Source organism: Tenacibaculum piscium (assembly GCF_021390755.1).
GTDB classification, from domain to species: Bacteria; Bacteroidota; Bacteroidia; order Flavobacteriales; family Flavobacteriaceae; genus Polaribacter; species Polaribacter piscius.
The window spans coordinates 115,344-173,014 of sequence record NZ_JAJGWR010000003.1; the positions used below are offsets into that span (position 1 = coordinate 115,344).

Annotated in this window: 60 protein-coding genes and 1 riboswitch (2 of these 61 cut by a window edge); of the genes, 20 read left to right on the top strand and 40 right to left on the bottom strand. The window is 30.6% G+C overall.

Features of this window, described 5'->3' with window-relative positions; translation table 11 throughout:
- Positions 1-971: the 3' portion of an L-serine ammonia-lyase gene (locus tag L0U72_RS06710; RefSeq protein ID WP_233898733.1), read on the top strand. It extends 454 nt beyond the left edge of the window; 971 of the gene's 1,425 nt are visible here — the last part of the coding sequence; its start codon lies beyond the left edge, outside the window; it ends in the stop codon at positions 969-971.
- A 283-nt stretch (positions 972-1,254) separates the two neighbouring features.
- Here the strand turns inward: L0U72_RS06710 and L0U72_RS06715 are convergent, their stop codons facing one another.
- The 3 genes from L0U72_RS06715 to L0U72_RS06725 all read right to left on the bottom strand — a co-directional run bounded on the left by L0U72_RS06715 (position 1,255) and on the right by L0U72_RS06725 (position 3,608).
- Positions 1,255-1,896, bottom strand: a complete 642-nt coding sequence (locus L0U72_RS06715; protein ID WP_233897425.1) for a SanA/YdcF family protein — start codon at positions 1,894-1,896, stop codon at positions 1,255-1,257.
- A 58-nt stretch (positions 1,897-1,954) separates the two neighbouring features.
- The gene (gene yaaA / locus L0U72_RS06720) at positions 1,955-2,713 is read right to left on the bottom strand and encodes a peroxide stress protein YaaA (protein ID WP_233898734.1); all 759 of its coding nucleotides are present in this window, start codon (positions 2,711-2,713) and stop codon (positions 1,955-1,957) included.
- A 118-nt stretch (positions 2,714-2,831) separates the two neighbouring features.
- Positions 2,832-3,608: an MBL fold metallo-hydrolase gene (locus L0U72_RS06725; protein ID WP_233883499.1), complete on the bottom strand. Its 777-nt coding sequence runs from the start codon at positions 3,606-3,608 to the stop codon at positions 2,832-2,834.
- Positions 3,609-3,689: 81 nt separating this feature from the next.
- On the opposite strand from L0U72_RS06725, the gene L0U72_RS06730 reads away from it, so the two are divergent.
- The 4 genes from L0U72_RS06730 (at position 3,690) to L0U72_RS06745 (ending at position 6,937) form a co-directional block, all read left to right on the top strand.
- Positions 3,690-5,132, top strand: coding sequence for a TonB-dependent receptor (locus L0U72_RS06730; protein ID WP_233861404.1), 1,443 nt, complete (start codon positions 3,690-3,692; stop codon positions 5,130-5,132).
- Positions 5,133-5,356: 224 nt separating this feature from the next.
- Complete coding sequence (locus L0U72_RS06735) at positions 5,357-5,905, top strand: RNA polymerase sigma factor (RefSeq protein WP_101916601.1); 549 nt, start codon at positions 5,357-5,359, stop codon at positions 5,903-5,905.
- A gap of 33 nt (positions 5,906-5,938) precedes the next feature.
- Entirely contained in the window at positions 5,939-6,469 is a 531-nt protein-coding gene (locus L0U72_RS06740) for a hypothetical protein (RefSeq protein ID WP_233898735.1), read from the top strand.
- Between the two features lie 6 nt (positions 6,470-6,475).
- Positions 6,476-6,937 carry a sensor of ECF-type sigma factor gene (locus L0U72_RS06745; protein WP_101916603.1) on the top strand — a complete coding sequence of 154 codons (462 nt, stop codon included), beginning with the start codon at positions 6,476-6,478 and terminating at the stop codon, positions 6,935-6,937.
- A gap of 70 nt (positions 6,938-7,007) precedes the next feature.
- On the opposite strand, the gene L0U72_RS06750 is transcribed toward L0U72_RS06745, so the two are convergent.
- From L0U72_RS06750 to kdsB, 4 genes are all read right to left on the bottom strand, one after another.
- Positions 7,008-7,211 carry a hypothetical protein gene (locus tag L0U72_RS06750; RefSeq protein ID WP_101916604.1) on the bottom strand — a complete coding sequence of 68 codons (204 nt, stop codon included), beginning with the start codon at positions 7,209-7,211 and terminating at the stop codon, positions 7,008-7,010.
- A 139-nt stretch (positions 7,212-7,350) separates the two neighbouring features.
- Positions 7,351-7,617 carry a hypothetical protein gene (locus L0U72_RS06755; protein ID WP_101916605.1) on the bottom strand — a complete coding sequence of 89 codons (267 nt, stop codon included), beginning with the start codon at positions 7,615-7,617 and terminating at the stop codon, positions 7,351-7,353.
- Between the two features lie 87 nt (positions 7,618-7,704).
- A complete protein-coding gene (locus L0U72_RS06760) occupies positions 7,705-8,391 on the bottom strand; it encodes an HAD family hydrolase (RefSeq protein ID WP_101916606.1) in 687 nt (228 codons plus the stop codon).
- Entirely contained in the window at positions 8,384-9,118 is a 735-nt protein-coding gene (kdsB, locus tag L0U72_RS06765; protein ID WP_101916607.1) for a 3-deoxy-manno-octulosonate cytidylyltransferase, read from the bottom strand. The genes L0U72_RS06760 and kdsB overlap by 8 nt, the downstream gene beginning before the upstream one ends.
- Before the next feature lie 495 nt (positions 9,119-9,613).
- On the opposite strand from kdsB, the gene L0U72_RS06770 reads away from it, so the two are divergent.
- Complete coding sequence (locus L0U72_RS06770; protein ID WP_101916608.1) at positions 9,614-9,961, top strand: hypothetical protein; 348 nt, start codon at positions 9,614-9,616, stop codon at positions 9,959-9,961.
- A 90-nt stretch (positions 9,962-10,051) separates the two neighbouring features.
- On the opposite strand, the gene L0U72_RS06775 is transcribed toward L0U72_RS06770, so the two are convergent.
- Genes L0U72_RS06775 through idi form a run of 3 tightly spaced genes read right to left on the bottom strand, consistent with a single transcriptional unit; the run spans position 10,052 to position 11,984 of the window.
- Positions 10,052-11,023 carry a type I phosphomannose isomerase catalytic subunit gene (locus L0U72_RS06775; protein WP_193699763.1) on the bottom strand — a complete coding sequence of 324 codons (972 nt, stop codon included), beginning with the start codon at positions 11,021-11,023 and terminating at the stop codon, positions 10,052-10,054.
- Positions 11,024-11,026: 3 nt separating this feature from the next.
- A complete protein-coding gene (locus L0U72_RS06780) occupies positions 11,027-11,440 on the bottom strand; it encodes a 6-pyruvoyl trahydropterin synthase family protein (protein ID WP_101916610.1) in 414 nt (137 codons plus the stop codon).
- 13 nt (positions 11,441-11,453) lie between these two features.
- Entirely contained in the window at positions 11,454-11,984 is a 531-nt protein-coding gene (gene idi, locus L0U72_RS06785; protein ID WP_233861402.1) for an isopentenyl-diphosphate Delta-isomerase, read from the bottom strand.
- Positions 11,985-12,123: 139 nt separating this feature from the next.
- On the opposite strand from idi, the gene L0U72_RS06790 reads away from it, so the two are divergent.
- The 6 genes from L0U72_RS06790 (at position 12,124) to L0U72_RS06815 (ending at position 20,929) form a co-directional block, all read left to right on the top strand.
- Positions 12,124-13,713: a peptide chain release factor 3 gene (locus L0U72_RS06790; protein WP_233898736.1), complete on the top strand. Its 1,590-nt coding sequence runs from the start codon at positions 12,124-12,126 to the stop codon at positions 13,711-13,713.
- A gap of 32 nt (positions 13,714-13,745) precedes the next feature.
- Positions 13,746-15,377, top strand: coding sequence for a hypothetical protein (locus L0U72_RS06795; RefSeq protein ID WP_233898737.1), 1,632 nt, complete (start codon positions 13,746-13,748; stop codon positions 15,375-15,377).
- A 92-nt stretch (positions 15,378-15,469) separates the two neighbouring features.
- Positions 15,470-16,399, top strand: coding sequence for a peptidylprolyl isomerase (locus tag L0U72_RS06800; protein ID WP_233898738.1), 930 nt, complete (start codon positions 15,470-15,472; stop codon positions 16,397-16,399).
- 215 nt (positions 16,400-16,614) lie between these two features.
- On the top strand, positions 16,615-17,235 hold the full coding sequence (locus tag L0U72_RS06805) for an energy transducer TonB (protein WP_233897419.1): 621 nt from the start codon (positions 16,615-16,617) through the stop codon (positions 17,233-17,235).
- 209 nt (positions 17,236-17,444) lie between these two features.
- Entirely contained in the window at positions 17,445-18,569 is a 1,125-nt protein-coding gene (locus L0U72_RS06810; protein ID WP_233898739.1) for an energy transducer TonB, read from the top strand.
- Positions 18,570-18,751: 182 nt separating this feature from the next.
- Positions 18,752-20,929 (top strand): T9SS type A sorting domain-containing protein, encoded by a 2,178-nt coding sequence (locus L0U72_RS06815; protein ID WP_233898740.1) that lies wholly within the window; start codon positions 18,752-18,754, stop codon positions 20,927-20,929.
- Positions 20,930-21,008: 79 nt separating this feature from the next.
- Here L0U72_RS06815 and folE read toward each other — a convergent pair whose 3' ends face one another.
- The 4 genes from folE to nadC form a co-directional block, all read right to left on the bottom strand.
- Entirely contained in the window at positions 21,009-21,701 is a 693-nt protein-coding gene (gene folE / locus L0U72_RS06820) for a GTP cyclohydrolase I FolE (RefSeq protein WP_193699759.1), read from the bottom strand.
- Between the two features lie 44 nt (positions 21,702-21,745).
- Positions 21,746-23,110 carry a histidine--tRNA ligase gene (gene hisS, locus L0U72_RS06825; RefSeq protein ID WP_101916618.1) on the bottom strand — a complete coding sequence of 455 codons (1,365 nt, stop codon included), beginning with the start codon at positions 23,108-23,110 and terminating at the stop codon, positions 21,746-21,748.
- Positions 23,111-23,173: 63 nt separating this feature from the next.
- Positions 23,174-24,103: a YihY/virulence factor BrkB family protein gene (locus L0U72_RS06830; RefSeq protein WP_101916619.1), complete on the bottom strand. Its 930-nt coding sequence runs from the start codon at positions 24,101-24,103 to the stop codon at positions 23,174-23,176.
- Between the two features lie 78 nt (positions 24,104-24,181).
- On the bottom strand, positions 24,182-25,042 hold the full coding sequence (nadC, locus tag L0U72_RS06835; protein WP_233898741.1) for a carboxylating nicotinate-nucleotide diphosphorylase: 861 nt from the start codon (positions 25,040-25,042) through the stop codon (positions 24,182-24,184).
- A 79-nt stretch (positions 25,043-25,121) separates the two neighbouring features.
- On the opposite strand from nadC, the gene rlmH reads away from it, so the two are divergent.
- The 8 genes from rlmH to L0U72_RS06875 all read left to right on the top strand — a co-directional run bounded on the left by rlmH (position 25,122) and on the right by L0U72_RS06875 (position 32,305).
- Positions 25,122-25,595 (top strand): 23S rRNA (pseudouridine(1915)-N(3))-methyltransferase RlmH, encoded by a 474-nt coding sequence (gene rlmH, locus L0U72_RS06840; RefSeq protein WP_233898742.1) that lies wholly within the window; start codon positions 25,122-25,124, stop codon positions 25,593-25,595.
- Between the two features lie 123 nt (positions 25,596-25,718).
- Positions 25,719-26,615, top strand: a complete 897-nt coding sequence (locus tag L0U72_RS06845; protein WP_233898743.1) for a coiled-coil domain-containing protein — start codon at positions 25,719-25,721, stop codon at positions 26,613-26,615.
- 161 nt (positions 26,616-26,776) lie between these two features.
- The gene (locus L0U72_RS06850; RefSeq protein WP_233898744.1) at positions 26,777-27,367 is read left to right on the top strand and encodes a non-canonical purine NTP diphosphatase; all 591 of its coding nucleotides are present in this window, start codon (positions 26,777-26,779) and stop codon (positions 27,365-27,367) included.
- A gap of 41 nt (positions 27,368-27,408) precedes the next feature.
- Positions 27,409-28,440: a FecCD family ABC transporter permease gene (locus L0U72_RS06855; RefSeq protein WP_101916624.1), complete on the top strand. Its 1,032-nt coding sequence runs from the start codon at positions 27,409-27,411 to the stop codon at positions 28,438-28,440.
- Between the two features lie 2 nt (positions 28,441-28,442).
- Positions 28,443-29,240: an ABC transporter ATP-binding protein gene (locus tag L0U72_RS06860; protein WP_233898745.1), complete on the top strand. Its 798-nt coding sequence runs from the start codon at positions 28,443-28,445 to the stop codon at positions 29,238-29,240.
- Positions 29,241-29,339: 99 nt separating this feature from the next.
- On the top strand, positions 29,340-30,383 hold the full coding sequence (locus tag L0U72_RS06865) for a M28 family metallopeptidase (protein ID WP_233883520.1): 1,044 nt from the start codon (positions 29,340-29,342) through the stop codon (positions 30,381-30,383).
- 140 nt (positions 30,384-30,523) lie between these two features.
- Entirely contained in the window at positions 30,524-31,459 is a 936-nt protein-coding gene (locus L0U72_RS06870; protein WP_233898746.1) for an EamA family transporter, read from the top strand.
- A gap of 129 nt (positions 31,460-31,588) precedes the next feature.
- Complete coding sequence (locus tag L0U72_RS06875) at positions 31,589-32,305, top strand: 3-ketoacyl-ACP reductase (RefSeq protein WP_233898747.1); 717 nt, start codon at positions 31,589-31,591, stop codon at positions 32,303-32,305.
- Between the two features lie 79 nt (positions 32,306-32,384).
- Here the strand turns inward: L0U72_RS06875 and L0U72_RS06880 are convergent, their stop codons facing one another.
- The 26 genes from L0U72_RS06880 to rpsE all read right to left on the bottom strand — a co-directional run.
- Complete coding sequence (locus tag L0U72_RS06880) at positions 32,385-33,923, bottom strand: reverse transcriptase family protein (protein WP_233898748.1); 1,539 nt, start codon at positions 33,921-33,923, stop codon at positions 32,385-32,387.
- 257 nt (positions 33,924-34,180) lie between these two features.
- Positions 34,181-35,812: an SWIM zinc finger family protein gene (locus tag L0U72_RS06885; protein ID WP_233898749.1), complete on the bottom strand. Its 1,632-nt coding sequence runs from the start codon at positions 35,810-35,812 to the stop codon at positions 34,181-34,183.
- Positions 35,813-35,826: 14 nt separating this feature from the next.
- Complete coding sequence (locus L0U72_RS06890) at positions 35,827-38,853, bottom strand: WGR domain-containing protein (protein WP_233898750.1); 3,027 nt, start codon at positions 38,851-38,853, stop codon at positions 35,827-35,829.
- A gap of 229 nt (positions 38,854-39,082) precedes the next feature.
- Positions 39,083-40,138, bottom strand: coding sequence for a HesA/MoeB/ThiF family protein (gene moeB / locus L0U72_RS06895; RefSeq protein ID WP_233898751.1), 1,056 nt, complete (start codon positions 40,136-40,138; stop codon positions 39,083-39,085).
- Positions 40,139-40,143: 5 nt separating this feature from the next.
- Positions 40,144-41,259, bottom strand: a complete 1,116-nt coding sequence (thiH, locus tag L0U72_RS06900) for a 2-iminoacetate synthase ThiH (RefSeq protein WP_233898752.1) — start codon at positions 41,257-41,259, stop codon at positions 40,144-40,146.
- A gap of 3 nt (positions 41,260-41,262) precedes the next feature.
- Complete coding sequence (locus L0U72_RS06905) at positions 41,263-42,033, bottom strand: thiazole synthase (RefSeq protein ID WP_262909838.1); 771 nt, start codon at positions 42,031-42,033, stop codon at positions 41,263-41,265.
- A 17-nt stretch (positions 42,034-42,050) separates the two neighbouring features.
- Positions 42,051-42,698: a thiamine phosphate synthase gene (gene thiE / locus L0U72_RS06910; protein WP_233898753.1), complete on the bottom strand. Its 648-nt coding sequence runs from the start codon at positions 42,696-42,698 to the stop codon at positions 42,051-42,053.
- A 1-nt stretch (position 42,699) separates the two neighbouring features.
- On the bottom strand, positions 42,700-43,455 hold the full coding sequence (locus L0U72_RS06915) for a hydroxymethylpyrimidine/phosphomethylpyrimidine kinase (RefSeq protein WP_233898754.1): 756 nt from the start codon (positions 43,453-43,455) through the stop codon (positions 42,700-42,702).
- 11 nt (positions 43,456-43,466) lie between these two features.
- Positions 43,467-44,063: a thiamine phosphate synthase gene (locus L0U72_RS06920; RefSeq protein ID WP_233898755.1), complete on the bottom strand. Its 597-nt coding sequence runs from the start codon at positions 44,061-44,063 to the stop codon at positions 43,467-43,469.
- A 272-nt stretch (positions 44,064-44,335) separates the two neighbouring features.
- The gene (gene thiC, locus L0U72_RS06925; protein ID WP_233898756.1) at positions 44,336-46,195 is read right to left on the bottom strand and encodes a phosphomethylpyrimidine synthase ThiC; all 1,860 of its coding nucleotides are present in this window, start codon (positions 46,193-46,195) and stop codon (positions 44,336-44,338) included.
- A 50-nt stretch (positions 46,196-46,245) separates the two neighbouring features.
- The gene (thiS, locus tag L0U72_RS06930) at positions 46,246-46,449 is read right to left on the bottom strand and encodes a sulfur carrier protein ThiS (RefSeq protein ID WP_233897401.1); all 204 of its coding nucleotides are present in this window, start codon (positions 46,447-46,449) and stop codon (positions 46,246-46,248) included.
- A 46-nt stretch (positions 46,450-46,495) separates the two neighbouring features.
- Positions 46,496-46,590: riboswitch (TPP riboswitch) on the bottom strand.
- 238 nt (positions 46,591-46,828) lie between these two features.
- Positions 46,829-47,782, bottom strand: coding sequence for an arginase (locus tag L0U72_RS06935; protein ID WP_233898757.1), 954 nt, complete (start codon positions 47,780-47,782; stop codon positions 46,829-46,831).
- 142 nt (positions 47,783-47,924) lie between these two features.
- Positions 47,925-49,211: a citrate synthase gene (locus tag L0U72_RS06940; protein ID WP_233898758.1), complete on the bottom strand. Its 1,287-nt coding sequence runs from the start codon at positions 49,209-49,211 to the stop codon at positions 47,925-47,927.
- A 295-nt stretch (positions 49,212-49,506) separates the two neighbouring features.
- Positions 49,507-50,796, bottom strand: a complete 1,290-nt coding sequence (eno, locus tag L0U72_RS06945; protein ID WP_101916642.1) for a phosphopyruvate hydratase — start codon at positions 50,794-50,796, stop codon at positions 49,507-49,509.
- Positions 50,797-50,921: 125 nt separating this feature from the next.
- The gene (gene carA, locus L0U72_RS06950; RefSeq protein ID WP_233883538.1) at positions 50,922-52,037 is read right to left on the bottom strand and encodes a glutamine-hydrolyzing carbamoyl-phosphate synthase small subunit; all 1,116 of its coding nucleotides are present in this window, start codon (positions 52,035-52,037) and stop codon (positions 50,922-50,924) included.
- Positions 52,038-52,140: 103 nt separating this feature from the next.
- Positions 52,141-52,614, bottom strand: a complete 474-nt coding sequence (rplQ, locus tag L0U72_RS06955; RefSeq protein ID WP_101916644.1) for a 50S ribosomal protein L17 — start codon at positions 52,612-52,614, stop codon at positions 52,141-52,143.
- Positions 52,615-52,674: 60 nt separating this feature from the next.
- Complete coding sequence (locus tag L0U72_RS06960) at positions 52,675-53,667, bottom strand: DNA-directed RNA polymerase subunit alpha (RefSeq protein WP_101916645.1); 993 nt, start codon at positions 53,665-53,667, stop codon at positions 52,675-52,677.
- A gap of 94 nt (positions 53,668-53,761) precedes the next feature.
- A complete protein-coding gene (rpsD, locus tag L0U72_RS06965; RefSeq protein ID WP_101916646.1) occupies positions 53,762-54,367 on the bottom strand; it encodes a 30S ribosomal protein S4 in 606 nt (201 codons plus the stop codon).
- A gap of 131 nt (positions 54,368-54,498) precedes the next feature.
- Positions 54,499-54,885, bottom strand: a complete 387-nt coding sequence (rpsK, locus tag L0U72_RS06970; protein WP_135543538.1) for a 30S ribosomal protein S11 — start codon at positions 54,883-54,885, stop codon at positions 54,499-54,501.
- 78 nt (positions 54,886-54,963) lie between these two features.
- Entirely contained in the window at positions 54,964-55,329 is a 366-nt protein-coding gene (rpsM, locus tag L0U72_RS06975; RefSeq protein ID WP_101916648.1) for a 30S ribosomal protein S13, read from the bottom strand.
- A complete protein-coding gene (gene ykgO, locus L0U72_RS06980) occupies positions 55,329-55,445 on the bottom strand; it encodes a type B 50S ribosomal protein L36 (protein ID WP_073316873.1) in 117 nt (38 codons plus the stop codon). Before ykgO ends, rpsM begins: the two co-directional genes overlap by 1 nt.
- Positions 55,446-55,457: 12 nt before the next feature.
- Positions 55,458-55,673 (bottom strand): translation initiation factor IF-1, encoded by a 216-nt coding sequence (infA, locus tag L0U72_RS06985; protein ID WP_024740627.1) that lies wholly within the window; start codon positions 55,671-55,673, stop codon positions 55,458-55,460.
- Between the two features lies 1 nt (position 55,674).
- Positions 55,675-56,994, bottom strand: a complete 1,320-nt coding sequence (secY, locus tag L0U72_RS06990) for a preprotein translocase subunit SecY (RefSeq protein WP_233898828.1) — start codon at positions 56,992-56,994, stop codon at positions 55,675-55,677.
- A 14-nt stretch (positions 56,995-57,008) separates the two neighbouring features.
- Positions 57,009-57,458: a 50S ribosomal protein L15 gene (gene rplO, locus L0U72_RS06995; RefSeq protein ID WP_101916650.1), complete on the bottom strand. Its 450-nt coding sequence runs from the start codon at positions 57,456-57,458 to the stop codon at positions 57,009-57,011.
- 12 nt (positions 57,459-57,470) lie between these two features.
- The gene (rpmD, locus tag L0U72_RS07000) at positions 57,471-57,653 is read right to left on the bottom strand and encodes a 50S ribosomal protein L30 (protein WP_101916651.1); all 183 of its coding nucleotides are present in this window, start codon (positions 57,651-57,653) and stop codon (positions 57,471-57,473) included.
- A gap of 11 nt (positions 57,654-57,664) precedes the next feature.
- Positions 57,665-57,671, bottom strand: the 3' end of a protein-coding gene (rpsE, locus tag L0U72_RS07005) for a 30S ribosomal protein S5 (protein WP_101903633.1). Its footprint extends 518 nt past the window's final position; 7 of the gene's 525 nt are visible here — the last part of the coding sequence; the start codon falls outside the window, past its right edge; the stop codon is at positions 57,665-57,667.

Genomic DNA, 57,671 nt, shown 5'->3' on the forward strand with positions numbered 1-57,671 from the left:
TGATTCAGGAAGAATTAGAAATTCCTTTAGAAACAGAAATAAACAAAAAAAATTTTCCGTATCCAATAAATAGAGCTACCGAATTGGAGTATTATTGCGAAAAAGAAGACAAAACTATTTCTGAGATTGTATATCAAAATGAACTGGTTTTAAAAACTGCTTCAGAGATTGATTTCGAGTTAAAACGTGTGTGGGATACCATGCTTGAATGTATGTATATCGGTTGTCATACGGGCGGTATTTTACCTGGCGGATTAAACGTAAAACGTAGAGCTTTTGGTACGCATCAAAAATTAATAAAAGACGCTACTTACACCAACGAACAAGAATGGATTACTGCTATTAGAAGCACGGAAGTCAAATTTCGTGAAATCTTGAAATGGGTAAGCTGTTTGGCATTATCGGTAAACGAAGTAAATGCGGCATTAGGAAGAGTTGTAACCGCTCCAACTAATGGAAGTGCGGGAGTAATTCCTGCGGTTTTAATGTATTATTTAGTGATTGAAAATCATGATGCCGATTTTGAACACGTAAAAAAATTCTTATTAGTTGCGGGAGAAATCGGAAGTATTTTTAAGAAAAATGCGACTATTTCAGCAGCAATGGGCGGTTGTCAGGCAGAAATTGGCGTTTCATCAGCAATGGCGGCGGCGGCACTTACCGAACTTTTAGGCGGAACTCCTGCACAATGTTTAGTGGCAGCGGAAATCGCCATGGAACATCACTTAGGATTAACCTGCGATCCTATTGGCGGTTTGGTGCAAATCCCGTGTATTGAACGTAATGCAATGGGCGCAATTAAGGCAATTAATGCCGCTGAATTAGCTTTAGAAACGAATCCTAAAGAATCGTTAGTTCCGTTGGATAAAGTAATCGATACCATGTGGCAAACCGCAAAAGATATGCATCGAAATTATAAAGAAACATCCGAAGGAGGTTTAGCAATTACTGTCGGTTTAGCAGATTGTTAAAATAATAAATTAAATCATTAGAGCCTTTAAATTTCATCTGAAAAAAATATAGTTGCAAAAAATGACGGCAAGGGGTTAAAACCCCTTGTTAAAAAGAGCTAAAATTACAAAAAAAGCTAAAAAATGTAGCAAATCAGGATGAGAAACTGAACTAAAATCCCTTTGACGCATTTTTATTTTTAAAACAAGGGGTTTTAACCCCTTGCCATACTATTTTGATGTTACAAAAAATTTTGGAATAAAATTTAAACAGGCTCTTATAATTACTTAATAATGATTTAATTTATTTAATCGTTATTTTTTTTCCTAAAAATTTCGGTTGCACATTACATAAAATATCAACAAAAACTTTTACTCGGGCTAAATATTCTCTTAATCGAACTTTTAGCCCATATTTTCCAGAAACATCTTTAGCATTAAATCCGATTGCTTTTACTCCAAAATGATTGGCTAAATAAAGTGCTCTTTCATTATGAAATTTTTGAGAAATAATAGTAATATCGGTTTGCCCAAAGACCTCTTTTACTCTTACTACAGAATCTAAAGTTCGAAAACCTGCGTAATCTAAAAAGATTTTATCCTCAGGAATCCCCGCTTTTATCAAATCATTTTTAAAAGTAGTTGGTTCGTCATATGTTTTGGAACTGTTATCGCCACTTATCACGATAAACGTTATTTTTTGTGCTTTATATAATGATACTACTGCCCTAATCCGAAAGGTATAATATAGATTTACACGTCCATTTGTTAAATATTTTCCCGTCCCTAAAACAAGCCCAACCTTACGCTTTGGAATTTCTTTTGTACTTGTATAAGTGTTATTTTTCGCATTATTTTCTACTAAAAAATTACAGACAAAAATGAGACCGAGTATAAAAACCGTTAATAAAGCGATTATTTTGAGTATTTTAACGAGATTATACATTATTAAAATAAATTAATTTTTAAGGTTTTTTTAATTTCTGATATACGAAACAAGATATTTATCTTGTAAAATACAACTCCGTTTCTGTGGACATTTCTTCTGAAAAAGCATAGTTATCAACATTAAAAGCTTTTAATTCATTGATTGTTTTTACATCATTTTCGATGATATAACGCACCATTAAACCGCGTGCTTTTTTAGCAAAAGTCATGATAGTTTTATATTCACCATTTTTAAAATCTTTAAAAACAGGCGTTATCATCGGAACTTTTAATAGTTTTTTTGGCAAGGCTTTAAAATATTCTAAACTCGCTAAATTGACTAATAACTCTCCCTCTTCTAATTCATCATTTAACGAATTTACTAAGCTATCATTCCAAAATTTATATAAGTTTTCGGTTTCGCCGACTTTCAATTTCGTTCCCATTTCCAAACGATATGGCTGTATTAAATCCAACGGTTTTAACAAACCATATAATCCTGATAAAATTCGAAGATTGTTTTGTAAGGTTGGTATTTTTTCTTCGGATAATGAATTTACATCAATCCCTTTAAAAACGGCTCCTGTAAAAGAATAAATTGCCTGTTTTGCATTTTCTAAATTGAAAGGCGGTTGCCAATCTTGGTTTCTTTGATAATTTAAGATTGCTAAAGCATCCGAAATTTTCATTAAATCGCTTAATTGCTGTGAAGAAAGTGTTTTTAATTGCTGATTTAATTTTGTTGACTGTTCTAAAAAACGTGGTTGCGAATATAATTTTGTAGAAGCTTTTGTTTCAAAATCTAAGGACTTTGCTGGCGATATAATTATTTTCATTCAAAAAAGTTTTTTAAGTAGTTTCTGATCTTATTTTGATGTAAAAATAAGACGCTATTTTAAAAGATAAAATTAATTATGATACTTTAAATCAATATGAATATTAGAAAAATAAATATTAAATTTTTAAACCATCATAGGCTAAAAAAACATTTTCTGGTAATTCTTTTTCAACCTCTTCATGTAAACCTAACAATTCGCTAATATGTGTTAAATACGCTTTTTTAGGTTTTATTTCGTCAATAAAAGCCAGCGATTCTTCTAAATTAAAATGTGTTGCATGCACTTCTTTTCGCAAGGATGTAACAATTAACACCTCTAAATTTGTTAACTTTTTTTTCTCTTCTTCTGAAATCGTTTTAATATCCGTAAGATACGCTATATTATTAAATCGATAGCCCAAAATAGGCAATCGCCCGTGCATTAATTCTATTGGCGTTACTTTTACGGCATCTAAATAAAAACTATTATGATGCGAAATAACAGTACTGAAAACCGCTGGCGCACTTGGATATCTATTTTCGGTAGTAAAAATATAGTCGTATCTTTTCTTCAAAACACCTAAAACTCGCTTACTCGTATAGATAGGAACTTCGCCCATTTGGAAACAATACGGACGTATTTCATCTAATCCTGCAATATGATCGGCGTGTTCGTGTGTGAATAAAATACCGTTTATTGAAGTTACTTTTTCACGCATCATTTGTTGGCGAAAATCAGGACCGCAATCTATTACATAATTAATGTTATCCCAAGAAATAACGATGGAAGAACGTAAACGTTTATCTCGAAAATCGTTAGACAATGCCACAGGATGTGTGCTGTTAATCATCGGAACACCCGTAGAAGTTCCTGTACCTAAAAAGGTTACTTTTAATTGTATATTTTTCTTCATTGTTAACACAAAAATAAGACAAAAATTACCTGATAACTGCTATTTTAAGTACATTTGTTGCAATAACATAAAATTAGAAAAATGGCCATCACACTAAAAGGAGATAAGAAAATAAGTACCGTACCGACAACCAATAGTAAAGCGTTAAAAATCAACTTAAATGCCCATATTTATGGAACATTCGCAGAAATTGGTGCGGGACAAGAAACTGTTCGTAATTTTTTTAGAGCTGGTGGAGCTTCAGGGACTATCGCTAAAGCAATGAGTGCCTATGATAAAGATTTTTCAGATGCTATTTATGGTATTGAAAATGACAATCGTTATGTAACCGAAAAACGATTGAAAAAAATGCTAAAACATGAAATGGATTTAATTGAAGACCGTCTTGACCGTCAAAAACATCCTGATAAATTGTTTTTTAGCTATGCAAATACCGTTGCAACAATCAATTTTTCTAAAAAATTTAAAGGACACGGATGGGTTGGTATTCGTTTTCAATTAGATCCTCTGGAAGATTATAATGAAATAATTTTACACCTGCGTTTTAAAGAAACAGATGCACGTCAGCAACAAGAAACCTTAGGCGTTTTAGGCGTTAATTTAATTTATGGTGCGTATTATTTAAATGATAATCCAAAGGAATTATTAAAATCTTTTTACGATAATATTGATAGCGATCGCTTAGAAATTGATATGATTAATTTCTCGGGACCTCGTTTTACCTATGTTGATAATCGTTTAATGAGCCTACAATTAGTTAAAAACGGAATGACAAATGCCGTAATGTTCGGTCCTGATGGAAATAACTTATTGCCCGCTCAAGTTTTATATAAAAAGAATATTTTAGCCTTACGTGGAAGTTATCGTCCTGTAACCAAAGTAAATATGGATATGTTTGAACGTGCTAAAAAATTATTTTTAGCCGAAAAGAAAGTAAATCCTGATAAAACACAAATTATATTCGAAATTACCCTTAGTAATCTTCGCTCAGAAGGTGAAATTAATGAACGAGACTTTTTAGATAGAGCCGAATTACTCTGTGCCTTAGGACAAAATGTAATGATTACCAATTATCAAGAATACTTTAGATTGGTTGATTATTTTGGTGAATTTACCAAAGAACGAATGGGATTAGCAATGGGCGTTCAAAATCTTGTTCAAATTTTTGATGAAAAATATTATCGAAACCTTAGTGGTGGAATTTTAGAGGCTTCTGGTAAACTTTTTTACAGAGATTTAAAAGTATATATGTATCCGTATAAAGATGAAGAAACAGGCGATTTTATCAATAGTGAAAACCTAAAAGTTCATCCGAGAATGAAAGAATTATATAAGTTTTTCAAAAATAACGGAAGGCTTGTCGATATTAAAAATATTGATCAAAATAGTTTACATATCTTTTCTCGAAGAGTCTTAAAAATGATTAAAAATAACGAAGAAGGTTGGGAAAAAATGCTTCCTGAAGGAGTTTCGAAAACCATTAAAGAGAAACGTTTATTTGGATGCTCTAGAAAACGAATTTAATAAATTAAAATGGTATCGAGAATTTGAATTATTTTTTGTTGATAAATTTTGATTGATTTTAATTGATTTTGAAGCTTAAAAAGTTCTCGATACTATTTTTTTGAAGGAAAAAAAGCACTCAAACTGACAGTTTATTTAATAAATTATACTCGCTATTTTAAACCTTTTACTTTTTTTAAAGTCTAAACACTACATTTAAACATGATAAATTTAGTGGTCAATTAATGCCAATTAACGAGCAAAAACTTATAGCCGAGTTACAAAACCCCAAAACTAAAGAACTGGCTTTTAAACAATTACTATCACTCTATAAAGAGCGATTGTATTGGCATATTCGAAAAATTGTAATTTCGCACACCGATACCGATGATGTTTTACAAAATACTTTTATCAAGATTTTTAAAAATATTGACGGCTTTAAAAAACAAAGTAAACTCTATTCTTGGATGTACAGAATAGCCACCAATGAAGCCATTACTTTTATCAATAAAAGAGCTTCACAAAAAAATGTAGCTATTGCCGAATATCAACAACAATTAGTTTCTTCTTTAGATAGCGATACTTGGTTTACAGGCAATGAAATTGAACAAATCCTACAAAAAGCAATTGCAACTCTGCCCGAAAAACAACAATTAGTTTTTAATATGAAATATTTTGACACCTTAAAATATCATGAAATTTCAGAAATTTTAGGAACTTCTGTAGGTGCTTTAAAAGCGTCCTATCATATTGCGGTAAAAAAAATTGAGCAATTTATTAAAAACAACCATTAAACCTTTTACAGATATTAAAGTCTTAGCATTGAGATGGATAAAGAATTAAAACATACCTTGGATTTTAAAAATCAAAAGATAAGTAATAAAGCAGGTTTTTCTATTCCTGAAAATTATTTTCAGACAATTGATGCGACTATTTTAAATAAAATAAATCAGAAAAAAGTTACAGAAATTAAAAAAGTTAAAAATAAGAAAGATGAAATAGAAGAAAATAATAAGGTAGAAAAAAATAAAGATAATAAGATTATTTATTTATCTCAAAATTTATATAAAAAAACACCCTCATTTATTACACTAATTGCAGCAGCATCAATAGTAGTATTTATTGGATTTTACTATCTAAATACTACAAAAGCCCATTATTCTTTAGATGATATCACTCCCGCAGATATTAGTTTTTGGTATGAAAACGGATACGGTACGACCAATAATAATGAATTAGCTATAATGTTAGAAAGCTCAACAATTGATGAACGTGATATTTTATCTTCTATAAATGATGAAAATTTAGAAGATTACTTAAATATGAGTAATGACGCTACTTTTTTAAATGAAAATTAATAAAAAATGAAAAAAAACATTCTTTTAGTTTTTCTGATATTCTTCGGATTTTTTTCAGGAAAAGCACAATCAAAAAAGGGGAATTATGAAAAAATTCGTACGTATAAAATCGCCTATTTAACCGAAAAATTAAATTTAACAGACGCCGAAACCAAAAAATTTTGGCCAATTTATCATCAATATGACCAAAAAATGAGATTGCTTCGTAAAGAAAAACGTTTTATTTTCAAGAAAAAACTATTAAATACAGGGCAAATTGATGAAATTTCAGAAAAAGAATCCAAAGAAATTTTAGAAAAAATACAACGTATCAATAAACAAGAATACGAGATGAGGACATTGTTTTATCATCAAATTTCAAAAGTAATATCATTTAAAAAGATTTTGCGTTTACAAGTTTCTGAACATAATTTCAATCGAAAATTAATGAGAAAACTTAAAAATAAAAATCATAAAAAAAGAAGCTAAAACAGCTTCTTTTTTTTTATAATCTTATATACTTATAGGTTACGTATTCTGTAAGTAATCTATAATTGTTTTATAGTTGTTTTTTAACTAACGCTAAACTAACATATAAATTCGGTTTATTTGCGGTATATTCTTTTAACCAAATTGTTAATTCATTAATTTCGTAAGGTAACAAACTATTTAATGCCTTTTCTAATTCTCTACAAAATAAGCCTGTATTAAAACTTACTTTCTCTAATACAGTCTTTCTATACTCATACATTGCTCTTGCCATGTTATTAACGGGGGTTTAATTATAGTATTAATTCCAGGTAATTTACAACATTTTTTCAGGTATAAAATGTTAAATTTTTACAAAAAAAAACCGATACTTATTACAAGTATCGGTTTTTAATTATTTAACATACAGTTAACTATAAGCTATTTACTTTTTCTATTAAAGCGTTTGCTTTTTGTTCTAATTCTGTACTTATTGCTTTAAAGTGTGCTTTTTTATTTTCAACTTTTTTAGCATTTATTTTTGAAATTAATTCGTCATACGTTTCAAAAACTTCTTCTACAATTGCTTCTGACTTTTCTGCATCTACCTCAGGATTTAATTGAGTAGATAATCTACAGATATCAATAATATCTCCTAAAGTATAGTCAATATCTTTTTTTAAATTTTTAATGCTTGCCATAATTATTATTTTTTTTGCAAAATTACTTGATTTAATCTTATTATTATTGTTATTGTCGTTATTTATTAAATTTTATGGATAACTCTTTTATAACAGTGGCAAAATATCGGTAATTTTGGAAACTGTTTTATAGCTATCATTTTTTTGTTGATTACTAACTTGTTCGTGAATCCAGGTAGTATGAAACGGCACGTGAATTGCGGAAGCGCCAATTTCCAGCAATGGTAAAACATCTGATTTCAAGGAATTTCCAATCATCAATAATTCTGATGGATGAATTTCTAAACGTTTTATCAATTTTAGATAATCGGCTATTTTTTTATCGCTCATCACTTCGGTATGATGAAAATATTGTAAGATTCCTGATTTTTCTAATTTTCGTTCTTGGTCTAATAAATCGCCTTTTGTGGCTACGATTATTTTATATTTTCCTTGTAATTCTTGAAGTATTTCTACGACTCCGTCTAACAAATCGATTGGTTCTTCGAGCATTTCTTTACCAATTTCTAAAATTCTTTCAATTATTTTTTGATTGATTTTATAGTTTGATAATTCCACGGCAGTTTCGATCATCGAGAGTACGAATCCTTTAATTCCGTATCCATAAATTGCAAGATTATCGATATGTTTTTTATAGAGTTCTTGATGAATTTTATTTTCAGTTTCGTATCCCGATAGAAGTTTTGCAAATTCTTTTTCGGCGTTTCTAAAAAAGGTTTCATTTACCCAAAGTGTATCATCGGCATCAAAAGCGATTACTTTAATTTTAGTCATTTTCGAGGATTTTTTTAGCTTTTTCTAAATCTTCGGGCGTATCAATCCCGATACTTTCCACAGAAGTTTCAATCATTTTTATTTTTTTCCCAACTTCTAAATAACGGATACATTCTATTTTTTCGGCAGCTTCAATTGGTGTCATTGGTGTTTTATAGAAATCGAGTAAGGCTTGTTTTCTAAAGGCGTATACGCCTTTGTGCTTGTAATATGTAACCTTTAATTCTTGATCTCTATGAAACGGAATAACGCTTCTCGAAAAATAAATAGCAAAATTATGGATATCGGTAATTACTTTTACATTATTCGGATTTTCAATATCTTCTAAGGTTGTCATTGCTACTTTTAGCGATGCTAAATCTATTTCCTTTTTAGTGTCTTCTTCAAAGGCTTTTATCAATTTTGATAACGAAACCGTATCAATAAAAGGTTCATCTCCTTGCACGTTTACGACAATATCAACGTCTAAATTCTCGACAGCTTCGGCAATTCTATCCGAACCACATTCGTGTTCTTTGATGCTCATTATTGCCTTCCCTCCTGTTTCTTCTATGGTTTTGAAGATTAGTTCCGAATCCGTTACAACATAAACTTCATCAAATAAATGGGCATTCACGGCAGCTTGATATGTTCTTACAATTACAGGTTTTCCGCCTAAATTTTTCATTAATTTTCCAGGAAAACGAGACGCACTATAACGTGCAGGAATCATTGCAATTATTTTCATATAGTATACTTAATTTATATCATTTATTGTATCCAAAGATACATATTTAAACACGTTTTTTAATTTTACAGAATTAGGGTTTGTAAAACTTTAACAATATTATGTCCTTAGTTTTTCTTGATTATTCTTGATTTCTAAAAAAAATGACTAAATTTGGCTACATTATGAACATACTTTTATATATATATCGCATTATTTCAAACACTATCGTCACGATTGAGTGCACTATGCGTATGCATAAAAAATATATCTATATAAAAAGTACCACTAACAATAGCTTTAAAGAACGGTTTTAAAACCGATATTTAATACAAACTACAAAAGGTGCTTTTTTATAAAAAGCACCTTTTTTTTATTTACTTTTTAAAATTAAACAACTTATGAACACTGTAAAAATCTCAAAAAAAATGAATATGCGCTTAAAAAAAACAATGTATTTCGTCCAAAATCCGTTTTATAAAAAATCTAAATTTCCACCGATAAATCCATAATATCATGAATACGTATATCATTTCTAAAAATAATTCTTCACAATTTACGGTTAGTAAAAAACAGGTTCATAAAAATAAAATCCTAAAAACGGGTATTTTATATGATAAAATTGAAACTAGCGTAAGTTCTTCTCTTATACTTCACAAAAATTTCTCCAATTTAAGTTTTAAAAGCATTGAATTTGATATTATCAAAAATGCCTATTTAAATGATAATCTTATCATTAAAAATAATATTAAAAAATTGAGTGACACCGAAATTATTTTACAGATAACGGTTTCAAAAAAAGAAAAAAAGCAAGAAATTATCTGTAAAGCAATCTTTGGATATCATTTACAAAAAGCATCTTAATTTTGATGTTTAAAGTTTAAAAAACAAGAAGCTCAAAATGGGAAACTTACTTATTTTGGGCTTATTTTACACTTATTTTTGAAGTATTTTTTATTTGATAAAAACTTCTAAAAGTTTGGCATTTTCGGTGATAACGGTTACATTTTTAATACAGGCTGGCACTAAAATAGTTTCTCCTAAGCGTAATTTTTCATGTTGATTTCGATATACAAAAACCACTGTTCCTTCCACGCACATATAAATTACGAAACTATCTTTATCATGATTATTGATGATAAAATCTTGTGTTAAATGCAAATAATTTGTGGTAAAATATTTACAATCGACAATCGTTGATGGATTATTTTTACGTTTTAAATATTCGGCTTTATAGTTTGATTTTGCAGAATAATCAATCGCATCTAATGCCAAATTCAGGTGTAAATCTCTTAATTTTCCGTTGGAATCTTTTCTTCCCCAATCAGAAATTCGATAGGTAACATCGGAAGTTTCTTGTATTTCGGCTAATAAAACACCTTTTCCAATAGCGTGTACACGTCCTGATGGCACTAAAAAAGTATCGCCTTTTTTTACATAATCTACATTAAGCAATGCTAATTCATCGTTAGATTTAACAGTTTTTAAAAACGATTTTTTATCAGTTTCTTCTGAAAAACCAATAATTATTTTTGCTTTTTTATCGGCATCAACAATATACCACATTTCGGTTTTCCCTAGAGAATTGTGTCTTCTTTGTGCCAGAATATCGTTGGGATGTACTTGTAAACTCAAGGTTTTTTTGGCATCAATAAATTTAATTAACAATGGAAATTTATCTTGAAAAATTAAATACACTTTTTCGCCAACAATTTGTTCTTTAAATTCTTGAATAAGTCCTTTTAAAGCGCGTCCTTTTAAATCGCCATTATTAACGATTGAAATATCTTCTTGTACGTCTGAAATTTCCCAACTCTCACCAACATCTTTTTTGGTTGCTTTTTTATGGAGTACTGTTTTTAGCTTTTGTCCGCCCCAAATTTTAGATTTTAAAATAGGTTCAAACCGTAATAATTGATGTATCATAAATTAAGCACCACTATAAGTTACATAATTTCTGCGTGTTTCGTAGAGCGTAATTGATAACGCTAATTTTTCTGGAATACAAACTCGTAATTTATTAAAAATAACGACAGATATATTTTCAGCTGTTGGGTTTAAATTTTGAAAATCTGGAACATCAATATTTAAATTTTTATGATCGAAAGAATTTTCTATTTCTGATTTAATTACGTTTTTTAATTTTCCTAAATCGTACACAAAACCAGTTTCAGGATCTATTTCTCCTGTTAAAGAAACAATTAAATCATAATTATGCCCGTGATAATTTGGATTGCTACATTTTCCGAAGATTTCAAAATTTTTCTCTGCAGACCATTTTTCATTAAATAATCGATGCGCCGCATTAAAATGGGCTTTTCTATGTACAGTTACTTTAGGCATTTTTATATTTTTTTTAGATATTTATAAGAGAATTATTTAAAACCTCGTAAGATTCATCAAATATAATTTTAAACCAAGCGGTGTATATTTCAGGATTTTCTTGCATATCTTTTTTAACGGCTTCTAAAGTCATCCATTTATGGCTTTCAACCTCTTCTTTATTGATTGTTGGTTGGTCATTAAAAGTCCCGACCATTACGTGATCTAATTCATGTTCTGTTAATCCGTTATCAAAAGGTGCTTTGTAGATAAAAGAAAATATATCTTTTAATTCACAAACAAAGCCCATTTCTTCTTGAAGCCTACGTTTTCCAGCACCTATATTTGTTTCTCCAACACGTTGATGCGAGCAACAGGTATTGGTCCATAATAACGGTGAATGATATTTCGTTTTGGCACGTTGTTGCAACATTAATTCTTTTTTATCATTAAAAACAAAAACGGAAAATGCTCTATGTAACAGGGCTTTTTCATGTGCTTCTATTTTTTCCATAAATCCGATAGGATTATCTTGTATATCGACTAAAATTACCTGTTCTTTCATGTATAAAATTTATGCAAAGCAAACATACAAAATTGGAATCAATTCGACAATGAAACTGTAAAAGCTTGCAAACAGTAAAGCAGTAAAGCTTTGAAAAATTACGCATTAAACCGTATCTTTGCACCCTTAAATTTGATACATGAGCTTTTTAAAAGAAATACAAAAACGACGTACATTCGGAATTATATCGCATCCAGATGCTGGTAAAACCACTTTAACCGAAAAGTTATTATTATTTGGAGGAGCAATTCAGGAAGCTGGTGCGGTAAAAAACAACAAAATAAAAAAGGGAGCTACTTCCGATTTTATGGAAATTGAACGTCAAAGAGGTATTTCGGTAGCGACCTCTGTATTGGCTTTTATTTATAAAGACAAAAAAATAAATATTTTAGATACCCCTGGGCATAAAGATTTTGCAGAAGATACTTTTCGAACATTAACCGCCGTGGATAGTGTAATTGTGGTTATTGATGTTGCAAAAGGTGTCGAGCCTCAAACTGAAAAATTAGTAGCAGTTTGTCGAATGCGTAAAATTCCGATGTTAGTTTTTATCAATAAATTGGATAGAGAAGGAAAAGATGCCTTCGATTTATTAGATGAAGTGGAGCAAAAATTAGGATTGCGAGTAACTCCGATGAGTTTCCCAATTGGAATGGGCTACGATTTTAAAGGAATTTATAATATCTGGGAAAAGAAATTAAATATTTTTTCTGGTGATAATAAAACAAAAATTTCAGAAGGTGTTCAATTTGATGATTTATCAAATCCAAAATTAGATGAAATTATTGGGGAAGCAGCTGCCGAAACATTGCGTGAAGAAGCAGAATTAGTTTCAGAAGTATATCCTGAATTTAATCAACAAGAATATTTAGCGGGTGATTTACAACCCGTTTTCTTTGGTTCGGCTTTAAATAATTTTGGTGTAAAAGAATTATTAGATGCTTTCATTGAAATTGCGCCTGAACCACAACCTAAAAAAGCAGAAGAACGTTTAGTTGATTCTAAAGAAGAAAAATTAACAGGTTTTGTATTTAAGATTCACGCAAATATGGATCCTAAACACAGAGATAGACTTGCTTTTATCAAAATTGTATCAGGAACTTTTAAAAGAAATTCGCCTTATTTACATGTTCGTAATGGTAAGAAAATGAAATTTTCAAGCCCAAATGCCTTTTTCGCTGAAAAGAAACAAATTGTTGATGAATCTTTTCCTGGTGATATTGTTGGTGTTCATGATACAGGAAACTTCAAAATTGGTGATACCTTAACCGAAGGCGAACAATTAAATTTCAAAGGAATTCCAAGTTTTTCTCCAGAGCATTTCCGTTATGTAAATAATGCCGATCCGATGAAATCGAAACAATTATACAAAGGTTTAGATCAATTAATGGACGAAGGTGTAGCGCAATTATTTACCATGGAAATGAATGGTCGTAAAATTGTAGGAACTGTTGGAGCATTACAATATGAAGTAATTCAATATCGATTAGAACACGAATATGGTGCGAAATGTACCTATGAAAATATTTCAGTACACAAAGCATGTTGGGTGGAACCTGAAGATGAAAAAAGTGAAGAATTTAAAGAATTTAAACGTGTTAAACAACGTTATTTAGCCAAAGATAAACAAGGGAAATTAGTGTTTTTAGCCGATTCATCATTTACGATGCAAATGACACAAAGTAAATATCCAACCGTAAAACTACATTTTACAAGTGAATTTGAATAGTTAATAATTGATATTTAATATTTTTTAGAAAAATGGAAACAAAAAAACAATGTATCATTATAAGAAATAAAGCAATCTTTTTAGATGGATTACTTCACTACATTCGTAATGATGTATTTCTGATTTTTCTTTTTTCTTTTTTCTCTTTTATAACTTTCAGTCAAGAAAATTCATCTAATTTAAAAGGAACAGCATTACACAATAAAGTTCGTTTGAATTTTATTCCTGTAAAAATGCCTACGGATAAATTTCCAAATTTAAAACCAACTATGGGATTGGCTGGTTTACACTATCAAATACCGATTAATAATTGGTTGTATGGTGGCGCTGGGTTTCATTTTGCCGTAACTGGTGACCAAGGAGGTTTATTTACGTTAGGTGCAGAATTAGGCGTAAATAAACAACTTTATAAAAATTTATATGTCGATGCAAACCTTCATTTTGGTGGCGGTGGCGGATACCGAAATTTAGTAAATGATGGTGGCTTTATCAATCCAAATATTGGTTTACAATATAAAAAAGATAACTATTCTTTTGGTGTTCAATACAGTCATTTGAATTTTTTATCAGGAGAAATAAAAAGTAATTCGATATCTCTATTTGTTGAAATTCCAAGCGTTTTACGTTTTACTGATTATAATAAAGCACATCAAAATTTTACAGCAAAAAATATTTCTTCGGATAATTTCTGGAGTAAACCTGTTGTAAAAAATGTACAACAAGTTCGTTTTGATTTTTTCAAACCTTTTGGAAATTCAAAAAAAGACAACGGAGAAACTTTAAACGAAACATTATATGTATTAGGTTTTGAATATCAAAAATATGTAAGTGAAAATACTTTTTTATTCGCGCATACCGATGCCATATATAAAGGATTACGTGCCGGTTTTATGGACTTATTTTTTGGTGCAGGATATCATCCGTATCAATCAAAATACATTAATCTTTTTACAAAATTAGGCGTTGGTGCAGCTGGCGGACGTGTTGCTCCTGAAGGTGGTTTGATGGTGTATCCATCCGCAGGAATTGATTTGAAATTAGCTAATAATCTCGCATTAAGCGGACACGCTGGTTATTATCGTGCCATTGCTGGTGATTTAGAAGCATATACTGTTGGTTTTGGATTGAAATATTACGGATTAAACGGAGGAACAAAATCTCAAAATAAGCATCAAAAAAAATATACCAATTTTTATACGCAAGGTTTACGCATTGAAATTCAGAATCAAACGTATTTCGATGTTGCCAAAACCGATGATATTTATAATGCCAAAGAAATTGATTTACAGCTTATCGGTTTAAAAGTAAATTATGACCTTAATAAATGGCTATACATTGCAGGAGAAGCTAGTTTTGCCTACGATGGTCGTTCGGGCGGATATGCTCACGGCCTGGTTGGTGCAGGAATATATTCACCCCGATTTTTAAACAATAAAGCACGTGGCTTTGCCGAAATAATGGCAGGCGCTGGCGGTGGTGCTGGTGTCGATACCGATGAAGGAATTATTATGCGTCCAATACTTGGATTTAGCTATGATATTCATAAAAATATTTCAATTATTGCTTCAACAGGAAAATATAATTCGCCTTTCGGAAAGGTAAATGCCACAAATATTAACATAGGTTTAAGCTTAAACCTTTCAACTTTATCAGTAAAAAACTAATTTTGCTTTTTCTTTAGATTTTATTTAAATATTTTTTTAGATAATTTTTTGAGAAAAAGTTTTTTGAATATTAATTAAGATAATCTAACAAAATGAATAACGGAATTTACGCAAAATTTAAAACATCAAAAGGAGGTATTCTAGTAAATTTAGAATACCAAAAAACCCCAGGAACTGTAGGTAACTTCGTTGCTTTAGCCGAAGGAAATTTAGAAAATACTGCAAAACCACAAGGAACACCATATTATGATGGCTTAAAGTTTCACCGTGTAATTGCTGATTTTATGATTCAAGGTGGTTGTCCTCAAGGAACAGGAACTGGAAATCCTGGATATAAATTTGAAGATGAATTTCATCCAGATTTAAAACATGATGCACCAGGGAAATTATCGATGGCAAACGCAGGACCTGGAACAAATGGTTCTCAATTTTTTATTACGCATACAGCAACGCCTCATTTAGATGGTAATCATACTGTTTTTGGAAACGTTGTTGAAGGACAAGATATCGTAGATGCTATCGCTCAAAATGATACCATGGATGTTGAAATTATTCGTGTAGGAGAAGATGCTGAAAAATTTAATGCCGTAGAAGCTTTTAGAACTTTTGAAGGTTCTCGTGAAAAACGTGAAGCAGAAGAAAAAGCAAAACAAGCTGAATTATTAGATTCTGTAGCTAAAGGTTATGACGAAACTCCATCAGGATTACGTTATACTATCTTACAAAATGGAAACGGAAAACAAGCTACCAAAGGTGCAAATGTTTCAGTACATTATAAAGGACAATTATTAGATGGAACTGTTTTTGATTCATCTTACAAACGCAAGCAACCAATTGATTTTGCTGTTGGTGTTGGGCAAGTAATTGCTGGTTGGGACGAAGGAATTTTATTATTAAAAGTTGGTGATAAAGCTCGATTTGTAATTCCATCGAACTTAGCATACGGAAAAGCTGGTGCTGGAGGTGTAATTCCTGCAAACGCAACCTTAATTTTTGATGTAGAATTAATGGATGTAAAATAATTTTTACCACATAATATTCCTGATTTTTTCTCGAAATTTTAATACTAATTTTTAAGAAAAATCAAAAAATAAAAACGTACTATTTTAATAGTACGTTTTTTTATTTACATTAAATTAACTATAAATTAACCCAAAAACTACATTTACTTAAAACTAAAACAAGTTTACTTCCTCATCTTTACAGTGTTAAAAAAAACTAGCCAAAACTCCTAAAAATGAAAAATGCTCCCCTATTTATCTTATTCTTTATTTTGAATTTTCTAAATACTTACAGTCAAAAAAAAGTATGTGAAGCTCCTGAACAAGAAATTGTTGATTTGAATGAAATCTCTATTAAAAAATGTGATGTCAACAAAAAAAATACTCGTACAATATCAAAAACAAATATTACTAGAAAAAGAGTTAATAATAGAGCGAGAAAAAAAGCAGACCACTTAAATACTAACGGAAACATCGTTAAAAAAAATAGCACTAATTCTAAAGAAGTTCTATTTACTTTAGTTGAAGAAATTCCAATGTTTGAATCATGTAAAAAAATAGACAAACAAACTGATATAAAATGCTTTAAACAAAAGATTAACAATCATATATCTAAAAATTTATATGCCGAAGATTATATTCCTGAAAATAGTAGTATTAAAGTATATATTCAATTTAGTATCGATGTTTACGGAAAAATAACTGACTCTCAAATAAGAAGTCGTCAAAATAACCAACGATTACACAAAGAATTAGATAGAATCATTAAAAAATTACCTCGCTTTAACCCAGGAAAAGAAAAAGGATTACCAGTGATTGTAAGCTATGCATTTCCACTAAATTTAACATCTAATTAGCATAAAAAAATAGCTTTTTAAATAAAATAAAAAATATAAAATAGTTTTAAGAAACATAATTTTAACAGTCTACTTCTCTTATTAACCGCTAAAATCATCATAATTAACACTTTAATTAAACAAAAAACAGAAATATTTTTGTATTTCTGTTTTTTTATGTATACATTTACAATATTACCAAATTGTAAATAACTAAAAAGAGCGTGACTATGATGAAATCTATCTTACTAATAACAGCAATGTTTATGGCTGTTATAACTTTTGCTCAGCAAGAAAAATGTACGTCTCCTGATGAATCGATTGCAGATCCTAACAGTATTACTAAATGTGCTGTAAAAGACACAAAAGATGGAGTAAAAAAACAACTTTCTATAAAAGTATCTACTAGAAGACGTATCGTACGTAAAAAAAATGAAGCAGTTGCTGCTATCGGAGGAGCTACGACTTCTCAAAAAGTTGCAAATATCAAAAAAAATAACCTCTTAGTTGGTAAATTAGAATTAGACGACCATGCTGAAACTATTGAACGAATCCCTTTTAACCTTGTAGAAGAAATTCCTTTATTTTCAAAATGTAATAATGTGCCTTTAATTAAACAAGCAAAATGTTTTGAAACACAAATGTCTAAACATATTATAAAAAACTTTGTGTATCCAGAAGATGCGATTAAAGCAGGTATTCAAGGACGAGTTTTGGTACAGTTTACCATTGATGAACAAGGGAGCGTAAATAGTCTTCAAATTAGAGGACCTAAAAACGGTGCTTCTCTTGAAAAAGAAGCAAATAGAATTATTAGCAAATTACCTAAATTTATCCCAGGAAAACACAACGGAAAAAGCGTAAAAGTTAAATATGGAATTCCAATTACTTTTAAACATCCAAATCCTAAATTAGTTCTAAATTCAAGTATAAACAACAAAAAACAAACCGTAAAAAAAATCATTACAGAAGATAGTAAAATAATTACAGACTTTATTAAATTTAGTGATGTTGAAAGTATTCCAAACTTTAAAGCCTGCTCAAAAGTAGCCGATACAGAAAAAAATAACTGTTTTAATGAAAGAATGATTAGTCATATTCAAAGAAACTTTAACTATCCAGAACAAGCAGCTATTCAAAATATTGAAGGTAGAGTTTGGGTACGTTTTATTATCGATACACAAGGGAAAATTCAGAATATAAAAATGAAAGGTCCTAAAAATGGCGAATTATTAGAAGAAGAAGCTAGAAGAATGGTTTCTAAGCTTTCAACCTTTATTCCTGGAGCACAAAATGGTAAACCAGCAAATGTTGAATATTTTATTCCTATTAATTTCACCTTAGAAGCTCATTAAAATAATTTATCAAAAAAAAAAAAATAAATTTAAAAACCTGAACAATAATGTTCAGGTTTTTTTTACGTCTTAATTCACAGCTTACTTAAAAAAATAACCTATAACTAGCAATTAATTAACCCTTGATATCTGTTTTATAAACTATGTTTGTACTGAAAAGATAAAATTATAAACATAATGCTATGAAACACACTTGCTTTTTAAAAGTACTTTTAGGAGTTCTTTTTTTAACGTTAATTAATATAAATGCAAGAGCTCAATCTGCTGGTGATTTTGTTTTTGTTGGCTTCAATGCCGATGGAGATAAAGATTTATCCATCGCTACACTTGCTGATATCCCTGCAAATTCTACCATTTATATTACAGATAAAGAACTCGATAATACAGGAAAATTCACCAATGGAGAAGGATATTTAACTTGGCTTACAGGTACTAAAAATATTGATGCTGGTACAATTATTAACTTTACAGATATTGATAATGCAACGAATCTAAATTTTGGAGTTTCTATCGGAAGTATTACCAGAAATGGACGCTTTAATTTAACGACAACTACAAAAGACGGTCTTTTTATTTATCTAGGAACGGACGCTAATACGCCTACTACTTTTATCACTGCGATTCAAATTGGAAATGACCCAACACAACTTGGAACATACGACGCAGACGGAATTACCCTAACAGGAACTGGTTTACAAAAAGGAAAATCTATTATTATTTTTGATGCTTCTGCCACTCCTGATGGCGCAATATATAAAGGTGATAAAGTAGGACAAGCCACTCTTTCTAATTATTATTCCTTAATCGCTGATGTTAAAAATTGGAAAAATGTTGTAAATGGAAATGGTGAAGATTTACTACCTTTTTCTACCAAAAAATTCTCGATAATTAATGCTACTTGGAATGGAAATATAGATACAAATTGGACTACAAAATCAAACTGGACTCCTGAAAATATCCCCACAGAAACAAGTGATGTTTTAATCCCAAATGGCTTAACAAATTATCCAACAATAAATGCACCAATCACGATAAAAGGAATTAAATTAGAATCTGGTGCTTCTTTAATTGCAAATGCAAAAGTTACAGGAACGATTATCTATCAGCAAGATTTAAATACAAATTGGCACTTAATTTCAAGCCCGCTCAATGGAGAAACTATAGAGAATTTAATTAACAATCACAATTTTGCAAAAGGTTCTGCAGCTGGTAGAATTGGAATTGCTCCGTATCAAAATGAAAAAAATAAATGGCTATATCAAAATAAAGCATCCGAAGGAAATATTGAAAAAGGAACTGGTTTAACTGTAAAATTAATCACTGCTGGAAAACTGAAATTTTCAGGAAACATCAATGATAAAACCATACATACAAATATATCAAAAAATAAAAATGGTTATAATTTAATCGGAAATCCTTATACTTCGCACTTAAATACGGCTACTTTTTTAACAGAAAACAGCAATATTCTTGCTTCTCAAACCATTTGGATATGGAATGGAAACAATTATGAAACAAAAGTTACTACCGATAATTATATCATAGCTCCAACACAAGCTTATTTTATTGATGCCAAAACTACGGGTACTGTTTCTTTTGATATCAAAAATCAAGAACATCAAAAAACAAACACTTCCCATAAAAAAAACAGACCCGAAATACAATTAACAGCGACCAATAATAACAAAAAAAGTAATACTAAATTATATTACATAAACGATACAACTACAGGTTTTGATAACGGTTATGATGGTGCAGAATTTGGCGGAGTTTCTTATGATTTTTCAATTTGTAGCCAATTAGTTTCTGAAAATAAGGGACAAAATTATGCTATTCAATCTTTGCCTATAAATAATATGGAAAATACCGTAATTCCAATAGGTTTAAAAGCGAATTTAGGAAATGAAATAACATTTTCAGCAAATTCTATCAATTTACCAAGCAATGTAACTATTTATCTTGAAGATAAAATCAATAATAATATCATTAATTTATCCGAAGAAAATTATACGATACAGTTGAAAAATAATAGTACTGGAATCGGGCAGTTTTACCTACACACTAAAACTGAAAAATTAAAAGAAAATACACCACAAAAAATCATAACAAAAGCATCTATAAAGATTTATGCATCTAAAGATAATAGCATTAAAATTTCAGGTTTGCAAACTGAAAATGCTTCAATAAACGTGTATTCAATAGTAGGAAAAAAAGTGTTTTCTACAAATTTAACCTCAACCGTTACTGCTTTGAAACAAATTCAGGAAGTTAATTTACCGAAATTAACGAAAGGTGTTTATATTGTTGAAGTAATTTTAAATTCTGATAAAAAAATCAGCCAAAAAATTATTTTAGATTAAGAAAAAATAGACAAATTAAAAAAGCGTTTAACTTAAAAATTTTTAAGTCAAACGCTTTTTTTAGTTAAAAATATATATTTTAATTAAAATCGGTATTCATTTTTAGATAATCTAAAAATTCACGTTTGGTATTTTTTTCTTTGAATTTACCCCCAAATTCGGCGGTAACTGTTGAACTTTCAATATCTTTAATTCCTCTTGAATTTACACACAAATGTTTTGCATCAATAACACAAGCTACATCTTGCGTTCCTAATGCTTCTTGCATTGCTTGTACGATTTGCATGGTTAAACGCTCTTGTACCTGTGGTCTTTTAGAAAAATATTCGACAAGACGATTCATTTTAGATAAACCGATAACTCTTCCTCCAGAAATATACGCTACGTGCGCACGTCCTATAATTGGCAATAAATGATGCTCGCAAGTTGAATATACGACGATATTCTTCTCCACCAACATTTCGCCATAATTATAATTATTTTCAAAAGTCGATGCTTTTGGCATGTTAGCAGGATTCAATCCCATAAAAATTTCGTTTACAAATGATTTTGCAACACGTTTTGGTGTTCCTTGCATACTATCATCTGTTAAATCCATTCCTAAAGTTTCCAGAATATCTTTTACACTTTCTTGAATTTTAGCTATTTTTTCTTGGTCAGAAAGATCAAAAGCATCATCTCTTAAAGGGTTTTTTGCCGAGGTTCCTACATGATTATCTCCTATATCATCAATTCGTTCGTCATTCATTTTGTTGTTGTTCACTTCAAACATTTCTTTCTTTTATTAAGACGTAAATTTACAACATTGTAATTAATTTACGATATTATTTTTTTCAATTCGGCTAAAGAACAAGTAGTTTGCTCTCCGTTTATCATATTTTTTAAGACAAATACATCGTTCTCAACATCAGTAACAACAAATTCTATGCCTCTACTACTTACGTATTTCCATTGTTTCTTTTGTTGTTTATTACTCGTTGCGGTATCAGGATATAATTCTGATTTTATATTGTTTTCTCTTAAATTTTTAATTGCTTTTATTTTTGATAAATTCTCTGATGCCTCAAAATTTAAAAATAATACACGAGGTTTTGGCAATTCAACAGTTTCAAACAGGTTTAACTCTTCCATAACTAAGTAAATTCTGTCTAATCCGAAAGAAATTCCAACGCCTGAAACATCTTTTAATCCGAAGATTCCTGTTAAATCGTCATAACGACCTCCACCACCGATAGAACCCATTTTTACTTCTTTTGGTGCAGCAACTTCATAAATTGCTCCTGTGTAATAATTTAAACCACGTGCCAAGGTTACATCTAATACTAATGTTGCTGATGCTAAGCCTAATTCTTGAATCATATTTACAACGGTTCGCAATTCTTCAACGCCTTTTAAACCTTCTTCGGAAGCTTGTAACATTGCTTCTAAATCGTTTAATTTATCTTGATTTGTTCCTGAAAAACTAAATAACGGTGCAACTTTTTCGATGGCATTTTCAGAAATTCCTTTTTCGAGCATTTCTTTGACAACGCCTTCTTTTCCGATTTTATCTAATTTATCTAAGGCTACGGTAAAATCGATTAATTTATCAGATGCACCAATAACTTCTGCAATTCCTGATAATATTTTTCGATTATTAATTTTGATAGTCGTACCGTGTAAACCTAACTTACTAAAAACGGTATCATATAATTGCACAAATTCAATTTCTTGCAATAATGATGTGCTTCCAACGACATCGGCATCACATTGATAAAATTCTCTAAAGCGTCCTTTTTGCGGACGATCAGCTCTCCAAACAGGTTGAATTTGGTATCTTTTAAATGGAAAGGTAATATCATTTTGATGTTGTACTACATAACGAGCGAATGGCACGGTTAAGTCGTAACGCAATGCTTTTTCGGAAATTTGAGCCGTTACTTTTTGACTATTTTTTTCTGATAATAAAATTTCATCTGCTTTATTTAGATAATCTCCAGAATTTAAAATTTTAAAGATTAATCGGTCTCCTTCTTCCCCATATTTTCCCATTAAGGTTGATGAGTTTTCGAAACTTGGTGTTTCAATAGGTTGAAATCCAAAGTTTTCAAAGGAATGTTTGATAACATTAAATATATAATTTCTTTTCGCAACTTCTGTTGATGAAAAATCTCTTGTTCCTTTTGGAATTGATGGTTTCATAATTGATGGTAATTTTTTACTTTAATACAAAGTTATGTGCAAATATCTAAATTTATCGTTAATTTATAAAGTTTTATGCGTACGTTTTAATCGATAAATCGATGCGTTTAATTCGAAACCTAACAATAAAATAATGGCGTTTATCCAAATAAAGAGCATCAGGATTAAAAGTGCGCCAATCGAGCCATATAATTGATTATAATTTGAAAATTCCACGACATAAATCCCGAAAATATAAAAGGTAAATAAGGATAAAACAGTGGTTAAAATAGCTCCTGGAGAAAAGAATTTCACTTCCTTTCCTTGCGTTGTTCCAAAGCGAAATAACAACGAAACAATCGTGAAAATCATAATTAAAAATAACAAGCCTCTCCCCCAATAAAATAAGTTTAAATCATCAGTATGTAACCAGCCTGTATTGTCAATTCGAACCAATGCAATTTGATATAAAATAATTAAAACAACCGTTATTATTAAGAAAAATGACATCAACAAAGAAACGCCCAATGAAATAAAATAGGCTTTAAAAATACTTCTCATTTCTTTGATATGATACGAATATTCAAAACCTCCAAAAATAGCATTTACGCCGTTGGTCATTAAAAAAATAGACGCTAAAAATCCAAAAGATAACAAGCCTCCATACTGATTATTAATAATATCTTTTAAGACAAAATCTACGGCATCAAAAGTTTTGGGCGGTAACATTTCTTGAATTAATCCAAACAAATTTTCTTGAAATCCATCAATCGGAATGTATGGAATCAGTGTTAAAATAAACAGCATAAATGGAAAAATCGCCATAAAAAAACTGAATGCAATCCCTCCTGCTCTGGTTGTTAAAGCACCTTTTACAATTCCGATAACATATAATTCCAGAATATCATATAATGACATTCCGTGCAATGCTGGAATTTTAATTTTCTTCAAAAAAATCACAAATAAATTTAATACTGGTATTTTCTCCAATTTATTTTCTATCTGTTTGGTCATAATGTTTTTTTGATTGCTTTTATTTTGGTTGCCTTTTTATTTAAAAAACAGTAATTAAATATTGATTAAAATATACGATTAATCAACAGCTTTTAAGCTTAAATCCAAATTATACACCGAATGCGTTAAAGCTCCTGATGAAATAAAATCAACGCCACAATCGGCATATTTCCGAATGGTTTCTTCGGTAATTCCTCCTGATGATTCGGTTAAACAAGTATCGCCAATTAGAGCAACTGCCTTGCGTGTATCTTCATAATTAAAATTATCAATTAAAATTCTGTAAACACCTTTATTGGCTAAAATTTCTTTGATTTCTTCTAAACTTCGTGCTTCTACGATAATTTTAATATCCAGATTTTTTTCGGCTAAATATTTTTTAGTTTTCGTAATTGCTTGGGTAATTCCGCCCGCAAAATCAATATGATTATCTTTAATCATGACCATATCGTACAAGGCAAATCGATGATTTTCACCACCGCCAATTTTCACTGCCCATTTTTCTAAAGCACGAATTCCTGGCGTTGTTTTACGAGTATCTAATATTTTTGTTTTTGTTCCTTTTAATAAATCGGCAAAAAAAGCCGTTTTTGTAGCAATCGCACTCATTCGTTGCATCGCATTTAAAACCAAACGTTCCGCCATTAATATCGATTGTGATTTTCCTGAAACATAAAAAACAATGTCACCATATTTTACCGATTCCCCATCATTTATAAACGTTTCTACTTTCAAATCAGCATCAACATACTTGAAAACCTTTTTAGCAAATTCAACTCCAGCGATAATTCCTTGATCTTTTACCAATAATTTTGCTTTTCCAACAGCATCTTCTGGAATACAAGATAATGACGTGTGGTCGCCATCACCAACATCTTCTCGAATCGCATTGGCAATAATTAAATCTAATTCTGTATTAAATTGTTCTTTTGATATCATATTTTTTATGCTTTTCTGTTCTCTTTAATTATCTTGTAAAAATACAAATTTCGTAGTTGATAATTCATAATTTTGCTGTATGAAAATAAAACTACTTGCCATCGGAAAAACAGATGATAAAAATTTAATGCAATTAATTGAAACCTATCAAAACAGGTTAAAACATTATATCAAGTTTGAATTGGAGATTATTGCAGATATCAAAAATGTAAAAAACCTAAGCGAATCGGAACAAAAAGAAAAAGAAGGCGCGTTGATTTTAGCCAAATTACAACCAACTGACCAACTAATTTTATTAGATGACAAAGGAAAACAACATACTTCTATGGAGTTTTCACAGTATTTACAGAAGAAAATGAATTCAGGAATTAAACAATTAGTATTGGTTATTGGCGGTCCTTATGGTTTTTCTGATGCCGTTTATCAAAAAGCAATGGGGAAAATATCGCTCTCAAAAATGACCTTTTCACATCAAATGATTCGTTTATTTATTGTCGAACAACTTTATCGAGGGTTTACCATTTTACGAAATGAACCGTATCATCATGAATAATGTTTCAACAGTTTTCAAAATTTTTTAGTCTTTTTTTAACACTAAAAAACTGTTTTTAACCTTCTAAAACGATAAATTTGTCATCCCAAAAAAATTAACAAAAACAAATATAAATACATTATTATGAACACATTAAAAATTATAGTAACCACTATTTTTTTAACTTTTATTCTTGGGATACAACAAACAACTGCTCAAAATGAAATTAAAACATTAAAAAATAAAATTAGTGCCGACGAAGAAGTATTAATGAGCGGTATTAAAGCCTTAAAACGTGTAAATGCCAATCTAGAAAACTTTAAAAAAAGTAGAAAAGCAACTAAAGAAAATATTGCTAGAAAAGAATATATTGTTAATAATATACAAGAAAAATTAACAAAACTGAATGCTAAAATTGACCGTCAAAAAGAAGAACTACTTGCTCTTGAAATAAAATCATCAAAAACAATAGAACAACCCAAAAAAGAACAAGAAAAACAGCAGGAAAAACAGCAGGAAAAACAACAAGAAATTACTGTAAAAAATAAAAAAATAAAACCTACTGAAAAACCAAAAAAAATAAACGTAACCAAACCGATTCAAAACACAAATAACACAATTAATGAATTAGCATTACGTAAACAAAAACTAGAAGAGGCTCGTATAAAACTAGAAGAAGAACGCAAAGCAAAAGAAATTGCCTACTTAAAAGAACAAGAAACATTACATTTAGAAGCTGAAAAACTAAAACAATTAGGGAACCAAATTAAGGCAGAAGAAAAATCTATCATTAAAGAAAAAGGAACGTTAATTAGCGATTATGAAGATGCTATTAGTATCAATCAAGAAATTTTAATTAGTGGAAAAGAAGGCTTAGCCAGAATGAAAACTAAATTAAAAAATGCTAAATTAGACCCAACAACCTCTAAAGAAAGTATTACTCGTAAAGAAGCTATTATCATTAAAATTGAAGAACGCTTAAACAATATACAAGCTGAAATAACAGCCAAAGAACTAGAATTAGCCAAATTAAAAAAATAATACTTTTATTTTAGATAATTTATCAAACAAGTTTCAAAAAAAGACGAAATATAACTGTTATATTTCGTCTTTTTTTGTTTCAGTGAATTTTGATGAATTAAAAAACAATACATTTGTTTATCTAAAATTTTAAACTACTTTTTAATTATTATTTTAATTTTATGAAACTTGTTTTTGCCACAAATAATCTAAATAAATTAGCCGAAGTACAAAAAATGCTTCCGAATTCTATTGAGTTACTTTCTTTAAAAGATATTCATTGTTTTGATGATATTGAAGAAACCGCCACAACTTTAGATGGAAATGCCAAAATTAAAGCAAACCATATTACTCAAAATTTTGGCTTCAATTGTTTTGCTGATGATACAGGTTTAGAAGTCGAAAGTTTAGACGGACAACCAGGCGTTTATTCGGCACGTTATGCAGGTGAACCTTCTAATTCTGAAAATAATATGCAAAAATTATTGACAGAATTAAACAAGAATCAAGATGATAATAAAAATAGGAAAGCACAATTTCGAACGTCTATTTGTTTGAATTTAAACGGACAACAATTTTTATTTAACGGAATTTGTAAAGGCGAAATTTTAACCGAAAAACAAGGCGAAAAAGGCTTCGGATATGACCCAATTTTTCAACCAGAAGGATTTCAAAAATCATTTGCACAAATGACATCCGAAGAAAAAAATACGATTAGCCATCGTGGATTAGCTATCAAAAAATTAATCGAATTTTTAAAAGCAAACGCTTAAATTAAATACTTTATTAAATATTTCATCAAACTTATATTCGATTGAATACGTCCAAAAAAAACAGCAACTATTTTATCGGATTGGCGATTTTACTAGTCGTCATATTTTTTATAAATATCAGTTTAGGCTCAGTTTCCATTCCTTTTGAAGAAATTTTCAACACATTAACTGGCGGAATTTCTTCCAAAGAAAGTTGGCAAACCATCATTTTAAATTTTAGATTACCAAAAGCAATTACCGCAATTATGGTCGGTTCAGGCTTGTCTATTTGTGGATTATTGATGCAAACTTTATTCAGAAACCCGTTGGCAGGACCTTTTGTATTAGGAATTTCATCAGGCGCAAGTTTGGGCGTTGCCTTACTTATTTTAGGTTCAGGATTATTTGGCGGAATTTTCACATCAATAATTCTTTCTAACTGGACAATGGCTATTTCGGCAAGTTTAGGTGCTTTTTTAGTGTTGTCAGCAGTTATTATAATGGCAAATAAAGTCCGAAATACGATGTCTATTTTAATTATCGGTTTGATGTTCGGCTCTTTAACTTCGGCTATAATTAGCGTATTATCTTATTTTAGTGAAGCGGCACAAATTCAACAATATTTATTTTGGAGCTTCGGTAGTTTAGGCAATTTATCATGGCAAGAATTAGGCATTTTTGGCATAATTTATATGCTCGGAATTTTAGGAACATCGAGCATTATAAAACCTTTAAATAGTTTTTTATTAGGAGAGAATTATGCCAAAAGTTTGGGTATCAATATAAAAAAAAGTAGAACTATTATTCTACTAATTTCCAGCTTATTAACAGGTGTAATTACCGCTTTTTCTGGACCAATTGCTTTTGTTGGAATCGCTATTCCGCATATTGCTAAAATGATTTTCACCACCTCAAACCATAAAATTTTAATCCCTGCATCGGCACTTATCGGTGCAATTGTATTGTTGATTTGTGATGCAATTGCACAATTACCAAACAGCGAATTTACCTTGCCAATTAACGCAATTACATCGCTATTCGGAGCGCCTGTTGTGATTTGGTTATTAGTTCGAAATAAAAAAATATACGTGTAATTTTGATAAATTCTATAAAAAATATAGTTCTTGAAACTGAAAATTTAACAGTTGGTTATCAAACAAAAAAACAACAAACTATTATTGTTCCTGATATTAATTTATCAATTGAAAAAGGAAAATTTGTCGCACTTTTAGGAAAAAATGGCATCGGAAAATCAACCTTATTACGAACAATTTCTAATGTTCAAAAACCGCTAAAAGGAAATATTAAAATTAATAAAAAAAATATTTCAGAATATTCGCATCAAGAATTAGCAACTTCATTAAGCCTCGTTTTAACCGAAAAATTACCAGAAAGTCAATTGACAGTTTTTGAACTAATCGCCTTAGGAAGACAACCTTACACAAACTGGATTGATACATTATCAGCAAAAGATATTCAAAAAATTAATTGGGCAATTCATCAAACAGATATCGAGCATTTAAAAGAAAAACGTTTTTATGAATTAAGCGATGGACAATTGCAACGAGTCCTTATTGCACGAGCCTTAGCACAAGATACCGACCTGATTATTTTAGACGAACCAACTGCACATTTAGATATTCATCATACTTTTAAAGTGTTTTCTTTACTGAAAAAACTCGTCAAACAAACAGGAAAAACCATTATTATTTCCACACATGAAGTAAATATTGCCATTCAACTTGCTGATGAATTTATCTTACTTACTGATTCCCAAATTTATTGCGGTAATTCAGAAGAATTAATCAAAAAAAACGCTTTTGAAACCTTATTCCCTAAAGAACTCATAATTTTTAACAAAACATTACAACAGTTCATCATAAAGAATAATTAAATTTGTTCCTTTCTTAAATAACTGTTTTTTTAAGATATTTTAATATCATTGCAAACACAAAATTTAATAAAAAAATTCCAAAAACTTAATTAATTATTGATGAAAAAATTACTTTATCTAGCAAGTACCATCGCTTTTATTGCCTGTGGAACTACTAAAGAAACGACAAGTATTGACACTGATAAAAATATAGATTATGCTGATAAATTTGCAAAAACAATTACAGCTAAAGATTTAGGTAAGCATCTATTTATCTATGCTTCAGATGAATTTGAAGGAAGAAACACTGGAGAACCTGGGCAGAAAAAAGCCGTTGCATATTTAAAAGATTTTTACATAGCGCAAGGAATTAAATCACCCTTAGGAGGTAGCGATTATTTTCAAGAAGTACCAAGTGCTTTTTTAAGTAATAACCGTCGTGATTTGCAATTGAAAGATTCTGAAAATGTACTTGCTTTTATTAAAGGTTCTGAAAAACCTGATGAAATTGTGGTTATTTCGGCACATTTAGACCACGAAGGAATTAAAGATGGCGAAATTTATAACGGTGCCGATGATGATGGTTCAGGTACAGTAGCTATTTTAGAAATCGCTGAAGCCTTTAAAAAAGCAACCGATGCTGGTAAAAGACCTAAACGCTCTATCCTATTTTTACACGTTACTGGCGAAGAAAAAGGTTTGTTAGGTTCAAAATATTATACCGAAAATCCTATTTTTCCACTCAAAAATACCGTAACCAATTTAAATATCGATATGATTGGACGTGTAGATGAATTTCATACAGAAAACCCTAATTATGTATACCTAATTGGTGCCGATAAATTAAGTACCGAATTACATAATATTTCTGAAGAAATGAATAAAAAATATACCAATATTGCGTTAGATTATAAATATAATGATGAAAATGACCCAAATCGTTTTTACTATCGTTCAGATCATTATAACTTTGCAAAGCATAATATTCCTGTGATTTTTTACTTCAATGGAACACACGAAGATTATCATAAACCAACCGATACTCCCGATAAAATTAACTACGAATTATTGGAAAATAGAACTCGATTAGTTTTTCATACCGCTTGGGAAGTTGCCAATCGTGAAAAAAGATTAATCGTAGATAAAGTTCCTGCTAAAAAATAATAACACCTATTTTTTCACCTAAAAAAACGCATCAATTTGATGCGTTTTTACTTTTTTAATAAAGCAGTAATCTTAATTACGAAGCTTTTTATAGCTACTAAAAATAAGTATTACTTAAAATCATATATAAAATATTACATATGAACAAAATAAAAGGAATCATATTCGTTTCTATAGGAGCGGCTAGTTACGGTATTTTAGCAACCATTATCAAATTAGCCAATAATAATAATTTTGGTACAGCAGGGCTTACTTTTTTACAATATCTCTTTGGAGTACTTGTTTTAAGTATCGCTACTTTTGTTATTAATAGAACATCAAAAAAACCGATTTTAGCAACAAATACAGCAAACAAAACAGCTATATCAACATCAAAATACCCGAAATTAAAATTGATGCTTTTTGGTACTTCGCTAGGGCTTACCAGTAGTTTTTATTATTTATCAATACAATATGTTCCTGTTTCTGTGGGGATTATTCTGTTAATGCAAACCGTTTGGATGGGCATCCTTTTAGAGTTTTTTATCGATAGAAAACTTGTTTCAAAAGCAAAAATAATAGGTTCAATAATGGTATTACTAGGTACTTTATTAGCCTCAAAAGTTTTTGAAAGTGATTTTAATTTAAATTTATTAGGCGTTATATATGGTTTATTTGCGGCTATATTTTATACCGCTTCTATGTATGCTTCTAATAAAATTTCGTTAGAATTACCAAGTTTAACTAGAAGTAAATATTTAGTATATGGAGGTTTTTTAGCAATCCTTATATTTTGGAATTTTCAAATTATTGAAGAAGTAAATTCCGTAGAAATACTAAAATGGGGAATGGTTTTAGGATTGTTTGGTACCGTATTACCTCCTATCTTATTTAGCAAAGGTGTGCCCGCAATTGGTAACGGATTAACAAGTATTATTGCCGCTTTAGAAATACCTATTTCGGTTTTAAGTGCCTTTTTAATACTAAATGAACAGATTGGTTTTTTACAAGGTGTTGGAATTTTCATCATACTAATAACCATATTATTAATTAATGTTAAAAAGAAAGAAAAAATAGAAAAATCTAAAACTTTGTAAGTAGGGCTAGCCCCGATTGAAGCATTTGTTTGAGCTCCTTTTTTGATTTTTTTCAAAAAAGAGCGAGTGCGGAAAGCGGGAAATAGCTCCAAAAAACAATACCTTTACTTATACAAACAGTTTATAAAAATGGAAGATTTAACAAATAAAAAAGCCATCATTACTGGTGGAAGTAGAGGATTAGGAAAGGCAACCGCAATCGCTTTTGCTCAAAAAGGAATACACGTTGCCATTACAGGTAGAAACGAAAAACGATTGCAAGAAACCGTTGCCGAATTAAAATCATACGGAATTGATGCTATCTATACCGTTTTTGATGTTGGTAATTATGAGCAAGTTCAAAAAGGAATCAAAGAAATTATTGACACCTTTAAAACCGTTGATATTTTAGTAAACAATGCAGGAATTGCAGCCTTTGGAACTTTTAACGAGATGAAAGTTTCAGATTGGTCGCAAATTATACAAACCAATTTAATGGGAATGTACTACGTTACCAAAGAGGTTTTACCGTATTTAATCGAAAAAAATCAAGGTGATATTATTAATATTGCTTCAACAGCTGGTTTGAGTGGAAATGCGACAACCTCAGCCTATTCAGCCTCTAAATTTGCGGTTATTGGAATGTCGGAATCGTTAATGAAAGAAGTTCGTAAAAATAATATTCGTGTTTGTACACTTACTCCTAGTACAATTGCTTCGGATATGTCTTTAGAATTAGGAATTACAGACGGAAATCCTGAAAAAGTATTACAACCTGATGATTTTGCCGAATTAATTGTCGCTGGTTTAATGTTACCAAGAAGAGCAATGTTAAAAGGCGCTTCTTTATGGTCAACAAATCCATAATTTAGATAATTTTTAATAGGCGTTTTCTTATTAATTTATCAGATAAATAATAAGAAAACGCTTTTTTTTGATGAAATATTTATTTTTTAAACAAAGAACTTATTTTTTTTAAAATCCCCAAACCTTCTTTACTTTCTACTTTAGAAGTTAATTCTGAAACATCATTTCCTTGAATATCATTAGTGTTTTTAACATATTTTTCTTGATGACTTTCTTTATAAGAATGTGCTTTCAGAATATCACCTACTTGACTTTTATATTTAACACCTTTTTCTTTATCTACTTGATAAATATAATTTGCATATCCGTCAATTTCTGCTAAAACATTCAATCCGCCGTTCCATGTTTTCCCTGCGATACCTTCTTTTTCAATTTGATATAATAAAGCTCTAAAACGTTTTAATGATTTTTTATTGATATTCAATTTTTCATTCACCACAATACCAGTTACTTCCTGTCGTTGATTTCGCTTCATTATTTTAAGCTTATCAGGATGTAAATTAAAGTTTTCTTCGGATATAATTTTTTTAGAATATTTTAATATCGCCGTAATGTGCTTAAATTGTGCTTGATTTCCTGAAAAAGTAGTATCATCTACATATCGAGAATAAGCAAAACCATATTTAATAGCCAAACCATCTAAACGAAAATCCATTTTACGACATAAAATATTCGTTATTACTGGGCTACAAGGCGAACCTTGTGGTAAAAAACGTTCTCCTCTTTGTGAAAAATAATTTTCTCCTAATAAAGAAATATCTAAAATTTTAGATTCTGAACATAACAATGAAAAAATAACCGCTAATTGTTCTGAATATCCTAATGATTTAAAAACTCCCTTTATTCTTTTATAAGTAACCGAAGGAAAAAAGTTTTTCAAATCTTGATTAATAACAACCGCTTTATCTACGTGAGGCGCTGCATTACTAACAATTGAACGTTCTTTTACACAACCATGCGCCTTATCGTGAACAATTACTTTATTTAAAATATTTTCTAGAATAAAATGTTGCGCTCTTTTCAAACGAGGCATTGGCGCAGAAATTAAACGATATCCGCCTGATTTTTTAGCAACTTTAAAACGTTTGTAGTGTTCAATTTGTGAGTTTTTTCTTGAAAAAGCTAAAAACCGAAGTTCATTTACAGTAATTTTCATCGCCTCAGCCAAATCTTTTACCGAATGATAAATTGGTAAACCAGCTTCTTTCAGTCTTACTTCATCTATTTGAGTATCGTTTAACTGATGAGAATAACCAGCACCTAAATAAGTAATATCTTCTTTTTTAGTTTGCTGCCATTTTTCCGCTTTTTCCTTACGGATTTGTTCTCTTTTAAGCTTAGTTTCTTTTTGTTTTTCTTTTGATAACTTCTTTCGCTCTTTGTGTTTATTTGCGATAAAAGCATCGGTATCTTTTATTAATTTTTCCTTTTTTACAAGTTTTGATAAATCCCCCGATAGGGCATTTTCTTCTTTTAAAAAGGCGTTTACTTTTTCGAAATTTACTTTGTCATCGCCCCAAAAACCTAATCGTTTCATTTCTGAAAGAATAAATTCATGTTTTGATGATTCTTTAATTTTGTCGTAAATCTCTTGTTTTCTCGTAGCTGAATTATCCATAAAACAAAAAAGAGGTAGCAATAAGATGTATATTTTTTCCCTTCGTACAATTCTAAAGACTGAATTGAACAACTCCAGTGAAATAGGTACTATAGTGCTATTTCACTTCGAAGAAGTTTAACCGGAAATGGCATTATAGTACCTATTTCACAAGTTAAGTTCGAGTCAGTGACGCGTTGGGTGTCTGTAAGCTAGATTGGCGATACACCAATCAAATTGCAAGGTTGTTATCTTATTACTACCAAGGTTTAAATATATTAATTTTTTTTATCAAAAGCGATTCTTGTGGCTAAAATATGTTCACAAGGTCCTTTTGTCATTTTATTTTGATGATAATAACTGCAAACACACTTAGCATCAACAATTTGAAGGTCGTTGTTAATAAGTACACTTGTCTTATAATTATTACTTACTGTCGCATTTATCGTTATATTATTGCCATCAATAGTTGTTTTTAAGTTTTCAACAGCTCCTGATTCCATCAATTCATAGGCTGTTTTATCAATTTCATTAGAAAAACGTAAGCTATCTAAATCGATTCCATCTTTCTTTAATTCCCGAATTCGATATACATTATTCTTTAAATCGTACACTACTTTTCCTGCTTGTGTAAAAGTTTGTAACGATTGCGTTACAATTGTTTTATCTAATCCTAAATTATTTGCTAAATTACTTGGAGTATTTAACCAATCTTTTCGCAATTCCAAATAAATAGTTTGCATGGTTGTAGCAGGAACTTGTCCTCTTGGCGAAAGCAAATCTAAATTTGTTGTTTGCGTCCAATCATTGGCTGTCCAACCAGATAATCCTAATGTAAAATACATATCATTTGCCAAATGTGCGATATAAAAAGATGGCATACCGCTACCCAATAAATGAACTGTAAATTTAGTAGTAACTGGTAATAATCGTTCCAAAAGCGTTATTCTTCTTCTTCCCCAAACTCTTATTTCCTTCTCTTCATCACCTTCATATATCGATTGTAAACAAGCTACTTCAATATTCCAAGGTTCAAAAACAGCAATAATAGGTTTACCAGGTTTTAAAATATATTTTATCGCCCTTGGTCCTTTCTTCTCTTTGTGTCTTTTTAATACGGATATAAAATTAGCAATATCCACAGGATGCAAATCAAAAGATACTTTATCGCTTGTCATGGCACTACTTACTTGTAAAAAACCACGAACCCAACTATCAGGCAAATCAATTTTTACTTCTCTGTAGGTGTCTTCTCCTGTTGTTTTTACATCAAAACCCTTCGGATCAACTTTAAATTCGGTTTCTTTATAAGTTCTTATTTTTTGAAACTCATTATATAACGCCTTAGAATAATCAATATTAGTTGTTCCACATTTAAACTCATTTATATTTTTAAAGACATCATAACCACAAGATAATTTCCCGTAAACAGATTCATCTTGACTAAAACATTCAAAAAATACTTGATCTGGATGTACTGTAATTACAGGATCTAAAACAAACCAAGCAGCATAATCTCGTTTATATAAATAATTAAAATATTTTCGTTGCGCATCATAAAAAGGTTTTGTAATTTCTTCTCTTTTTGAGCGTAATTTTTTTAATTTTTCTTGAACTTCTCTAACATCTTCTTTTAGCCCAGATAATTCTGCTGTTGCATCTGCAATCCATACTTCTTCCTGACCTTTTAACCAAGCTAAGTATTCTGTATTATCTTTAGGTTGAAAATTAAAATCGGCAATTACTACATGATGTAAGGCTGAAATAGCTTCTCTAAAAGGAATTTTCTTATCTAAGCTTCCTACAAAATACGTAGGTTCTCTTAATACATCTGGTGCAAAACTTACGCCTGTAGATGCAATTCCGTTATTAACAGTACTATTGCCACTATATTTAAAATTAAACTTCATTCTTTTTCTTACGCTTATTTAATTAATAATGGAACTTCTACATCTGTATGTATTTCAGAAATAGTGATTAAAATATCTATAATTTTATCTTTATCAATGGCTGTTTTTGTATCTAAAATAGCTGTTAAAACGCGTACGGTCATTACAGCAATTTCTTTATATTTTTTCGATTGATTTTCTAAAAAAGAATACACTCTTGTTTTTGTAGCTCTGTTAGTATTTATATAAAACAAGGTTGTTTTAAAATAATCTTCTAATTGTAAGATAACTTTTATATTATCCGAAGCATATCCTTCTAAATAATTAGTCACAAAAAACTGCATACTTTTCGTTGGATGTTCTTGTAAACTAACAAGTAACGGCAATCCTTTTTCTTCTGAAAAATGCGTTGTAATTAGGCTTCTACCTAAATGCTGTACTTGGTCTTTTATATGATCACATACATATAATAGTAATGCGACTGTCCAATTTTTAGGTTTAATATGAGTTCTAAAATAAGCATCAGCCCAATCGATAACATCTTGCCAATTCGTATTAAAAATAGGCAATGCTTCTTCTAATTCGTAATTTACTCTGGCTACGTTATTTTTGAAATAATCATGTAATTGTGTTCTCACAGAAAACACATCACTATGTGCTAAACGTACTAATTCAGACATTTTTAAATTATTCATGTCTACTCTTCTTTCAAAAAGTGGCGTTCCTAACTTCTGTGCAAATTCATGTTTTGATAAAATTAATGCTATTATTTCTTCTTCGGATACTACCTCTTTTTGAGTTCCGTAAAATTGTATTAAAATATTAAAACAATTTTGATGTAAACCCTCATACGTTTCATCTTCTGTTAAAGAAGCTAGTAATTTTTTACGTAAATATTCTTTAAATTCTTCATCTAAATGAATTAATTTACGAATTGTTGGTTGTATTGCTTTTCTAACGGCTTCATGTTCTGAAAAACAAAAACGAATAATATCTTGTTTATTTTCTAATAAAAATTCATCAGGAAAATATGCTAAAAGTTCAATACCTGCAGTTCTTAAAACCGCTTCATCTGAAGTAATATATTCTTTATAAGTATCTTTAAAAAGTTCGTAAACAGATGTAGTATTATGTTTTGCTAAATTGATTGCAAATAACTGATTTGTTACAGAACTTGAAGCCGATAAACTGACAATATATTGAGCAGATGTAGCACTTAATAATTTTCCAAAAAATGTATTTCCGATTAAATTATTAACCGAAATTAAAAAATCAGCAGTATAATTAGATGATTCATCAAACAATGTTATTAAATCATCTATAAATATCGGCGTATTATACGCTACTCTATTTTGATACAAATTACTTAAATAATCAATAACTAAAACCTCATCAGTAAGTAATAATTTTGTTACTAAAGAAGTACTTGATAAATACGAAGCTTCATATTTACCCAACCATTTTATTCCTAATTCAACAGCTTTTTTATTTTTTGAAGCTACTAAAATCAATAAAATATCTTCAGACGCTTGTGTTGTTGCATATTTTTGTTCTAAAACCTCAGCTATTAAATCTAATACCTTCGGATGATAATGTCGTATTAATTTGGCTAGTATTTCTTCGGATAAATTTTCTAAAAAATGAGGATTTTCTTTTATAATTTTTAACGAAAAATCAACAGCAATACTACTTTTTGCATTGGCAAGAATATATAATACTTCGGATGGTTTTTCATTCCAAAGAATCGGAAGAATATCTTCTCTTATAGTATTATCGGTAAGTTCATCAATATAAAACCATTTATTACCGATACATTTAAACCTTGTTGAATTTCCATATAAGATATACATCAAAGCTAAAAATTGATGGTATTTCGGATACTGTCTTTTTTCTAATTCATAACCAGTTTCCTGATTATAAACCCACTCACTAACTGTATTTTCAGGAGCTACATCTATCTGATCATTTAAAGAACATAATATCTCTTTAGCACATGCAATATACCCTTGTTGATTCTCTGTACTTAAGGTATATATTTTCTGATAGGTATTTTTATTGAAATAGTTTTTAGTTTTTCCTGAAAAAGCAATTCTTGGATTTGTTTTTTTCTTTTCTACGGATGCTTCTACCCAATTATATTCATCATCTATATTTGGATAATCAGAACTGTAAGTAGCGTTACTAATAGCAATTCGTTTAGATACTAAGGCAAAAAATTGAATATCATTTATAGCATAAGCCGCTCTATAAATATAACGTACAGATTTAAAAGTGTTTACTTTTAAAGGAATTTTCGCTATTATATCAAATAAAGTAGCTCTCTCCACATCATTATTATAGGAATGAATATACGCGTAAAACAATAACATTGAGTTTTTACTTCCTTCTCCTAAAAACTGTGTTGCTAAAGAATCTATTTCAGATTTTGTAATATGCTTTGCAACTTCGTTTTGTACTATTTTTATATTTGTAGCATTTCCATACTTTAAAATATAAGCTACGGAAATTCTAGCTCCAATAGTATTAAAAGTATCTTTTTTGAAGATTTTAATTGCATCTTCAACATAATTTGATTCATTAAAATCAATTAATACCGATAACGCATTATATTGTTCAAATTTATCTGATGAATGAATAAATTGAGCGATTAATGGTATTGCTTCTCTTATTTTTAAAACACCAACTCTATTTATAATTCTAGATACTTTCCAATTTCGGGTATAAGTTCCTTTTAAAGCTTGATTTAGATACTTTAAAATAGTATCTTTTCGTGTAGTACTTTTTTCTTCTTTCTTCGGATTTTCAACTTCTTGAGTTGTTACTTGAATTTCTTCTGAATATCCTTTCTTTTCTTTACTTCCGACTAATTTATTGAAGATTTTCTCGGCTTCTTCATAAGATACAGGAAAAACAGTTTTTGTTCCTTCTCTTAAACTCGTGCCTCTTCTACCATATCTAAAGTTTACTATAAATAAATCTTGACTTTCACATAGGTCAACTTCATAAACTTTGTCTGATTTTTCATCTGAAAAATATAATTTCTTTTGTTTGATTAATTTCAAGGCTTAATTTTTTTTTAAGACTTTAAATATATAAATATTTTAGAAAATAATCATCTATTTGTTGTTTTTAACACGTATTTATCTTTTTATAAGAGCCGCTAGTTTAAAAATTAAATTATCGTCATGCTGAAATAAATTCAGCATGACGGATTCGATTTTTTATTTTTATGCTATAAACCTGTCTAAATGAAATTTAAACAGGTTCTAAAAATAAATACGTGTTAATTTTTTAATTTAAACCATTTTTAAGATTTATTAAAATAGCCTCTTTTAAGGAATCTTCTAAAAAAGAAATCGCTCTTTTACTTCGCATACCCGATTTACAATACACAATTACAGGTTTACTAGTATCAATTTCATTTAATCGGTCTGGTAATTCTACCAAACGAATATGCTGACCACCAATATGATGTTGTTCTCTTTCCCAATCTTCACGAACATCTAATAAATTATATTTTAATAAATCTACTTGTAATTCTTCGATTGTTATTTCATTTTCAGTAGCAATAATTCCGCAGAAAAAATCATAATTATCTTCTAATTTTGTAATAGCTCCTTCTGGCGTTTTTTCAAAATCTAAAACCATTTGACGCATTGTTAATGTATCATACATCAATAATTTATTTGCTAAAACATTGCCTATTTCACAAATTATTTTAATAGTTTCATTAGCTTGTAAACTACCTATAATTCCTGGTAAAACTCCTAAAACCCCAATTTGCGAACAATTTGGCGATTCATCTGGTTTTGGTGGCGTAGGATATAAACATCTGTACGTTCCACTTCCTTTGTAATTAAATACGCTTACTTGTCCTTCAAACTTAAAAATTGCCCCATAAACTAACGGTTTTTGAGTAATTACCGAAGTATCATTTGTTAAATAACGCGTTGAAAAATTATCGCTTCCATCAACAATAACATCATATTTATTGAATAATGAAATGGCATTATCTTTTGTTAATTTTTCGTTATAAACATTAAACTTTACAAAAGGATTTAATTTTGATAATCGGTTTTTGGCAGTTTCAGCTTTTGAAAATCCAATATCATCAACAGTATATAAAATTTGACGTTGTAAATTACTTTGTGAAACTTTATCATCATCAATAATTCCGATTGTACCAACTCCTGCTGCTGTTAAATATTGCAATACAGGACAACCTAAACCTCCTGCTCCAATTACCAAAACTTTTGATTTCTTGAGTTTTAACTGTCCTTTTTCGCCAATTTTATCTAAAATAAGATGACGATTATATTGTTTTTTTTCTTCTTCTGTTAAGTTCATTTTTTTTATATTGATTCAAACTGTTCCCAGTCTTTCCAAACCACTTCTAAACCTTGACTTTTCAGCATTTTCACTACTTCTTCGGTACTTCTTTCATCTGAAATCTCAAATTGCTCTAACGATTGAGGTTCAACCGTATAACCACCTGGATTTGTTTTTGATTCTGCACTGATAGAAGTTGTCCCTAAATTTACGATATTATTTCTAAAAACTTCACTTTCTCTTGTTGACATTGACAGTTCAATATCTTGGTCTAACAAACGAAAAGCACACATTAATTGCACCAAATCGGCATCTGTCATTTCCACTTTTGGTTCTAAACCTCCCGAATGTGGTCGTAACCTCGGAAACGAAATAGAATACTTTGTTTTCCAATATGTTTTTTGTAGATATTTTAAATGTAATGCTGTAAAAAAACTATCAGCACGCCAATCTTCTAATCCGAATAAAGCACCTAAACCAATTTTATGAATTCCTGCTTTTCCTAATCTATCAGGCGTATCTAAACGATAATCGAAATTAGATTTTTTTCCCTTCGGATGATGTTTCTTATACTCCTCTCTGTGATATGTTTCTTGATACACCAACACAGCATACAATCCTGCTTCAATTAACGATTCATATTCCTCTTGATTCAAAGGCTGAACCTCGATAGTAATATTTGAAAATTGAGAACGAATTAACTGAATCGCATTTTTAATATAATCAACGCCAACTGTTTTATTTGCTTCACCTGTAACTAATAAAATATGATCGTATCCTTTATCTTTTAAAAAAGCGACTTCTTTTAAAATTTCAGAATCAGATAAAGTGCGTCTAGGTATTTTATTGGTCATACTAAATCCGCAATACGTACAAATATTCTGACACTCATTACTCAAATACATTGGCGCATACATCTGTATAGTATTACCAAAACGTTTTTTAGTAAGCAAGCTACTTTTTTGAGCCATTTGCTCAATATACGGACGTGCAGCAGGAGATATTAATGCTTTAAAATCTTCTAAATCTAATTTATCTTTTGATAAAGCATATTCTACCTCAACGGCTGTTTTATCAAAAATACTTTTTAAATTATCATCCCAATTATACGTATCAAAAAGTTCTTTAAAATTACTCATATTTTAATTTAAAAAACTAGTTAACGGACTACTTGCTACTGCTTGTTTTTGAACAGGTGCTAGTTTTGCTTCATACGCCATTCTTCCAGCTTCAACAGCCATTTTGAATGCTTTTGCCATTGCCACAGGATTTTGAGATACAGCAATTGCTGTATTTACTAAAACTGCATCAGCTCCTAATTCCATTGCATATGCTGCATGCGATGGTGCTCCAATACCAGCATCAACAATTACAGGAACATTAGATTGTTCTATAATAATTTCTAAAAAATCTTGTGTTTTTAAGCCTTTATTACTTCCTATTGGTGCGCCTAATGGCATTACACATTGTGTTCCAACATCTTCTAAACGTTTACATAAAACAGGATCAGCATGAATATAAGGCATCACTACAAAACCTTTTTTAACCAATTCTTCAGCAGCTTTTAAAGTTTCAATAGGATCTGGTAATAAATATCTAGGATCAGGATGAATTTCTAATTTAACCCAATTTGTTTCTAATGCTTCTCTTGATAATTCTGCTGCAAAAACTGCTTCTTTTGCCGTTCGAACACCTGATGTATTTGGTAATAAACTTATATGAGGATGTTTTAAATGTGTTAAAATATCGTCCTCTTTATTTTGAACATCTACTCTTTTTAAAGCAACAGTTATCAATTCACTTTCAGAAGCTAATAAGGCTTCTTTCATTAATTTTGATGAACTAAACTTACCTGTTCCTGTGAATAAACGTGATGTAAACTCTTTATCTGCTATTTTTAATATATCGTTCATTTTTTGTTTTTAAAAAACTACTTGTCATCCATCTTATACACTTGTTCTTGTGTACTTGGTGAACTTAAAATTTTATGAAAAACAGGAATACTTGTAAAATCTTTGGTAATAGCTCCTGATGCAGCAACTCCATAAATACCTGTTTCTACAATTTCTGCAACATCATCTAAAGTAATGCCTCCAATAGCAATTATTGGTGTTTCTGTTTGTAGCTCTTCTAGTAGTTTTTTATATCCTGATGTTCCTAAAACAGGGCTTAAATTCTTTTTAGTTTCAGTAAAACGAAAAGGACCTAAACCGATATAATCTACTTTTTTATCTAATAGAACTTTACATTCTTCTAATGTGTTTGCAGTTCCTCCAATGGCATAAAATTTACCCAAATAAGCACGTACTTTTAACGGACAATCATCTTTTTTACCTAAATGAACACCATCTGCATTTACTTCTTTGGCAACTCTGTAGTAATCGTTTATAATTAATCTTGTTTGATAATGAGCCGTTAATTCTCTGGCTTTCTTTGCGGTTTCTAAAATTGTTTTAGGATCAAAACCTTTTAATCGTAACTGTACCCATTCTGCTCCTGAAGCACAAGCTGTTTGAATATGATCTAAATGATCTTGTGCTGTTTTCCCCTGTGTTATGTACTGTAATTTACTTATCATCTTATTTATAATTATGCGTTCCTAGTAACGATTTGTTTGAATTTAAAAATTGTTCGGTATACCATTTCGTGTTTTTACAAGCATCTTCTAAAGAAACATTTAACGCTAAATTAGCCGCTAAAGCGGATGACAAAACACAACCGCTTCCGTGTTTTTCAGAAACAACAGTTGTTATAGGCGGAATATTTAGTTTTACTATTTTACTATAATAAACTTCATCCCAACCTTTTTTATCTGCTCTATGTCCTCCTTTTAAATAGATATTTGTTTTTTCTGAAATAAAATCAATTGTTTCTTCAATGTTTTTAATAGGAAACAAGGCTTTTATCTCATCATAATTTGGTGTTACAAAATAACAATTTTGCAATACTTTTTCAAATACCTTTAAATTTTGTGTGCTATGAAAATCGAATCCTGCACTTGCTTTCAAAACAGGATCTAAAATGATTTTTATATTCGGATTTTCACTTTTTAAAGCTAAAACAACAGCTAATAAAACTTCCCAAGATTGAATAATTCCTATTTTTACAACAGCAATTTCAAAACGTTCAAATAATGTTTCAATTTGATTGAGTATTATTTGTTCTTCAATCCAAATACAATTTTTAAAAGCGATATCATTTTGAACGGTCACAGCCGTACATACCGACAATCCATGTAAACCATGTGCTTCAAAGGTTTTAATATCTGAAGTAATGCCCGCACCACTTGACGGGTCAAGCCCTGCAATGGTGAGTATGTAATTTTGTGTTTTCAAATTTCAACGCTTTATTGTAATGAATCAAACTCTTTTTGGATGTTTTTAAAACTTTCTACAGGATTTTCAGAATTCCAAACACCACCTAAAACACCAATTCCTTGAAAACCTAATTCAATGGTTGGCGCTATGGTTTTAGTTGTAATTCCGCCCATACCTACAATTGTTTTATCAATATTATTGACATCAAAATTTCTTCCTTCGTATCCTTTTTTTGAGATAGATGAAAAAACAGGACTTAATAAATGGTAATCAAATTCGATATCACAAGCTGATAATTCTTCAGGCTCATGAAAAGAACTACTCATTGTTTTACCTAACATTTGTAACCCTATAAAATAACGACTGCCATTTTCTAACGCATCACGCCTTTTTTGTTCTTGAAAATGAATTCCTTTTAAAGGATATTCATTAACTAATTTATGAAAATAATGTATTACTATTCGATTATGGTATTTTTCTGATACCTCATTTAAATAGGAAACATGCGCTTGATAATCTTTAAATGGTTTTCTTAAATGATAATATTCTAAACCCGCTTCGAATAATTGATGTAGTATTTGTATTTCATTTTCTACGTCTTTTTCTGGAGATATAAGAACTATCATATTCGTTTAATTTTATGGATACTTATTTTTGTCAAAAATAACCTAATTTATTCTTGGAACGGCAAATTACTTACTAAGTACTTTCTTATAATTACGGGGGACTTCATAATTACGAGGGACTTTTTGGGTTAGGGATTGCAGTGGCATCCTTTTTTATTTTTTTTCAAAATAAAAAAGATATAACGGAAAGCCCGACTACGCCTTTTTTCAAGGCGTAGGAACCTCCATCTTCTTCTTTTTCTTTTTTTCTTCCTCTTCTTCTTACTTTTATTTTATAAATATACTTCTGATCCTTTTTCTATAAATTCTTTTGATTTCTCCTCCATTCCTTTGGCAATTACTTCATTATCTACAATGTCGTTAACGGCAGCAAAATCACGAACTTCTTGTGAAATTTTCATTGAACAGAATTTTGGACCACACATAGAACAGAAATGCGCTACTTTAGCTCCAGCAGCTGGCAAAGTTTCATCATGATATTCACGAGCACGCTCAGGATCTAATCCTAAATTAAATTGATCTTCCCAACGGAATTCAAAACGAGCCATACTTAAAGCATTATCTCTGTGCTGAGAACCTGGATGTCCTTTTGCTAAATCGGCAGCATGAGCCGCTAATTTATAAGTAATTACTCCTACTCTTACGTCTTCTTTATTTGGTAATCCTAAATGTTCTTTTGGTGTTACATAACATAACATTGCACATCCGTACCAACCAATCATAGCTGCTCCAATTCCTGAAGTAATATGGTCATAACCTGGTGCAATATCTGTAGTTAAAGGTCCTAAAGTGTAAAAAGGAGCTTCGTCGCAAAGTTCAATTTGCTTCTCCATATTTTCTTTAATCATGTGCATTGGCACGTGACCTGGTCCTTCAATAAAACACTGTACTTCGTGTTTACGAGCTATTTGTGTTAACTCTCCTAATGTTTCTAACTCAGCAAATTGTGCTTCGTCATTGGCATCAGCTACCGAACCTGGACGTAATCCATCACCTAAAGAAAAGGCAACATCATACTGTTTTAATATTTCACAAATATCTTCGAAATGTGTATATAAAAAGCTTTCTTTATGATGTGCTAAACACCATTTTGCCATAATTGACCCTCCACGAGAAACGATTCCTGTAACACGTTTTGCGGTCATTGGCACATAACGCAACAAAACGCCTGCGTGAATGGTAAAATAATCTACTCCTTGCTCGGCTTGCTCGATTAACGTATCACGGAAAATTTCCCATGTTAAATCTTCAGCAACACCGTTTACCTTTTCTAATGCTTGATAAATTGGCACTGTTCCTACTGGTACTGGTGAGTTACGGATAATCCACTCACGAGTTTCGTGAATATTTTCTCCTGTAGATAAATCCATAATATTATCTGCTCCCCAACGACAAGCCCAAACTGCTTTTTCTACTTCTTCTTCAATAGAAGATGTTACGGCAGAATTACCAATATTTGCATTTATTTTTACTAAGAAGTTTCTACCTAAAATCATAGGTTCTGCTTCTGGATGATTTATGTTTGATGGAATAATTGCACGTCCTCTTGCAACTTCTGATCTTACAAATTCTGGTGTAATTTTATCTGGAATGTTAGCACCAAAATGCTCTCCTTTATGTTGTTTTCTAATTTCGGTCATTTCATCTATTCGTTGATTTTCACGAATAGCGATATATTCCATTTCTGGCGTAATGATTCCTTTTTTAGCGTAATGTAATTGTGTTACATTTTGTCCTTTTTTAGCACGTAAAGGATTTTTTAATAACTTAAAACGCATATGATCTAAACTAGTATCATTTAAACGTTCGTTACAGTATTTTGAAGAAAACTCCGTTAATTGTTCTACATCACCACGTTCTTTAATCCAAGGTTCACGGATTCTTTCAATTCCTGCATGTACGTCAATTTCTTTACTAGGATCTGTATATGGTCCTGAAGTATCATAAACAGTTACTGGTTCGTTTGGTGTTTTCTTTTTGGTCATAGAATCGACCGTATCACTTAACGCTATTTCACGCATTGCAACTTTAATTTGCGGGTGAATTGTTCCGTTTACATAAATTTTCTTTGAATTAGGAAATGGACTTCTAGTAATTCCGTCTTGTTTTGGAGCAGTGTCTTTGTTCTTCATTTGATAATTTAGTTTTTCTTTTAATTTTTTAAATAAAATAACTTTCAGATTTAACCTCCTTGAGTTGATTTTATAATTAAAATATCATCATTATGTTGAAGTAACTTTAAAGACCAAGTAGTTTTTTTAACTACACTACTATTTATAGCAATAGCAATACCATTCGTTGGAATATTTAAGTATTCAACGAACTCTTGTAGCGTTAGGTTTTCTAAAATTTGATGGTCTTTTTGGTTTACTTTTATAGTAATCATATTTATAAAATATTACTGTAAACCGAATGGTAGTATTTTCGATATAGTATCGAACATAACTTTTTCCTACGTTGGTCTTAACCAAATCAGGTTCTAAGGATGTTTCTCAAACTAATTTAATAGCTACTCCTAAAGTTTACAAGGCAAATGTATTGTTATTATTTTTGATAAAAAAACTATTCTAGATTATAATTTCATCAAATTTGGGCAGACACATAGGTCTGCCCCTACATCGATAAATTTCGTATGGGCGAACCTATGTGTTCGCCCATCAAATTATTTAATATAATTTTAAAAAACAAAAAGCATCAAACAATAAAGTTTGATGCTTTTTTAACTAATTTCAAAAAATTAAATAACTAATTTTTATATAAATTTCCTATAATTTTTCAATAGTTTTTGCTACTTGTTGAAGTACATCAAAAGCGGTTTCTGCCATTTTATTTCCTTTTAAATCTAATAAAGGATTTACCTCTACAAATTCAACACAAGCTACTTTTTTACTAGTTAATAATCCGTTGATAATTTGAACAATTTCTTTGTCATCAAACCCTTTTGCAACAGGAGTTCCTGTTCCGTAAGAAATCATATCACAATCCATTGCATCTACATCAAAAGAAATATAAAGGATATCACAATCTGATAATTTCTCTAAAGCTTCGTTTACACAAACTTCTAACCCTCTATAACGAACCTCGGCAACCATATAATTTTTGATGCCATATTTTTCCATTTGTTTTTCTTCAGGTTCTTCGGTATCTCGAACGCCAAAAAACACGATATCTTCAGGCAAAGCTTTCTGTCCTGGTGTTCCGATATTTTTCATTCTATCCCATAAATCGGCAGTTTCTCTATCTACTTCATTTATTTGACAGTCTAAATTATCATCAGAAATTACAGCGCCTAAAGGCATTCCGTGAATATTTCCTGATGGAGAAGTGTATGGTGTATGTAAATCACCGTGTGCATCAATCCAAATAACACCCACTCTTTTTGTTGGGTTTGCCGCTTTAACACCACTAATAGTTCCTAATGCTGATGAGTGATCTCCTGATAAAACGATTGGAAAATGACCTTCTTGTAAATTTACTTTTACATGATTACTAACTCTTTTACATTGATTGAAAACACTGTTTATTTGTTTTCCGAAGGAGTTATTTTTTTTATTATAAACAGATTCATTTTCGGTAATTACATCTTCAAAATCGTATTTATTAAAGAAATCATTATCTTGATTAATTGCTGCAATTTCGATGGCATCAATTCCCATATCGGCACCACGTGTTCCTGCTCCAATATCTGATCTATTTTTTATAATTTTTATGGTATTCATTTTCTTTGTGTTCTTGTATTTAATGTTCTTGTACTTTTTATTTTTGATAGTTTAAAGAGTACTATTTCACCTAAAAAAGTGTCATTAATACATCATTTTTAATGATATTTTTTAATGACACTTTTAATATTATTTTTTCAGATTATCTTTCGCTTACTTCTTTGAAAGGTCTAAGATTTTCTCCAATGTATACTTGACGCGGACGTCCGATTGGTTCTTTTCCTAAACGCATTTCTTTCCATTGAGCAATCCAACCTGGTAAACGACCTAAGGCAAACATTACGGTAAACATTTCAACAGGCACGCCCATTGCGCGATAAATTATTCCTGAATAAAAATCTACGTTTGGATATAATTTTCTATCAACAAAATACGGATCGCTTAATGCTTCTTTAGCCAATCCTTTTGCGATATCTAAGATAGGATCTTCAATTCCTAAATCATTTAAAACTTCTTCTGCGGCAACTTTAATAATTTTTGCTCTTGGATCGAAGTTTTTATAAACACGGTGTCCGAATCCCATTAAACGGAACGGATCGTTTTTATCTTTGGCTTTTGCCATATATTTTTTAGTATCTCCACCATCGGCTTTAATAGCTTCTAGCATTTCTAATACTGCTTGATTTGCTCCACCGTGTAAAGGGCCCCAAAGTGCAGAAATTCCTGCTGAAAGTGATGCAAATAAACCTGCATGCGAAGAACCTACAATTCTTACCGTAGAGGTCGAACAGTTTTGTTCATGGTCAGCATGTAAGATTAATAATTTATTTAACGCACTAACAACCACATCATTACGTACATAATCTTTATTAGGTTGTTTAAACATCATTTTATAGGTATTCTCTACATATCCTAAACTACAATCTCCATAATCTAACGGAAGTCCTTGTTTTTTACGCATTGTCCAGGCAACTAATACTGGAAACTTCCCTAAAATTTTAACAATTGCATTGTACATTTCTTCTTCAGAATCTACATTTACCGAAGAAGGATTAAAGGCAGTTAATGCAGATGTTAATGATGAAATAACACCCATTGGATGCGCTGTTTTAGGAAACGCATCAACAATTTTTCTGATATCTTCATCCACAATTGATTGCGAACAAATATCTTGTTTAAATTTTTCTAATTCGACAGCTGTTGGTAATTCTCCAAAAATTAATAAGAAAGCGACTTCTAGGAAATCTGCTTTTTCGGCTAATTCTTCTATTGAATACCCTCTGTATCTTAAAACACCTTCTTCACCATTTAAAAATGTAATAGCACTTTTACAAGAGCCTGTATTTTTATACCCTGGATCGATTGTAATAATACCTTCAGAAGCTGCTCTTAATGTTTTAATATCAATGGCAGTTTCATTTTCTGTTCCTTTAACTAACGGAAATTCATACGTATTATCACCAATTTGTAGTTTTGCTATATCTGCCATTTTTATCTTTTTTTTTAAGTTGAAGTGAGTTGCGAATATACCATTTTTAAAGTATTTTTAAAATAGGTATTTATAGATTTTTCGTATTTCTATATTATTTTTTTTTATGATTATTTTCGATTATTTACAATTATAATAACCTTTAGTATCATTATATTTTGATGATTATTTGTATAATTTCAGATAAATTTATAATTTTAAATGAAAAAAAACTCATACCGAAGTATGAGTTTTTACTATTATTTTTTATAAAAAAGTATTGTAAGTATACATACTTAAAACACTGAAAAAACAATTATTTAATTTTAAATGCTTTATTTTGAGGGAAATAAGCAGTATCTGCTAATTCTTCCTCAATACGTAATAATTGGTTGTATTTTGCCATTCTATCTGAACGAGAAGCCGAACCTGTTTTAATTTGTCCACAGTTTAAAGCCACTGCTAAATCAGCAATAGTATTATCTTCTGTTTCACCAGAACGATGACTCATAACAGATGTATAACCTGCGTTATGTGCCATGTTTACTGCTGAAATTGTTTCAGTTAAAGTTCCTATTTGGTTTACTTTAATTAAAATTGAATTTGCGATTCCGTTTTCAATTCCTTTTGATAAACGCTCGACATTGGTAACAAATAAATCATCTCCAACTAATTGCACTTTATCACCTGAAATTTCTGTTAAATATTTCCAACCTTCCCAGTCATTTTCATCCATTCCATCTTCGATAGAAATAATTGGATATTTTTGAGCTAATTCGGCTAAATAATCGGCTTGTTCTTTACTTGTTCTGATTTTTCCTTTTGTTCCTTCGAACTTGGTATAATCATATTTTCCATCTACAAAAAATTCAGCAGCAGCACAATCTAAGGCGATCATTACTTCTTCTCCGAATTTATATCCTGCATTTTTAGTAGCTAAAGCAATAGTTTCAATAGCATCTTCGGTACCGTCTAAAGTTGGTGCAAAACCACCTTCATCACCAACAGCTGTTGATAAATTTCTATCGTGTAATACTTTTTTAAGATGATGAAAAATTTCAGAACCAATTTGCATTGCTTGCGTAAAGTTTTCAGCTTTTACGGGCATAATCATAAATTCTTGAAATGCAATTGGTGCATCAGAATGCGAACCTCCGTTGATAATATTCATCATCGGAACTGGTAATGTATTTGCTGAAACACCGCCTATATATCTGTATAAAGGCAATCCTAATTCATTGGCAGCAGCTTTTGCGGCAGCTAAAGAAACTCCTAAAATAGCATTTGCACCTAATTTAGATTTGTTAGATGTTCCATCTAAATCAATCATCATTTGGTCAATCATATTTTGTTCAAAAACAGAAACACCTAATAATTCTTGAGCAATTAATGTGTTTACATTTTTTACTGCATTTAACACACCTTTACCCATATAATCTTTTCCGCCATCACGTAATTCAACAGCTTCGTGTTCTCCAGTAGAAGCTCCAGAAGGAACTGCGGCTCTTCCGATAACACCGTTTTCAGTGGTAACATCTACTTCTACCGTTGGATTTCCTCTTGAATCAAAAATTTGACGTGCGTGAATGTTGATTATAATACTCATAGTTATTTATTTTTAATATAGCTTCCTGTGAATAATTTCACAGGAATGCTATTTTTACAATTTCTAATTTATAAATTGAAACTCATTTTTAATTAATTAATTATTACAACTAATTGCTAAAATGATTATGCTTCGGTTTTTGCTTTTTTGATGTTTTCAATAAACTCATCAAATAAATATTCTGCATCGTGTGGTCCAGGGCTTGCCTCTGGATGATATTGTACTGAAAACACATTTTTAGATTTCATTCTAATACCAGCAACCGTGTGATCATTTAAATGTACGTGTGTAATTTCGACATCATCGTGCGCTTCAGTTTCTTTTCTGTTGATAGCAAAACCATGATTTTGAGAGGTGATTTCTCCTTTTCCTGTCAATAAATTTTTCACAGGATGATTAATTCCTCTGTGTCCGTTGTGCATTTTATAAGTAGCGATTCCGTTTGCTAGGGCGATAACTTGGTGTCCTAAACAGATACCAAATAATGGTAAATTTCTTTTGATAATTTCTTTAGCGGTATTTTGAGCATCTACTAAAGGTTCAGGATCTCCAGGACCGTTTGAGATAAAATAGCCATCAGGATTAAAACTACTCATTTCTTCAAAAGTAGCATTATAAGGATATACTTTTATGTAAGCACCTCTTTTGACTAAGTTTCTTAAAATATTCTTTTTGATTCCAATATCTAAAGCTGCTATTTTAAGTGGTGCATTTTCATCTCCAACAAAGTAAGCTTCTTTGGTTGATACTTTTGATGCTAACTCTAAACCTTCCATGTTTGGGGTATCGGCTAACTGTTTTTTTAAGGATTCAATATTGGTTACATCGGTAGAAATAATGGCATTCATTGCGCCATTATCTCTAATATAGGCAACTAAAGCTCTGGTGTCTACATCAGAAATAGCAACGATGTTATGTTTTTTAAACCAGTCAAATAAATTTCCATCAGAATCCTGACGTGAATGCGTAAAACTAAAGTTACGACAAATTAATCCTGCAATTTTAATTCCTTCAGATTCTACTTCGTCATTATTGACTCCGTAATTTCCGATATGGGCATTTGTAGCTACCATAAGCTGACCGAAATAAGAAGGATCTGTAAATATTTCTTGATAACCAGTCATACCAGTATTAAAACAAATTTCTCCAGTTGAAGTACCTTCTATTCCAATAGATTTTCCATAGAAAATAGTTCCGTCTGCTAACAAAACTAGTGCTTTTTTACGTTGTTGATATTTCATTTAGTATGTGTTGTGTAATATTTTGTTTGCAAAAATAAATAAAAAAAAAGGGATAAACATTAAATGTTTATCCCTTTGATATAAATTATAAAAATTTTCATTTTTATTCTTCTTCTTGTGAAGTTTGAGTTTCAACAGCTGCATCAGCAGTTTTAGCTCCACCACGACGGCTACGACGGGTGTTCTTTTTCGCTTTATTTCCTTTAGGATTGTATAATTCGTTATAATCAACTAATTCTACCATTGCCATAGGAGCATTATCTCCCTGACGGTTTCCTAACTTGATGATACGTACATATCCTCCTGGTCTATCTGCTACTTTTACAGAAACTTCTTTAAATAATTCGGTTACAGCTTCTTTGCTACGTAAATAGCTAAATACTGTACGACGATTATGAGTAGTATCTGTTTTAGATTTTGTAATGATAGGCTCAATAAACGTACGAAAAGCTTTTGCTTTAGCTACTGTTGTGTTAATACGTTTGTGTTCGATTAAAGAACATCCCATATTAGCTAACATTGCTTTTCTGTGCGCTGTTTGTCTTCCTAAATGATTAAATTTCTTTCCGTGTCTCATGACTTTGGTTTTTATCTTTCATCTTGCTACAACCCTTTTTGGGGAGCAAAATATGAAAGGTTAATCTCTATCTAATTTGTATTTGCTTAAATCCATTCCGAAATTAAGGTTTTTATTCGCCACTAACTCATCTAATTCAGTTAATGATTTTTTACCAAAGTTTCTAAATTTCATTAAATCGCTTTTGTTGAATGATACTAAGTCTCCTAAAGTATCTACTTCAGCCGCTTTTAAACAGTTTAAAGCACGAACAGATAAATCCATATCTACTAATTTCGTCTTTAATAACTGACGCATATGTAATGATTCCTCATCATATGTTTCAGTTTGAGCAATTTCATCAGCCTCTAAAGTGATACGCTCATCAGAGAATAACATAAAGTGGTGAATTAAAATTTTAGCTCCTTCTGTTAAGGCATCTTTAGGATTGATAGAACCATCGGTATCGATATCGAAAACTAATTTTTCATAATCGGTCTTTTGTTCTACACGAAAATTCTCAACAGCATATTTCACATTCTTTATAGGAGTGTAAATAGAGTCTGTAAAAATTGTTCCTAAGGGTGCACCTGCTCTTTTATTTTCTTCTGCTGGCACAAAACCTCTACCTTTTTCGATAGTGATTTCAGCGTTAAAGCTTACTGATTTATCAAGGTTAAATAATACTAAATCTGGATTTAATACTTGAAAACCTGACGTAAATTTCTGTAAATCTCCCGCAGTAAATTGCTCTTGACCCGAAACTGCAACTGATACAGTTTCTCTATCAGTTTCTTCAATTTGTTTCTTAAAACGAACTTGTTTTAAGTTTAAGATGATTTCTGTAACATCTTCTACAACTCCTTGAATTGTTGAAAATTCATGATCAACCCCATCAACACGTAATGATGTAATAGCAAATCCTTCTAAAGAAGATAAAAGGACTCTTCTTAAAGCATTACCAACGGTTAATCCAAAACCTGGTTCAAGAGGTCTGAATTCAAATCTACCTTTAAACTCAGTAGATTCAATCATTATTACTTTATCGGGCTTTTGAAAATTTAAAATTGCCATGTATCTTCGTTTTAATTGTTATTTAGTTGCGCGGTTTATTAGTTTGAAGAAATACAGATAAACCCTTTGGCTAAATAACAATATAAATAATTTATTATTTAGAATATAATTCTACGATTAATTGTTCCTTGATATTTTCAGGAATTTGTAATCTCTCAGGAGCTTTGATAAAGCTTCCAGATTTCAAATCAGAATTCCAGCTTAACCATTCGTAAACATTACTATTCGATGCTAATGCATTTTCGATAGCTAATAATGATTTAGACTTCTCTCTTACAGCTACAACATCTCCTGGCTGTAAGTTGTATGATGGAATATTTACGATTGATCCATTTACAGTAATATGACGGTGAGAAACTAATTGACGAGCTCCACTACGAGAGTTCGCAATTCCTAAACGAAACACTACGTTATCTAAACGAGACTCACATAATTGTAATAAAACCTCACCTGTAACTCCTCCAGCAGCTTGTGCGCTCTTGAATAAATTACGGAATTGACGTTCTAAAATACCATACATGTATTTCGCTTTTTGCTTCTCCATTAATTGAGTTGCATATTCTGATTTCTTACCTCTTCTTCTAGCGTTTCCGTGTTGTCCTGGAGGGTAGTTTCTTTTTTCGAAGCTTTTATCTTCTCCAAAAATTGCTTCGCCAAATTTACGAGCAATTTTAGTTTTTGGTCCTGTATATCTTGCCATTTCTTGTTATTTTAGCAGGGATTATGAATTAAGGCGTACTCCTTCGATAATCGGATTCCTACTTTAGTTAAAATATTTTATTTTGCGTACTTCTATGTTACGCTAAAAAAATATAAGTTGATAAAATCAACTTATACTCTTCTTCTTTTTGGAGGACGACATCCGTTATGAGGAATAGGGGTAACATCAATAATTTCAGTTACTTCGATTCCAGCATTGTGGATAGATCTGATTGCAGACTCTCTACCGTTACCAGGTCCTTTAACATACACTTTTACTTTACGTAAACCTGCTTCTTTTGCTACGTTAGCACAATCTTCTGCGGCTAATTGAGCTGCGTATGGAGTGTTCTTTTTAGAACCTCTAAAACCCATTTTACCTGCAGATGACCAAGAAATAACGTCACCTTTTTTATTTGTTAAAGAAATAATAATATTGTTGAAAGATGCAGTTACGTGAGCTTCACCAACTGATTCTATTACAACTTTACGTTTTTTTGCTACTTTAGACTTTGCCATGATTTTATAGTTTTAGTAATTTAGTTTTCTAACTTTATAGTTTTACAACTATTATTAGATCTTTATTACTTATCTAACTTATTTTTTCTTGTTAGCTACAGTTTTTCTCTTACCTTTTCTAGTACGAGAGTTATTCTTTGTTCTTTGACCTCTTAAAGGTAAGCCAAGTCTATGACGAATACCTCTTTGACATCCGATATCCATTAAACGTTTAATGCTTAATTGAACCTCTGAACGTAACTCACCTTCAATAGTAAAATTCCCTACTTGCTCACGAATTGCTGCAATTTGATCATCGCTCCAATCTTGAACTTTGATACTCTCATCTATTTTTGCTGCTGCTAAAAGTTCTTTAGCTCTGCTGTTCCCTATACCAAAGATGTAAGTTAAAGCGATAACACCTCTTTTATTCTTTGGAATATCAATACCTGCTATTCTTGCCATTACCCTTGTCTTTGTTTAAATCTAGGATTCTTTTTATTTATTACGTATAATCTGCCTTTTCGTCGTACAATCTTGCACTCGGCACTTCTTTTCTTTAATGATGCTCTTACTTTCATCAGTCTGTGTTTTTAATATCTGTAAGTAATTCTTGCCTTTGATAAATCATACGGACTCATTTCTAACTTCACCTTATCTCCAGGTAAAAGCTTAATATAATGCATACGCATTTTCCCTGAAATGTGAGCCGTAACAATATGTCCGTTTTCTAATTCTACACGAAACATTGCATTTGATAATGCTTCTGTAATCGTTCCGTCTTGTTGAATTGCTGGTTGTTTAGCCATATTATTTTAATGATTTTCTGTTACTGTTACCTGTTTTCATTAAACCATCATAACGACTGTTTAATAAATACGAGTTAATTTGCTGTATGGTATCTATTGCCACTCCAACCATAATGATTAGAGAAGTTCCTCCGAAGAACATTGCCCAGTTTTGAGTTACCCCAAACTTTACAATAATTGCAGGTAAGATAGATAAAGCTGCTAAAAATAAAGACCCTGGAAATGTTATCTTAGATAACACGGCATCTAAATAATTTGCAGTTTCTTCTCCTGGTTTATACCCTGGAACGAAACCATTACTTCTTTTTAAGTCTTCAGCCATTTTATTTGTAGGGATTGTAATCGCCGTATAAAAATAACTAAAAACAACAATCAAGATAGCAAATATAACGTTATACCACAATCCGAAGTTATCGGTTAAACTATTTAATGCTGGAAATTTTTGACCTAAAGCTACTGGTAAAAACATAATAGCTTGTGCAAAAATAATTGGCATTACACCAGATGCATTCAATTTTAAAGGAATGTATTGGCGTGCACCATCAACATCTTTAATATCGGTAACTGCTGTACGACGTGCGTATTGAACGGCAACTTTACGTACTGCGGTAACTAATAATACGGTTAACAAAATCACTACAAACCAAACTATTAATTCGATTAGAATCATCATAATACCTCCTGCTCCTGCTGTTTGTTTAGAAACTAATTCCTGAATAAAAGCTGCTGGAAAATTTGCAATAATACCTACTGTAATTAATAATGAAATACCATTACCAACTCCTTTGTCTGTAATACGCTCTCCTAACCACATTGCAAAAACTGTTCCTGCAGTTAAAAGAATAATTGATGATACCCAAAATGTGAATCCTGTTACTAAGAAAGCTTCAGGTCCTAAGCCCATTTGGTTTTGAATAATACCAATATAGGTTGGTGCTTGAAACAATGTAATAGCAATTGTTAACCATCTTGTTATTTGTGTAATTTTCTTACGTCCACTTTCTCCATCTTTTTGTAATTTTTGCAAATATGGTACCGCGATACCCATTAACTGAACTACAATAGAAGCAGAAATATAAGGCATTATACCAAGAGCCATTACTGACGCTCTAGCAAATGCCCCACCTGTAAATGCGTTTAATAAACCCAAAAGTCCACTAGAAGTACTGTCTTGCAATGCTGATAACTGTGTAGGATCAATTCCAGGTAATGGAACTGCCGACATAAAGCGGTAAACAGCAATTAAACCTAAAGTTAAAAGTAATTTCTCCTTCAACTCTTCTATCTTCCAAATGTCTTTTAATGTATTTATAAAATTCATCATTTACAGTTGTTTTATAATGTAACTACCTCACCTCCTGCAGCTTCAATAGCGGCTTTTGCTGTTGCAGTAAATTTGTGTACGGTTATGTTTAATTTAGCTTTTAACTCACCATTTCCTAGTATTTTTACTAAGTCATTTTTACGAGCTAAACGATTTTCTACTAAAATCGCTAAAGTTACTGTATCTGAAATCTTTCCGTTTTCAACTAATTCTTGTAATTTCTCTAAATTAACACCAACATATTCTTTACGGTTAATGTTTGTGAAACCAAATTTAGGTACACGTCTTTGAAGTGGCATCTGACCTCCTTCAAATCCTATTTTACGAGAATAACCAGAACGAGATTTCTGACCATTATGACCTCTTGTTGCAGTACCTCCTTTACCAGAACCTTCTCCACGTGCTATACGTTTACGGCTCTTTGTAGATCCTACTGCAGGTTTTAAGTTATGTAAACTCATCTTATTATTGTCTTATTTAATTTCCTCTACAGAAACTAAGTGTGAAACTGTTTTTACCATTCCCAAAATTGGAGCTGTTGCATTGTGCTCTACAGTTTGGTTCAATTTGCGTAAACCTAATGCCTCTAACGTTGCTTTTTGACTTTTAAGGCGACCAATTTTACTCTTTACTTGTGTAACTTTAATTTTACTCATCGTCTTAAATTTTAACCG

Coding starts and splice junctions, on each gene's coding strand:
- L0U72_RS06715 (WP_233897425.1), bottom strand. CDS start 1,896: ATGTATAATCTCGTTAAAATACTCAAAATAATCGCTTTATTAACGGTT.
- yaaA (WP_233898734.1), bottom strand. CDS start 2,713: ATGAAAATAATTATATCGCCAGCAAAGTCCTTAGATTTTGAAACAAAA.
- L0U72_RS06725 (WP_233883499.1), bottom strand. CDS start 3,608: ATGAAGAAAAATATACAATTAAAAGTAACCTTTTTAGGTACAGGAACT.
- L0U72_RS06730 (WP_233861404.1), top strand. CDS start 3,690: ATGGCCATCACACTAAAAGGAGATAAGAAAATAAGTACCGTACCGACA.
- L0U72_RS06735 (WP_101916601.1), top strand. CDS start 5,357: ATGCCAATTAACGAGCAAAAACTTATAGCCGAGTTACAAAACCCCAAA.
- L0U72_RS06740 (WP_233898735.1), top strand. CDS start 5,939: ATGGATAAAGAATTAAAACATACCTTGGATTTTAAAAATCAAAAGATA.
- L0U72_RS06745 (WP_101916603.1), top strand. CDS start 6,476: ATGAAAAAAAACATTCTTTTAGTTTTTCTGATATTCTTCGGATTTTTT.
- L0U72_RS06750 (WP_101916604.1), bottom strand. CDS start 7,211: ATGGCAAGAGCAATGTATGAGTATAGAAAGACTGTATTAGAGAAAGTA.
- L0U72_RS06755 (WP_101916605.1), bottom strand. CDS start 7,617: ATGGCAAGCATTAAAAATTTAAAAAAAGATATTGACTATACTTTAGGA.
- L0U72_RS06760 (WP_101916606.1), bottom strand. CDS start 8,391: ATGACTAAAATTAAAGTAATCGCTTTTGATGCCGATGATACACTTTGG.
- kdsB (WP_101916607.1), bottom strand. CDS start 9,118: ATGAAAATAATTGCAATGATTCCTGCACGTTATAGTGCGTCTCGTTTT.
- L0U72_RS06770 (WP_101916608.1), top strand. CDS start 9,614: ATGAATACGTATATCATTTCTAAAAATAATTCTTCACAATTTACGGTT.
- L0U72_RS06775 (WP_193699763.1), bottom strand. CDS start 11,023: ATGATACATCAATTATTACGGTTTGAACCTATTTTAAAATCTAAAATT.
- L0U72_RS06780 (WP_101916610.1), bottom strand. CDS start 11,440: ATGCCTAAAGTAACTGTACATAGAAAAGCCCATTTTAATGCGGCGCAT.
- idi (WP_233861402.1), bottom strand. CDS start 11,984: ATGAAAGAACAGGTAATTTTAGTCGATATACAAGATAATCCTATCGGA.
- L0U72_RS06790 (WP_233898736.1), top strand. CDS start 12,124: ATGAGCTTTTTAAAAGAAATACAAAAACGACGTACATTCGGAATTATA.
- L0U72_RS06795 (WP_233898737.1), top strand. CDS start 13,746: ATGGAAACAAAAAAACAATGTATCATTATAAGAAATAAAGCAATCTTT.
- L0U72_RS06800 (WP_233898738.1), top strand. CDS start 15,470: ATGAATAACGGAATTTACGCAAAATTTAAAACATCAAAAGGAGGTATT.
- L0U72_RS06805 (WP_233897419.1), top strand. CDS start 16,615: ATGAAAAATGCTCCCCTATTTATCTTATTCTTTATTTTGAATTTTCTA.
- L0U72_RS06810 (WP_233898739.1), top strand. CDS start 17,445: ATGATGAAATCTATCTTACTAATAACAGCAATGTTTATGGCTGTTATA.
- L0U72_RS06815 (WP_233898740.1), top strand. CDS start 18,752: ATGAAACACACTTGCTTTTTAAAAGTACTTTTAGGAGTTCTTTTTTTA.
- folE (WP_193699759.1), bottom strand. CDS start 21,701: ATGTTTGAAGTGAACAACAACAAAATGAATGACGAACGAATTGATGAT.
- hisS (WP_101916618.1), bottom strand. CDS start 23,110: ATGAAACCATCAATTCCAAAAGGAACAAGAGATTTTTCATCAACAGAA.
- L0U72_RS06830 (WP_101916619.1), bottom strand. CDS start 24,103: ATGACCAAACAGATAGAAAATAAATTGGAGAAAATACCAGTATTAAAT.
- nadC (WP_233898741.1), bottom strand. CDS start 25,042: ATGATATCAAAAGAACAATTTAATACAGAATTAGATTTAATTATTGCC.
- rlmH (WP_233898742.1), top strand. CDS start 25,122: ATGAAAATAAAACTACTTGCCATCGGAAAAACAGATGATAAAAATTTA.
- L0U72_RS06845 (WP_233898743.1), top strand. CDS start 25,719: ATGAACACATTAAAAATTATAGTAACCACTATTTTTTTAACTTTTATT.
- L0U72_RS06850 (WP_233898744.1), top strand. CDS start 26,777: ATGAAACTTGTTTTTGCCACAAATAATCTAAATAAATTAGCCGAAGTA.
- L0U72_RS06865 (WP_233883520.1), top strand. CDS start 29,340: ATGAAAAAATTACTTTATCTAGCAAGTACCATCGCTTTTATTGCCTGT.
- L0U72_RS06870 (WP_233898746.1), top strand. CDS start 30,524: ATGAACAAAATAAAAGGAATCATATTCGTTTCTATAGGAGCGGCTAGT.
- L0U72_RS06875 (WP_233898747.1), top strand. CDS start 31,589: ATGGAAGATTTAACAAATAAAAAAGCCATCATTACTGGTGGAAGTAGA.
- L0U72_RS06880 (WP_233898748.1), bottom strand. CDS start 33,923: ATGGATAATTCAGCTACGAGAAAACAAGAGATTTACGACAAAATTAAA.
- L0U72_RS06885 (WP_233898749.1), bottom strand. CDS start 35,812: ATGAAGTTTAATTTTAAATATAGTGGCAATAGTACTGTTAATAACGGA.
- moeB (WP_233898751.1), bottom strand. CDS start 40,138: ATGAACTTAACAGAAGAAGAAAAAAAACAATATAATCGTCATCTTATT.
- thiH (WP_233898752.1), bottom strand. CDS start 41,259: ATGAGTAATTTTAAAGAACTTTTTGATACGTATAATTGGGATGATAAT.
- L0U72_RS06905 (WP_262909838.1), bottom strand. CDS start 42,033: ATGAACGATATATTAAAAATAGCAGATAAAGAGTTTACATCACGTTTA.
- thiE (WP_233898753.1), bottom strand. CDS start 42,698: ATGATAAGTAAATTACAGTACATAACACAGGGGAAAACAGCACAAGAT.
- L0U72_RS06920 (WP_233898755.1), bottom strand. CDS start 44,063: ATGATAGTTCTTATATCTCCAGAAAAAGACGTAGAAAATGAAATACAA.
- thiC (WP_233898756.1), bottom strand. CDS start 46,195: ATGAAGAACAAAGACACTGCTCCAAAACAAGACGGAATTACTAGAAGT.
- thiS (WP_233897401.1), bottom strand. CDS start 46,449: ATGATTACTATAAAAGTAAACCAAAAAGACCATCAAATTTTAGAAAAC.
- L0U72_RS06935 (WP_233898757.1), bottom strand. CDS start 47,782: ATGAATACCATAAAAATTATAAAAAATAGATCAGATATTGGAGCAGGA.
- L0U72_RS06940 (WP_233898758.1), bottom strand. CDS start 49,211: ATGGCAGATATAGCAAAACTACAAATTGGTGATAATACGTATGAATTT.
- eno (WP_101916642.1), bottom strand. CDS start 50,796: ATGAGTATTATAATCAACATTCACGCACGTCAAATTTTTGATTCAAGA.
- carA (WP_233883538.1), bottom strand. CDS start 52,037: ATGAAATATCAACAACGTAAAAAAGCACTAGTTTTGTTAGCAGACGGA.
- rplQ (WP_101916644.1), bottom strand. CDS start 52,614: ATGAGACACGGAAAGAAATTTAATCATTTAGGAAGACAAACAGCGCAC.
- L0U72_RS06960 (WP_101916645.1), bottom strand. CDS start 53,667: ATGGCAATTTTAAATTTTCAAAAGCCCGATAAAGTAATAATGATTGAA.
- rpsD (WP_101916646.1), bottom strand. CDS start 54,367: ATGGCAAGATATACAGGACCAAAAACTAAAATTGCTCGTAAATTTGGC.
- rpsK (WP_135543538.1), bottom strand. CDS start 54,885: ATGGCAAAGTCTAAAGTAGCAAAAAAACGTAAAGTTGTAATAGAATCA.
- rpsM (WP_101916648.1), bottom strand. CDS start 55,329: ATGGCAAGAATAGCAGGTATTGATATTCCAAAGAATAAAAGAGGTGTT.
- ykgO (WP_073316873.1), bottom strand. CDS start 55,445: ATGAAAGTAAGAGCATCATTAAAGAAAAGAAGTGCCGAGTGCAAGATT.
- infA (WP_024740627.1), bottom strand. CDS start 55,673: ATGGCTAAACAACCAGCAATTCAACAAGACGGAACGATTACAGAAGCA.
- secY (WP_233898828.1), bottom strand. CDS start 56,994: ATGAATTTTATAAATACATTAAAAGACATTTGGAAGATAGAAGAGTTG.
- rplO (WP_101916650.1), bottom strand. CDS start 57,458: ATGAGTTTACATAACTTAAAACCTGCAGTAGGATCTACAAAGAGCCGT.
- rpmD (WP_101916651.1), bottom strand. CDS start 57,653: ATGAGTAAAATTAAAGTTACACAAGTAAAGAGTAAAATTGGTCGCCTT.